Source organism: Haloferax elongans ATCC BAA-1513 (genome assembly GCF_000336755.1).
GTDB lineage: Archaea > Halobacteriota > Halobacteria > Halobacteriales > Haloferacaceae > Haloferax > Haloferax elongans.
Genome location: NZ_AOLK01000020.1, coordinates 1 through 46,587 on the forward strand (window position 1 = coordinate 1; position 46,587 = coordinate 46,587).

Annotated in this window: 73 protein-coding genes; 51 read left to right on the top strand and 22 right to left on the bottom strand. The window is 60.8% G+C overall.

What is annotated here, in order from left to right:
• From C453_RS20205 to C453_RS12460, 3 genes are all read left to right on the top strand, one after another.
• Positions 1-523: phage tail tube protein (locus C453_RS20205; protein WP_008324938.1), on the top strand; the 523-nt coding region annotated here is incomplete at its 5' end.
• Between the two features lie 2 nt (positions 524-525).
• Positions 526-1,074 (top strand): hypothetical protein, encoded by a 549-nt coding sequence (locus tag C453_RS12455; protein ID WP_008324939.1) that lies wholly within the window; start codon positions 526-528, stop codon positions 1,072-1,074.
• Positions 1,075-1,197: 123 nt separating this feature from the next.
• Positions 1,198-2,487, top strand: a complete 1,290-nt coding sequence (locus C453_RS12460) for a hypothetical protein (RefSeq protein ID WP_008324941.1) — start codon at positions 1,198-1,200, stop codon at positions 2,485-2,487.
• Here the strand turns inward: C453_RS12460 and C453_RS12465 are convergent, their stop codons facing one another.
• Positions 2,488-3,123, bottom strand: coding sequence for a rhomboid family intramembrane serine protease (locus tag C453_RS12465; protein WP_008324942.1), 636 nt, complete (start codon positions 3,121-3,123; stop codon positions 2,488-2,490). It lies immediately after the preceding gene.
• 77 nt (positions 3,124-3,200) lie between these two features.
• Here C453_RS12465 and C453_RS12470 point away from each other — a divergent pair, with 77 nt between their 5' ends.
• The 11 genes from C453_RS12470 (at position 3,201) to C453_RS12520 (ending at position 12,904) form a co-directional block, all read left to right on the top strand.
• On the top strand, positions 3,201-3,851 hold the full coding sequence (locus tag C453_RS12470; protein ID WP_008324943.1) for a hypothetical protein: 651 nt from the start codon (positions 3,201-3,203) through the stop codon (positions 3,849-3,851).
• Entirely contained in the window at positions 3,851-5,032 is a 1,182-nt protein-coding gene (locus C453_RS12475; RefSeq protein WP_008324944.1) for a hypothetical protein, read from the top strand. Before C453_RS12470 ends, C453_RS12475 begins: the two co-directional genes overlap by 1 nt.
• Positions 5,029-7,188, top strand: coding sequence for a hypothetical protein (locus C453_RS12480; protein WP_008324946.1), 2,160 nt, complete (start codon positions 5,029-5,031; stop codon positions 7,186-7,188). The genes C453_RS12475 and C453_RS12480 overlap by 4 nt, the downstream gene beginning before the upstream one ends.
• A 354-nt stretch (positions 7,189-7,542) precedes the next feature.
• Entirely contained in the window at positions 7,543-8,115 is a 573-nt protein-coding gene (locus C453_RS12485; RefSeq protein ID WP_008324947.1) for a hypothetical protein, read from the top strand.
• A 3-nt stretch (positions 8,116-8,118) separates the two neighbouring features.
• A complete protein-coding gene (locus C453_RS12490) occupies positions 8,119-8,700 on the top strand; it encodes a hypothetical protein (RefSeq protein WP_008324948.1) in 582 nt (193 codons plus the stop codon).
• A 79-nt stretch (positions 8,701-8,779) separates the two neighbouring features.
• Positions 8,780-9,124 carry a hypothetical protein gene (locus C453_RS12495; RefSeq protein ID WP_008324949.1) on the top strand — a complete coding sequence of 115 codons (345 nt, stop codon included), beginning with the start codon at positions 8,780-8,782 and terminating at the stop codon, positions 9,122-9,124.
• Positions 9,124-10,959, top strand: a complete 1,836-nt coding sequence (locus C453_RS12500) for a hypothetical protein (protein WP_008324950.1) — start codon at positions 9,124-9,126, stop codon at positions 10,957-10,959. The genes C453_RS12495 and C453_RS12500 overlap by 1 nt, the downstream gene beginning before the upstream one ends.
• A complete protein-coding gene (locus tag C453_RS12505; RefSeq protein WP_008324951.1) occupies positions 10,960-11,655 on the top strand; it encodes a hypothetical protein in 696 nt (231 codons plus the stop codon).
• Between the two features lie 29 nt (positions 11,656-11,684).
• Positions 11,685-12,110, top strand: coding sequence for a hypothetical protein (locus tag C453_RS12510; RefSeq protein WP_008324952.1), 426 nt, complete (start codon positions 11,685-11,687; stop codon positions 12,108-12,110).
• 280 nt (positions 12,111-12,390) lie between these two features.
• The gene (locus C453_RS12515; RefSeq protein ID WP_008324953.1) at positions 12,391-12,642 is read left to right on the top strand and encodes a hypothetical protein; all 252 of its coding nucleotides are present in this window, start codon (positions 12,391-12,393) and stop codon (positions 12,640-12,642) included.
• On the top strand, positions 12,635-12,904 hold the full coding sequence (locus C453_RS12520; protein WP_008324954.1) for a hypothetical protein: 270 nt from the start codon (positions 12,635-12,637) through the stop codon (positions 12,902-12,904). The genes C453_RS12515 and C453_RS12520 overlap by 8 nt, the downstream gene beginning before the upstream one ends.
• A 418-nt stretch (positions 12,905-13,322) precedes the next feature.
• Here C453_RS12520 and C453_RS12525 read toward each other — a convergent pair whose 3' ends face one another.
• Positions 13,323-14,006 (bottom strand): hypothetical protein, encoded by a 684-nt coding sequence (locus C453_RS12525; protein ID WP_008324956.1) that lies wholly within the window; start codon positions 14,004-14,006, stop codon positions 13,323-13,325.
• Between the two features lie 190 nt (positions 14,007-14,196).
• Between C453_RS12525 and C453_RS20210 the strand changes: the two genes are divergently transcribed.
• A complete protein-coding gene (locus C453_RS20210; protein WP_160163401.1) occupies positions 14,197-14,367 on the top strand; it encodes a hypothetical protein in 171 nt (56 codons plus the stop codon).
• Positions 14,368-14,540: 173 nt separating this feature from the next.
• On the opposite strand, the gene C453_RS12530 is transcribed toward C453_RS20210, so the two are convergent.
• The 20 genes from C453_RS12530 to C453_RS12615 form a co-directional block, all read right to left on the bottom strand.
• The gene (locus tag C453_RS12530) at positions 14,541-14,927 is read right to left on the bottom strand and encodes a hypothetical protein (protein WP_008324962.1); all 387 of its coding nucleotides are present in this window, start codon (positions 14,925-14,927) and stop codon (positions 14,541-14,543) included.
• The gene (locus C453_RS12535) at positions 14,924-15,691 is read right to left on the bottom strand and encodes a ParA family protein (protein WP_008324964.1); all 768 of its coding nucleotides are present in this window, start codon (positions 15,689-15,691) and stop codon (positions 14,924-14,926) included. The genes C453_RS12530 and C453_RS12535 overlap by 4 nt, the downstream gene beginning before the upstream one ends.
• A gap of 70 nt (positions 15,692-15,761) precedes the next feature.
• Entirely contained in the window at positions 15,762-15,902 is a 141-nt protein-coding gene (locus tag C453_RS20215) for a hypothetical protein (RefSeq protein ID WP_160163402.1), read from the bottom strand.
• The gene (locus C453_RS12540; protein ID WP_152418057.1) at positions 15,899-16,141 is read right to left on the bottom strand and encodes a hypothetical protein; all 243 of its coding nucleotides are present in this window, start codon (positions 16,139-16,141) and stop codon (positions 15,899-15,901) included. The genes C453_RS20215 and C453_RS12540 overlap by 4 nt, the downstream gene beginning before the upstream one ends.
• Positions 16,142-16,259: 118 nt before the next feature.
• Positions 16,260-16,751 carry a hypothetical protein gene (locus C453_RS12545; RefSeq protein ID WP_008324966.1) on the bottom strand — a complete coding sequence of 164 codons (492 nt, stop codon included), beginning with the start codon at positions 16,749-16,751 and terminating at the stop codon, positions 16,260-16,262.
• Positions 16,748-16,987, bottom strand: a complete 240-nt coding sequence (locus C453_RS12550) for a hypothetical protein (protein WP_008324967.1) — start codon at positions 16,985-16,987, stop codon at positions 16,748-16,750. The genes C453_RS12545 and C453_RS12550 overlap by 4 nt, the downstream gene beginning before the upstream one ends.
• A gap of 127 nt (positions 16,988-17,114) precedes the next feature.
• Positions 17,115-17,438 (bottom strand): hypothetical protein, encoded by a 324-nt coding sequence (locus C453_RS12555; protein WP_008324968.1) that lies wholly within the window; start codon positions 17,436-17,438, stop codon positions 17,115-17,117.
• The gene (locus C453_RS20220) at positions 17,431-17,589 is read right to left on the bottom strand and encodes a hypothetical protein (protein ID WP_160163403.1); all 159 of its coding nucleotides are present in this window, start codon (positions 17,587-17,589) and stop codon (positions 17,431-17,433) included. Before C453_RS20220 ends, C453_RS12555 begins: the two co-directional genes overlap by 8 nt.
• The gene (locus C453_RS12560; RefSeq protein WP_008324969.1) at positions 17,582-18,289 is read right to left on the bottom strand and encodes an AAA family ATPase; all 708 of its coding nucleotides are present in this window, start codon (positions 18,287-18,289) and stop codon (positions 17,582-17,584) included. The genes C453_RS20220 and C453_RS12560 overlap by 8 nt, the downstream gene beginning before the upstream one ends.
• Positions 18,286-18,819, bottom strand: coding sequence for a DUF1643 domain-containing protein (locus C453_RS12565; protein ID WP_008324971.1), 534 nt, complete (start codon positions 18,817-18,819; stop codon positions 18,286-18,288). The genes C453_RS12560 and C453_RS12565 overlap by 4 nt, the downstream gene beginning before the upstream one ends.
• The gene (locus C453_RS12570; protein ID WP_008324974.1) at positions 18,809-19,042 is read right to left on the bottom strand and encodes a hypothetical protein; all 234 of its coding nucleotides are present in this window, start codon (positions 19,040-19,042) and stop codon (positions 18,809-18,811) included. The genes C453_RS12565 and C453_RS12570 overlap by 11 nt, the downstream gene beginning before the upstream one ends.
• Positions 19,039-19,398 (bottom strand): ASCH domain-containing protein, encoded by a 360-nt coding sequence (locus tag C453_RS12575; RefSeq protein WP_008324975.1) that lies wholly within the window; start codon positions 19,396-19,398, stop codon positions 19,039-19,041. Before C453_RS12575 ends, C453_RS12570 begins: the two co-directional genes overlap by 4 nt.
• Complete coding sequence (locus tag C453_RS12580) at positions 19,398-19,760, bottom strand: hypothetical protein (protein WP_008324976.1); 363 nt, start codon at positions 19,758-19,760, stop codon at positions 19,398-19,400. Before C453_RS12580 ends, C453_RS12575 begins: the two co-directional genes overlap by 1 nt.
• A complete protein-coding gene (locus C453_RS12585) occupies positions 19,760-20,122 on the bottom strand; it encodes a hypothetical protein (RefSeq protein WP_008324977.1) in 363 nt (120 codons plus the stop codon). Before C453_RS12585 ends, C453_RS12580 begins: the two co-directional genes overlap by 1 nt.
• 1 nt (position 20,123) lies before the next feature.
• Positions 20,124-20,579, bottom strand: coding sequence for a hypothetical protein (locus C453_RS12590; RefSeq protein ID WP_008324978.1), 456 nt, complete (start codon positions 20,577-20,579; stop codon positions 20,124-20,126).
• A 139-nt stretch (positions 20,580-20,718) separates the two neighbouring features.
• The gene (locus tag C453_RS12595) at positions 20,719-21,003 is read right to left on the bottom strand and encodes a hypothetical protein (RefSeq protein ID WP_008324979.1); all 285 of its coding nucleotides are present in this window, start codon (positions 21,001-21,003) and stop codon (positions 20,719-20,721) included.
• A gap of 101 nt (positions 21,004-21,104) precedes the next feature.
• Positions 21,105-21,380, bottom strand: coding sequence for a hypothetical protein (locus C453_RS19990; protein WP_152418058.1), 276 nt, complete (start codon positions 21,378-21,380; stop codon positions 21,105-21,107).
• Complete coding sequence (locus tag C453_RS12605; RefSeq protein ID WP_008324981.1) at positions 21,377-21,643, bottom strand: hypothetical protein; 267 nt, start codon at positions 21,641-21,643, stop codon at positions 21,377-21,379. The genes C453_RS19990 and C453_RS12605 overlap by 4 nt, the downstream gene beginning before the upstream one ends.
• Positions 21,640-22,218 carry a J domain-containing protein gene (locus C453_RS12610; RefSeq protein ID WP_008324982.1) on the bottom strand — a complete coding sequence of 193 codons (579 nt, stop codon included), beginning with the start codon at positions 22,216-22,218 and terminating at the stop codon, positions 21,640-21,642. Before C453_RS12610 ends, C453_RS12605 begins: the two co-directional genes overlap by 4 nt.
• 33 nt (positions 22,219-22,251) lie before the next feature.
• A complete protein-coding gene (locus tag C453_RS12615; protein WP_008324983.1) occupies positions 22,252-22,572 on the bottom strand; it encodes a winged helix-turn-helix domain-containing protein in 321 nt (106 codons plus the stop codon).
• Between the two features lie 147 nt (positions 22,573-22,719).
• Here C453_RS12615 and C453_RS12620 point away from each other — a divergent pair, with 147 nt between their 5' ends.
• The 36 genes from C453_RS12620 to C453_RS12795 form a co-directional block, all read left to right on the top strand.
• Positions 22,720-23,175 (top strand): hypothetical protein, encoded by a 456-nt coding sequence (locus C453_RS12620; RefSeq protein ID WP_083881603.1) that lies wholly within the window; start codon positions 22,720-22,722, stop codon positions 23,173-23,175.
• Entirely contained in the window at positions 23,175-23,615 is a 441-nt protein-coding gene (locus tag C453_RS12625; protein WP_152418059.1) for a hypothetical protein, read from the top strand. Before C453_RS12620 ends, C453_RS12625 begins: the two co-directional genes overlap by 1 nt.
• Positions 23,615-23,953 carry a hypothetical protein gene (locus C453_RS12630; RefSeq protein ID WP_008324987.1) on the top strand — a complete coding sequence of 113 codons (339 nt, stop codon included), beginning with the start codon at positions 23,615-23,617 and terminating at the stop codon, positions 23,951-23,953. The genes C453_RS12625 and C453_RS12630 overlap by 1 nt, the downstream gene beginning before the upstream one ends.
• Positions 23,946-24,137 (top strand): hypothetical protein, encoded by a 192-nt coding sequence (locus C453_RS19995; RefSeq protein WP_152418060.1) that lies wholly within the window; start codon positions 23,946-23,948, stop codon positions 24,135-24,137. Before C453_RS12630 ends, C453_RS19995 begins: the two co-directional genes overlap by 8 nt.
• Positions 24,130-24,312, top strand: coding sequence for a hypothetical protein (locus tag C453_RS12635; RefSeq protein WP_008324988.1), 183 nt, complete (start codon positions 24,130-24,132; stop codon positions 24,310-24,312). The genes C453_RS19995 and C453_RS12635 overlap by 8 nt, the downstream gene beginning before the upstream one ends.
• A gap of 343 nt (positions 24,313-24,655) precedes the next feature.
• Positions 24,656-25,657: a Cdc6/Cdc18 family protein gene (locus C453_RS12645; protein WP_008324990.1), complete on the top strand. Its 1,002-nt coding sequence runs from the start codon at positions 24,656-24,658 to the stop codon at positions 25,655-25,657.
• Positions 25,658-25,798: 141 nt separating this feature from the next.
• The gene (locus C453_RS20225; RefSeq protein WP_160163404.1) at positions 25,799-26,284 is read left to right on the top strand and encodes a hypothetical protein; all 486 of its coding nucleotides are present in this window, start codon (positions 25,799-25,801) and stop codon (positions 26,282-26,284) included.
• Between the two features lie 185 nt (positions 26,285-26,469).
• Positions 26,470-26,874, top strand: a complete 405-nt coding sequence (locus tag C453_RS12655) for a PadR family transcriptional regulator (protein WP_008324992.1) — start codon at positions 26,470-26,472, stop codon at positions 26,872-26,874.
• On the top strand, positions 26,874-27,152 hold the full coding sequence (locus C453_RS12660; RefSeq protein ID WP_008324993.1) for a hypothetical protein: 279 nt from the start codon (positions 26,874-26,876) through the stop codon (positions 27,150-27,152). The genes C453_RS12655 and C453_RS12660 overlap by 1 nt, the downstream gene beginning before the upstream one ends.
• Positions 27,142-27,711, top strand: a complete 570-nt coding sequence (locus tag C453_RS12665) for a hypothetical protein (RefSeq protein WP_008324994.1) — start codon at positions 27,142-27,144, stop codon at positions 27,709-27,711. Before C453_RS12660 ends, C453_RS12665 begins: the two co-directional genes overlap by 11 nt.
• Positions 27,708-28,406, top strand: coding sequence for a hypothetical protein (locus C453_RS12670; protein ID WP_008324995.1), 699 nt, complete (start codon positions 27,708-27,710; stop codon positions 28,404-28,406). Before C453_RS12665 ends, C453_RS12670 begins: the two co-directional genes overlap by 4 nt.
• A gap of 1 nt (position 28,407) precedes the next feature.
• Positions 28,408-29,325, top strand: a complete 918-nt coding sequence (locus tag C453_RS12675; protein WP_008324996.1) for a hypothetical protein — start codon at positions 28,408-28,410, stop codon at positions 29,323-29,325.
• Positions 29,326-29,424: 99 nt separating this feature from the next.
• On the top strand, positions 29,425-30,120 hold the full coding sequence (locus tag C453_RS12680) for a hypothetical protein (protein ID WP_008324997.1): 696 nt from the start codon (positions 29,425-29,427) through the stop codon (positions 30,118-30,120).
• A 794-nt stretch (positions 30,121-30,914) separates the two neighbouring features.
• Positions 30,915-32,069 (top strand): hypothetical protein, encoded by a 1,155-nt coding sequence (locus C453_RS12695; protein WP_008324999.1) that lies wholly within the window; start codon positions 30,915-30,917, stop codon positions 32,067-32,069.
• 269 nt (positions 32,070-32,338) lie between these two features.
• On the top strand, positions 32,339-32,626 hold the full coding sequence (locus C453_RS12700; RefSeq protein ID WP_008325000.1) for a hypothetical protein: 288 nt from the start codon (positions 32,339-32,341) through the stop codon (positions 32,624-32,626).
• 4 nt (positions 32,627-32,630) lie between these two features.
• A complete protein-coding gene (locus tag C453_RS12705; protein ID WP_008325001.1) occupies positions 32,631-33,128 on the top strand; it encodes a MarR family transcriptional regulator in 498 nt (165 codons plus the stop codon).
• Between the two features lie 147 nt (positions 33,129-33,275).
• Positions 33,276-33,848, top strand: coding sequence for a hypothetical protein (locus C453_RS12710; protein WP_008325002.1), 573 nt, complete (start codon positions 33,276-33,278; stop codon positions 33,846-33,848).
• Positions 33,849-33,861: 13 nt separating this feature from the next.
• Complete coding sequence (locus C453_RS12715) at positions 33,862-34,224, top strand: hypothetical protein (protein WP_008325003.1); 363 nt, start codon at positions 33,862-33,864, stop codon at positions 34,222-34,224.
• Positions 34,221-34,355, top strand: coding sequence for a hypothetical protein (locus C453_RS20840; RefSeq protein ID WP_275039774.1), 135 nt, complete (start codon positions 34,221-34,223; stop codon positions 34,353-34,355). The genes C453_RS12715 and C453_RS20840 overlap by 4 nt, the downstream gene beginning before the upstream one ends.
• Positions 34,352-34,591 (top strand): hypothetical protein, encoded by a 240-nt coding sequence (locus tag C453_RS12720; protein WP_008325004.1) that lies wholly within the window; start codon positions 34,352-34,354, stop codon positions 34,589-34,591. Before C453_RS20840 ends, C453_RS12720 begins: the two co-directional genes overlap by 4 nt.
• Positions 34,588-34,728 carry a hypothetical protein gene (locus tag C453_RS20230; protein WP_160163405.1) on the top strand — a complete coding sequence of 47 codons (141 nt, stop codon included), beginning with the start codon at positions 34,588-34,590 and terminating at the stop codon, positions 34,726-34,728. Before C453_RS12720 ends, C453_RS20230 begins: the two co-directional genes overlap by 4 nt.
• Before the next feature lie 106 nt (positions 34,729-34,834).
• A complete protein-coding gene (locus C453_RS12725; RefSeq protein WP_008325005.1) occupies positions 34,835-35,542 on the top strand; it encodes a hypothetical protein in 708 nt (235 codons plus the stop codon).
• A gap of 8 nt (positions 35,543-35,550) precedes the next feature.
• On the top strand, positions 35,551-36,171 hold the full coding sequence (locus C453_RS12730; protein WP_008325006.1) for a hypothetical protein: 621 nt from the start codon (positions 35,551-35,553) through the stop codon (positions 36,169-36,171).
• Entirely contained in the window at positions 36,172-37,833 is a 1,662-nt protein-coding gene (locus tag C453_RS12735) for a hypothetical protein (RefSeq protein WP_008325007.1), read from the top strand.
• A gap of 5 nt (positions 37,834-37,838) precedes the next feature.
• On the top strand, positions 37,839-39,518 hold the full coding sequence (locus C453_RS12740; RefSeq protein WP_008325008.1) for a hypothetical protein: 1,680 nt from the start codon (positions 37,839-37,841) through the stop codon (positions 39,516-39,518).
• A 3-nt stretch (positions 39,519-39,521) separates the two neighbouring features.
• Positions 39,522-39,941: a hypothetical protein gene (locus C453_RS12745; RefSeq protein ID WP_008325009.1), complete on the top strand. Its 420-nt coding sequence runs from the start codon at positions 39,522-39,524 to the stop codon at positions 39,939-39,941.
• 5 nt (positions 39,942-39,946) lie between these two features.
• Entirely contained in the window at positions 39,947-40,261 is a 315-nt protein-coding gene (locus tag C453_RS12750; RefSeq protein WP_008325010.1) for a hypothetical protein, read from the top strand.
• Positions 40,258-41,010, top strand: coding sequence for a hypothetical protein (locus tag C453_RS12755; RefSeq protein ID WP_008325011.1), 753 nt, complete (start codon positions 40,258-40,260; stop codon positions 41,008-41,010). Before C453_RS12750 ends, C453_RS12755 begins: the two co-directional genes overlap by 4 nt.
• A gap of 77 nt (positions 41,011-41,087) precedes the next feature.
• Positions 41,088-42,113: a hypothetical protein gene (locus C453_RS12760; RefSeq protein ID WP_049907685.1), complete on the top strand. Its 1,026-nt coding sequence runs from the start codon at positions 41,088-41,090 to the stop codon at positions 42,111-42,113.
• On the top strand, positions 42,110-43,351 hold the full coding sequence (locus C453_RS12765; protein WP_241430761.1) for a hypothetical protein: 1,242 nt from the start codon (positions 42,110-42,112) through the stop codon (positions 43,349-43,351). Before C453_RS12760 ends, C453_RS12765 begins: the two co-directional genes overlap by 4 nt.
• 36 nt (positions 43,352-43,387) lie before the next feature.
• The gene (locus C453_RS12770) at positions 43,388-43,696 is read left to right on the top strand and encodes a hypothetical protein (RefSeq protein WP_008325014.1); all 309 of its coding nucleotides are present in this window, start codon (positions 43,388-43,390) and stop codon (positions 43,694-43,696) included.
• The gene (locus C453_RS12775; protein ID WP_008325015.1) at positions 43,696-44,469 is read left to right on the top strand and encodes a hypothetical protein; all 774 of its coding nucleotides are present in this window, start codon (positions 43,696-43,698) and stop codon (positions 44,467-44,469) included. Before C453_RS12770 ends, C453_RS12775 begins: the two co-directional genes overlap by 1 nt.
• Positions 44,470-44,475: 6 nt before the next feature.
• Entirely contained in the window at positions 44,476-45,177 is a 702-nt protein-coding gene (locus C453_RS12780; RefSeq protein ID WP_008325016.1) for a hypothetical protein, read from the top strand.
• Positions 45,178-45,179: 2 nt separating this feature from the next.
• The gene (locus C453_RS12785) at positions 45,180-45,599 is read left to right on the top strand and encodes a hypothetical protein (RefSeq protein ID WP_008325017.1); all 420 of its coding nucleotides are present in this window, start codon (positions 45,180-45,182) and stop codon (positions 45,597-45,599) included.
• Entirely contained in the window at positions 45,596-46,066 is a 471-nt protein-coding gene (locus C453_RS12790) for a hypothetical protein (protein WP_008325018.1), read from the top strand. Before C453_RS12785 ends, C453_RS12790 begins: the two co-directional genes overlap by 4 nt.
• A 34-nt stretch (positions 46,067-46,100) precedes the next feature.
• Positions 46,101-46,587 (top strand): phage tail tube protein (locus C453_RS12795; protein WP_008325019.1); only part of this gene is annotated, 487 nt, incomplete at its 3' end.

Genomic DNA, 46,587 nt, shown 5'->3' on the forward strand with positions numbered 1-46,587 from the left:
CACCTACCAGCAGGGCGGAGCCGTCACCCTCGATCTGACGATGATCTACGGCGACGAACCGGACCTCTCGACGAGCATAACGCCGTCGAACGTCCAGAAGCCCACTGACAGCGACGTTGTCGCCTTCCATGGCTTCGATGTCAGCGTCGACGGGGCGACAGTCACGAAGCTCCAGAACGCGACGCTGCAGTTGTCGCCGAACGCTCGCTTCCATCGTGGGAACGGTCGCCATCCCGTCGACGCCGTCATCGGTGACGTCACTCCGACGCTCTCGACGACAGGCATCTACAGTGGCCCCGAAGAAATCGAGCGGGCGTACGGGTCGACTGGAGCGACGACACCCGCCGACCGTCTCGACGCAGTCAACGGGACGGTCACGACCACGAACGGCTCGGGGACGACCGACACGTACAATCTGACCGGTCTGAAGCCGCAGGGGTACAACTGGCAGGACCTCATCGCAGCGGACACGGACCTGACTGACCCGGTGACGTACAACATCAACGACGTGACGGTGGCCTAATCATGCCGCTTCGAACCAAACGCTACAACTTCACCGACGAGATCGACCGCATCGCAGACGAAATTGCCGACCTCCAAGCCCGGCTTGACGACCTCGACGAGGCTGACGGAGACACGGACCAGGCCATCAAGACGGTCCGGGGACAAATCACTTGGCTCGAAGCCCAGCAGCGAGGCGCTCGCTGGGCGCGCGACGAGGCACACCTCTCGGCCGACGAGGGCGGGGTTGTCTCGTGGGACCATCAGGTCGACAGCGTCGAACTTGCCGGGCTGACCGGCGGCGAGCTCGCCCGCGTCTCCAAAGAGGTCACCGACCCGATTCCTGCTGTCCGGCGCATCCACATGGTCGCTTTGGGGACCGAGGACGCACCGTTCCACGACGAAACAGCCCCCTACGGCGACCGCGTCGCCACGGTTGGTGACCTCCCGGCGGCGTACATCAAGTGGGCGTACGGCCGCGTCGACGACCTCTCAACAGTGGGAAACAGCGGCGGGACCGCCTCCAAGCACTCGCCCACGGCGACGCGGTCCCAGACGTCGACGAACAACTGATTGCTGACTATCGTATCGGCCTCGCGATGGTTCACGGCCACTCCCCGGAGCAAGCCCGCGAGTACTCGATGCGCGACCTCGAACTGATGGAGATCGTGAGCAACGCAACCGGAGGGCTGCTAAATGGCTGAAGACCAGGAGTTCGGAGCGGGTGCGACCCTCGCCGTCGAGGTCGACCGGCAGTCACTCCGCCACACTCGTGAGGTCATCCAAGATGGTATCGGCGACGTTGAGGTCGCAGTCCGGCCGGGTGCAATGTCGCCCAGCGTTCGGATGGATGGCGGTACGGCGTCTGCTGGTGGCGGTGACGCGACTCTGTCGATGCTTGCCGACGAGGTCCAACGCCACGGCGAGCGCCGGTCGAAAGAGGCTGCGCTCGGTCGTCAGTTACAGTCCAGCCAGCTCGAAGTCCAGAAGGCCATCTGGGAGACGCTCGACGATATCGCCCATGACGTCGACGGCCTCGAAGGAGGTGGTATCCTCGGTGGCGGTATCGCCGATCTCTTCCTCGAGGGCGGCGCAGGTGCTGCTGGCGAGGTCGTCGGTGAGCTGGCGGGCGAGCTGCCGGACACCCTCGGCGACGTGTTAGGGACGGCTGCCGGGGAGGTCCTCGGGCGAGCTGTCAGCGACTTGCTCCCGACGGGTGATGCGTCTAGCGTGTCGGTCGAAGAGCCCGAGTGGACGCCGCTGCAGGTCGAGACTCCCGGCGACGTCGGCGTCGACCAACCACAGTGGGGAGTCGAGGTTGAAAAGCCAGGGTGGAAAATATCGGTTGAAGAGCCGCCTGGGAATGAACCTGCACCGCATGACCGCGGGATAAACCCTGATCCACTCCTCGACCCGATTTCCAACCTCTTCGACGATAACGAGTTGCAAATTCCCAAGCCGGACTGGATTCCAATCTCGGTGGATGACCCGTCGCCACTTTCCGTCGAGGAGGTCGACCCACTTCAGGTCGAAGAAATCGAGCCGATTAGCGTATCGGTTAGCGTCTCAACGACACCCGGCGATACATCGTCGACGACCGATCCGTCCCAAGATGGAGAGATGGTCGCCGTCGACACCGGGACGCTTAGGGCAGGCCCAGAAGGTGCTGGAATCAACTTCACCGGGCCGTCTGTCAACAGTGACGGCGAACTCGACCTCGGCCGGTACAACATCGGCGGCGATAATGGCATCTCCTACGATGGCGCGCGTGTCCGAAACGTCCCACGGAACAGTTCGTCGCCATCGACAGCATCGTCGGAACCAGAAACGGTCAACAAAGAGACGACCGTTGACGTGACGATTGAGCAAGGGGATATCACCGTCGAAGCATCCTCGATTGACAAACTCCAGCGCAAAATGGAACGGAGAAGCCAGAAGCAAGTCGATGACGCGATTAACGAGCTCCGGCGGAAGCTCTCGCTGTAGTCACTTATGCAGCAACCTCAACCGCCCGGCGATGAGGCCGAGAAGGGCACCCGTGAAGTGAGTGTATAAAGCACTACCGGGGGCACTGTAACTCGAAGTTAGAAGTGCTGAAGCTCCTAATAATGCGAGTATACCCAACCACATCGGCAGCCCAAGGCGGTCCAATACGTACTTCGAGAAGAGGTTAGAGGCTAGCACGTACCCCATTAATCCGAAGGTTGCACCACTTGACCCAAGTGTCCCTGCGATCACGTACCCGCGGAAGGACATCGAAACGATCTGCACGGACCCAGCAACGACGCCTGTCACCAGAAAAAATAGGTGAAATCTGAGGGGTGTAGACGCCAGAGCGACGATACTACCAAATATCAACACCATCACTGCATTGCTTGCTAAGTGCCCTAGGCCTGCATGGGCGTAGATACTCGTCACGAGCGTCCATGGGTTGTCAGCCAACGGCGCACTTAGGACGAAGAACTCTCGTCTGAGTCCGAATGGCGTAGAGGCCCACGTCGCGACCGAGACGACGACCATTACGGCGAGCGTCTGTACGACCGGATTCCTCAGTACTGCACCGACGAGCGTCTCGTCCGCCCCCGGATGAGACTCCTCAAACCCGCTCCACTCTCCTGACATATTCTGAAACTGTCTCCTCCGACGAAATAAGCGTAGCCCCGCAACCGACTACGATTTTTCAGTACCCAACCACAATCATGACCACACGACTCACCGGCTGCGTCCTCGAAATCGACGCAAACCTCGGTGGACAAGAGCGCACAGGAGTATTCGAACTCGCCAAAGACTACGGCTGTGTCAGCGGAATCATCCGCGAATTCATCATCGGCCCAACTGGCGAGATTGGGGCCAGACTCGTCGGCAAGCTCGATGAGGAATTCGACACAGATGCGCTCGATGGGACCGGGAAAAACCGACGAGCGTTCGTCGTCGACGCCGGCGGAGGGACGCGCTCGTACGAGATCACCTGCACACTCTCAGAGACGCCATTCGGCGACCGGGGACACTTGCAGATGGGCACCACGGGGTCGCAGTCAGAGCTGACAAAGTTCGACGCGACCGGTGCGGGACCGAAAGACCAGGGAGATGTATTTTCGAAGTTCGCGACCGAGGCGACCACCGACTCGCTCAACCCCGCACGCCTTCATATCGGTCATCACCACGACGGCACGTACACAGTAGATAGCGAGCCGGGGCTGTACGAAGAGCCGCGACGCGTCTATCTCCCAGAGGGTCCTCGAATCACCGAATCGGAGGACACACCCTCGACCGTTGAAGTGCAGTTCACGTGCGTTCTGGCGGGGTCGTTCGAACGAGCACTCGATAGCGTCATCCAGGAGGAGTTCTGATGCGACGGAAGCTCTACACTTTGGCCACTCGCGATGAGGTGACACTCGCGCTGGGCAGTGAGTCGCGGCGAAACACGGCCGCCCAGTCGGCACTCTCGGGCGGTGTCTCAGTCTCCAAACCGGTATCGCTCGACCCGGGTCAGATACGATTCGAGTTCCTCGTCGCCGGCGACGGTGCAGACCGTGTCGCGTCGCAGTTCGAGGAGTTGCTGAACTCCGATTACCAGTACGTTCCGTTCTTCGGCGTCGGTGAACAGACTGACTTCGACGGTTACTACGTCATGAAATCGGGCTCGACGAAGCCACTTGACGCACAGTCGTCGGGGTCGATCCATCGCGTCGACAGTGTTCTCGAGAACGCCGGAACGCGACGGTCGCACTTCCGTTCGGCTGCACTCAACACTCAAGACGTTGACAACGACTTCGGGACTGGCACAGCGGCCGAGGTAGCCGTCCCGTCGGCCGCTTCACTCGTCCGGTGGTTCGACCCTGCATCCAACGTGGTCACCACGGCGGATTCGACGGCGACTCGACAGACACAGTTCGACCCGGTGGACGTCTTCGACGCCACGGCCGCGCCGACCACGCAGTCGGAACTCATCTACGACCTGCCGTTCGACGAGGTCGGAAAGACGGACGTCCGGGTGTGGGACTCGCGAGGCACGACGAAGGTCTCTGCAGAGGGGACGGGCAATACCATCGGCGTCGATTTCACGATCGGGAGCGCGACCATCGGCCAGCAGCAGCGGGTCGTCCAGTGGCAGCGCGTATTCGTCGAGAACCACGAGTTCGTGGGTGACATCGTCATCGAGAACGGCCTCCTTCGTCTCACGCTCGACGACATCAACCAGACAATCGCCGCCGAGGAGTGGGACGACACCAACGAGGCATGGAACCCGGTCTCGCTGGGCTCATCGTCCTGGACGCTCGTCGACGTCGACCTCACCCACGTCGGCCCAGTCGCCGTCGAGGCGCAGCTCCTCTTTGAGGACTCCGGGAGTTACCAGGCACTCGATATGCGCCTGTCGAGAGGTTCGACGGACGCGCTGTTCGCGACGCCGGCCAACGAGACGGCGCCGTCGACCGGTCTCAAGGACTTGCTATCGCCCATCGCGTTGACGAGCGATAAGACGGCGATGGAGTCACTCGGGCTCCGCAAACGGAGGGATGTGCGCCGATGAGTGCCGCTGCAGGCCGCGTTCCTTCCTCGGGATGGTACGTCGAAATCGTGCATCCCGATGGAAACGTCCTCTCGCCACAGGTCGACGATGGGGCAACACCACGGCCGAAACTCAAGGGGCTTCCAAAGGTCGAGTTACCGGTCGATCGCGACGACAAGTGGCTCGACGACGCCTTCGACCGCGCGACTATCCGGGTGTGGCAGGACGGCACGCGCGTCCCTGTCGAGACACTCATCGACCGGACACACCGCGATGACTCGACGGTCCTCACCGCCCGTGGGGGCGACGAGCTCACCAAACGTATCGAGCGCAACGTCGTCGAGCAGGAGTCCCACACGTTCGTCGGGAACCTCGTGAGCTCGGAGACATCGCTTGCGACGCACGTCGACACGCCGATCAACACGACGATTGTTAATTCACCGCTGCTGTCAGCCGATACGTCGACGGAACTCACGGACGCACTTCAGGAGGCCATTGCACCAACTGACCCCATCGAGGCGTCGGGTAGCGAAATCCGGTTGCTGGACTCGTGCTGGGTGTTTGAGGGAGAGGATTCGATTATCACCGGCGAATTCAGCGATGCCAGCTATTCTGGCGGAAAAGCGACTGGGATAGACTCTGGCATCTCATCAGCGGGTGACAAAGGCACGTGGTCGTTTACGCCCGAATACGATGTCCCAGCGAGCGCGGTCGCAGTCAATATCCGTGCGGACTTCCGCGACGGCGACGGTACAGGAACAGTCGAGCCTCCGGAATTCGAGATTCGACTGAACGGAAGTGTCCTCTTCAATGGTCAGTTCCTGACGTCGACGACGGGGATAGAGTGGAACGATTTTTCGACAGATAACGAGTACAACGGCCCAGACCTCCAAGCTGGGAGCGAGTATACGCTCACGATCGAAGTCACAGACGGCACAGTCGGCGACGCTGACGACCGCATCAATTTCGACGTACCAGTGGTCTACGATAATCGCTTCTCGTACACTTGGGACAACAGCGTCGACGCGAATGGCTATCTGAGCGGACCAGAGCGCAAGCCCGACCAGTGGGACGTCATCTTCGGCGAGATTCCGGCTGTCCAGTCTGTCTCCGGTGGACGTATCGAAGTCACGATGGACGACACAAGTGGAAATCAGCAACTCGCGCTCTCGGTTGACGATGGGTCGACGTGGTCAACAGCTTCGAACACATCGACGTTCGAGACGGACTTCGCGAGTTTGGGTAACGGCCTCACAGCCCGGGTTCGTTTGTCGAGATACGGCTCGCAAAGCGGTTCGACGCCCACATCGGGCGTCAGTGGCCAGTCGCTCGACGTGCTCGATTTGTTTGCGGACCTCGACACGACACCGTTGGTCTCGAACCAGGCGTTCGACGGCGAAATCGTCGACGTCGTCAACACAGTTGCGGATGATGCCAACGCAATCTGGGAGCTCGTCTGGGACGACTCTATCGGCGGGCTCGCGTTTGAGTGGACTCAGCCAGGCCAACGAACCGCTTCTGGAGACCCGTCCATCATCGACTTCGAAGTTGCTATTGACTCCTCGAGCGTCAACGAAAAGGCCGTCGTCTACGGCACATCAAGAGCAGTGCGCGACGAGGAGATTACTGCTGATCTGGGGACTCCGGCCGCTCTCGACAACCAGTACAACCAACCCGGCCAGGTCTCGATCCGTTCGAAGTCCGATGGCACAGAGTACACGCTCGGCGTTGACTACGAGTACAACGCTCTCGCCGGCAAGGTGACCGCACTCTCCGGCGGTGCGATTGCCGACGGCGAGACGCTTCTCGTCGACTATCAGGCGCGGGTTCGCGGTGAGTACTCGCTTCCGTCGTGGTCCGGAGACGAGACGCTCGCGACGACAAGGACGATACCCAACGCAACCACTGACCAGTCAGCGGCACAGGCGGCGTACGTGCTCGTTCAGCAGACTCACGAGCCAATCACGACTGCGACAGTAACTATCGATAAGCGGCCTGCTGGGTGGTCGCTCATCGACGCAGTCTCGCTCGCTGACCTCCCAGCACCGGCGATGGAGATCTGGTCACTCAAAGACAAAGACGGTCAAGTCATGTTGCAGTTGGGGAGTCGCGACCGGGTTGAGGATGTTGTTTCCCGACTGCAAAGCCGACTCGAATCCACCGCCAACAAGGTCTGATGCAGGAGAATTTTCTCATCATATATAAATATGGGTGTAGTCCCCCACCCCTTAATGCCAATATAAGTGAATGTACGTTCTCATCAACTGTAAGGAGGTGATGACATGAACACACGACCTGCTCGTTCGCAAGTCGAGATTGACTGGCTTCCGCCGTTCGGACAGCCAGAGGTCACAGTTGTCGGACGGGTTGCGCTGCCAGTCGCCATATTTGCGGCTGGATTGACTGCGTGGCTGGCTTCACGTAACTGAGCAACCACTCTCAATTTCTCATCACCAGTTTTCGCGCGATGACCCCACTTGGGGCGAGCGCCTGCCGGACGTAACACCGCGGTTTCCAGTACTCACAGACTCATGTTTGACACAGTTCCACCAGCAGTTGCATCGATCATCGCCCTCGCGATGACCGCACTCGGCGCGTTCCTTGCCGGTCGGAAGGGCCGTGCCCATGACCTCGCAGTCGACGTCGAAACCGAACTTCGTGAACTCTTCGACGAACAGGGCGTCTTTCCGTCGCCCGCAACGGCAGAGGTCGACCGTGACGACGTCGACGCGGCGCTCGCCGAAGCCATTCCGCGCTACGAGGAGTCGACGACCATCGAGACAGTGTTCTCGGACGGGACGTACCTCGCACCAGTGGCGGCCGACGTCCCGCTGTTGCGCACGCTCGCCGGCGGCGTGTCGTGGCTCCCCTACCGCCCAGAAAGGTTCGACTGCGAACAATACGCACAGGCCTTCGCGGTCTTCACGGCGTTCCTCGCCGGCACGAACACAGTGGGTATCGTCCTTGACTGGTCGGGGAACCATGCCTACAACGTAATCGTCACCGCAGCAGGTGGCGTCCGGTTCTACGACCCGTACGAAGACACATTCGTCGCCATCGGCGAAGGCAAGTACCGACTCGAGAACGCACTCATCATTTTCTGACCCATGGCTGACGAAATCTTCTACGAGCAGGGCGATGACGCCACCGAGGACAACTTCGGCCGGGTGTGGGGGCGGCCGAACATCATGGATTACGTCGTCCGTGGACTGTCGCTGTCAGATAACGGTGACGGAACGGCGACCCTCACCGCTGGCTATGCGACCATTCTCGACGGGATTCGTGGGTACCACGTCTACCCTGACTCGCGGACGGTAACACTCGTTGACTCCGGTGGGGTGAACCACATCTACCTCGCCATCGACGTCGACCACACGACGACGTCGAAAAACAACCAGGTGAGCGTCCACGTCGACGCCGACGACACACCGCCGTCGCTCCCAAATCTCAAGCTCGGGACAGTTGACGCCAGCGCTGGCACAGCCACCGAGACCAACCGTAACCCAGACGGAACATTCGAGAACCTCGAGGCGACGCGGAAGCTCGACATGCGGGGCAACCCCATCGACAACCAGGGTGTCACCTCGGTCGCCGACGAGACGGCGCTCGCCGACGGCGAACCCGGTCTTTATCGGCTCGAAGACACGGGCGACGTCGTCTACTTCGACGGCGATACGAGCACGAACTGAGCCATCTCCGATGAACCCAGCTGCGCCGCGGCGGGTGGGTGAGGGGACGACCGCGGGACATCCTGCAGGAGACTTTTCCATGCCACGAAAGCAATCGACAGCCAGACGCACCGATGAGCCAATTGAGACCGCCGACGCGGTCCTGTTGGCGACCAACACGCCGGGAGACGCACTTGTCTCGCTCAACATCGAGGCGACCGCCGACGCCAGCTACGCCGTCGACGTCCACCACGATGTTGGCAGCCGCACCACCCCCACAACCGGGTGGTTCGAAGACGAGATAGTCTACGACCAAGCCGACGTCGACGACCCACAAGACATCCGTGACACGTTCTACGTGGGTGACGCGTGGCTTCGAGTGCGCGTGACGGACCCCGCGGGAGCGGGCGAAACAGCAGACGTGACTATCCAGGAGGCACACTAATGGGAATTTTCAGATTCCTTCGAGAGTGGAAAGAGAAGGCAAACGGCGTCCTGACGGGACCGACGCTCGAGGCTGGTGAGGTGACTGCCGAAACGGCGACGCTGACCGACCTCATCGCCTCCGAGTCAATCAAGATCCCACAGTACGACGCGACCGCGAACGCCCCCCGGCAGTCGGGTATCATCGAGGTCCCGCCGAGCGGGTCCGATACGGCGGGATTCTACCGCTACGACTCGTCGAGCGACAGCTACGAGCTGCTCGACCAGTCCGGTGGGGTGTCGGCCGGTGATCTGTCTGGACTCAACATCGATACGGACAAAGACTGGGGCGGTTTTGAAATCACGAACGTTGGACCGAATGGGAGAGACGTGCCCGCAAGCGTGGAGCAATTAACCGTCACGGATTGGTCGGACCCGGTAGAAGACGAGTTCTACCGCCTGTTTGGCGGTGAATCAGATTTCACTACACAGGATAGTGTCGCTCTTAGCGGCAACGCGCTCAAAATGGATGTTGCCAGCGGAGCCCGCCGAATCGTCGGCACGGACCTCAACGCGGTGCCTCAAATGCGTGACGTGGTGGAGGTGCCGTTTTACTTCACCGACACGTCCGACATCCTCGAAATCGACATCGGTCGGCAGGGTAGTGAAGTCAAAGGGAGAATCCAGTTTGACGCGAAGAGCGACGTTATCGACGGCTTCGCGGAGGACGGAAACACGACTTACACGACACAGGCGGATATCAGTTCACACTTAAATGAGTGGTTGGTCGCACGGTTTGAGTGGTTAGACACTGGGCAGGTCAACATTCGGTTATTGGTCAATTCAGACGGCACCGAACTCGCGTACCGCGAAATGGCCGATTTTTCGACCATGGACGGCCTGTTCGCAATCGGCGGGTTCAACAGAGACAACCCCTCCACTATCTACGTCGAATCCCCGGTTATCACCAACCGACACGTGAGCGACCACGTGAACGAGGCTTCGGCGGGAGTGGTGGAACTCGGCGGCGACGTGGTCCGCCCACAGGGTGCGCTCGACGCGGGTCCGCATGAGGCGGTCGTCTCGGACACGACCGTACACGGCCACCTGCGAACGGACAACGCGCTCTTGTCGGGTGCCGACGTTTCGTTAGTCGAGTGGGACGGAGGCTACGGACAACGTCGCCTCGAAGCGCAGGCGGACGGTGAGGGAGGGTTTTACGGCCTTCGGCGACCTCTCGCAGACAGGATTAACAACCGCCTCTTGTGGCAATACGAGAGCCTCTCGGACGTGCCGGAGTTAGTCACGGGTGCGGATGTTACGAGCGCATCGTTCGCACTCACGGGGTACCCTCGCCGGTTGCAAATTGCACACGACGGTTCCGACGCAGGAAATCTTGGCGCGTTCTTCAAGCCGATAATCTCCCCGGCGTCGGTCGGGAGCTTCCGCCTCACGTTCCACAACGTCATATACAGCAGCAACGACCTCAAAAACCAAATTTCGATTGGGTTGTCCGATATTGACCCAACAACGTCAACCGTCCACGACTCGGGAAATGCCCTCATTTATAACCGACGACCGGACGGAAGCGGCGGAAAATACGAAGAACTCCAACTAAACGACGGTACAAAAACAGCCGGAGGGATGATTGTCGATTGGTCTACTCCTCACGACATCTCGTTTGAGTACGACGCAAATCAGTCTGTGGGGCGCGGGTTAGTCGATGGAGAACTCGCAGAAGAACTATCAAAGGAGCTACCAGACAAACCGATGCACCCAGTGATTCAATTAGTCGATAGCTCAGCCTCTACGGGAGAAACGCTTGAGTGCGAGCTTATTACGGTGGAGGTGATGTGAATGTCACAAAGCAATAATCAGGGCGGTTTGGAGGCAATCTACCTGTTTGAAAACGAAGATTACGACGGCGGTCGTGGCGCGTACCGTGACCGGAGCGGACATGGGCGGAACCTCTCACTCAATGGTGGCGTTGGTGTTCGCCAACCGTCGCCACTCGGGAGTAGTGCATTGTTTGACGGGGCCGACGACTATGGTCGAGCGGCCCCTCCAAACGGCGGCGACCACTTACTCGTGTCTGCGTTCCTTCGGTACCAGAAACCGACCGAGGACCCAAACGACTACGGCACGATTGTCTCGAATGGCCGCGAACCGGGGAGTGGTGAGGGGCCGAGCAAAGGCTGGTTCTTGGGAGTCAAGGGTGAGAACGTCCGACATGGCTTCGGAGACGGGTCTTCTGGCGAATACTACTACGTCCTCTCTCCGGGCTATGATAGGTGGTTCTGGACAACTCTAGCCATAGACACCGACACCGGAGTAGTTTCGATTTGGGTAGACGGCGAGGTAGAGCTATCTCAACAAACGACACTCACAGACTTCTGGGACCTAAATGATGAGTTATCTGTGGGGGATGCGCTCGGGCTATCTAAAGCAATCCCGGCGACAATAGCGGCGGTCGTTGTCAGCCACTCTAAACCGACGGCACGCCGGATTAAGCGGATGAAAGACATGGCTGCCCGGGGGGTGAGCTACCTGTGACTCTCTGTGCCCGCCACGTCGTCCGTTGCATGGTCACTGGTCCCCCGGACACGCTGGACGCTATCGCGTCTGACCTCCCGGACGGCGACGCGCCGTATATCGGCCCAGAATACGACGGCCCGCCCCGTCTCACGCCCGATGACGACCCAACACTCTCCGACGGCGAGGAGCGCCTCACGGCCCGTGTGTCGTTCGTGAGCGACACGGTGGAGGCCGACGGCACGACCTACGACGGGAGCGCCGAGGCAACAGCACTCTTCGACGCCCTCACGTCGCACGACCTCCCGAAAGACGCGACCGTTCGCCACTACCGCTCGCCGACTGGCGGGGTGACGTCCGCCGAAGTCCAGGCGTGGTACGAGGCGCATCCTGACGAACAGCCGGTCAACGACGATGGCGAGGCGTTCGTGCCCTCGAGTTGGGACCCGAGTCGGCACGTCGTCAGTGAGTTCTGAGGCCTATTTGTCAGTCCTCCGCTTCCGGAGCTCTTGATACAGCGATACCACAGTCTGAAGAACTCTAGCGGCTATTTCGAGTGCTACCAATTCGTCCATGGTCCGACCAAACCATGACGCGGACATAACCACCCGTTACGCTCCCACTCAACCCCTACTCTCGTGATGACCTCCGCTCGACGAGCGCCGACGCCGTCGACGAGCGAGCACGACCAACAATACCGGGCACCCGTGACGCGAGAGGGGCCGTCGCGGCAACCGAAATCCCTCACACCCATGAATGCGACTCCAAAAAGCACGGGCGTTAGCGGGGCTGATCTTCGCGGCGGCGTTCGCCGTCGCGTTGCTCGCCGACGTCCTCTTCCCGACGACAGCACAGCTCACAGGCAACCACATCACCGTCTTCGCGTCAGTTCTTTCGGCGCTGTTCGGCGTCGAGATTGCCCGCGCACGGTGGGGACAGCTCGCCGCCGCAGCGAGCGGCGCACTCTCGGGATGGCACGCCGCCGACCAGGAGGACAGTGATGACTGACGTCCTCACCCTCGTCAACTACGTCATGCTCTTCGCCGGCGCAGCGGGCTTTCTCGCCTACCCCGTCCTCGAGCACTTCTACGAACCCGACGTGAGTGGGTGGAAGCTCTTGGCCCTCGTCGCCATCTCGTTGGCGCTCGTGTTATTCGGCGCTGGTGCGTGGACTGGCGGTGTCGACCTCGTCCCAGTCCGGGCCCTCGCAGCGCTCTGTCTCGTCGCTGCCGAAGTCGGGGTGATCCGAGAGACTGTCACAGCAGCGTAGCCGTTGGACCACCTCTCAGAGTACTTTCGTAGTTGCACGTGTACTTGTAGTGAGTCCGCTCTTTCAGTTCGTTAAGGCTAGCGCTGCGACGACGTCTTCTACGTTGGCGGGGAAGGCGAGCGTTCGCAAACTCCGACCCACCGGCCGCTACTTTTGAGTGGAGTCTCTAAAACCACTATCAGTTTTCAGGATAAAAGCCGCTATCCTGACGAGTGCCACCAGTGTCAACGCTGGAATGCCGTTTTCGACCGTCTCACCCCCTGATTCGACGCCCGAAGATGTGGTCCTAGCACACCGAATAGGTCGAAAAGTACAACCAGACCGACTACAAACCGTATCTCGCTATACGAATATCAACGTCGCCTGCGTGCCTGCGTCCTCCTGGGCTTCCTCAGCCCACTCACCGAGGTGCTTGATGTCAGCCATCAAGTATCAAATCATCCACCGGTATGTCATCGAGCTTTATTCGGTCAGATGATGTGCTGTGGACCGATTGAATCGGCAGTCGGTCTTCGGGCACTCGGTCAATGACGTTGAGAGCAGCTGCGTATCCTGACCCGGACCAATCATCTTTTGATTCAATATTAATAGCCGAGTCGGTAGAGAGCGTGGCCTTCGCTGTCTCAAGTTTTTGCTTCACTCGTCCAACTTTCCCTCGGTAAGTTCCTACTGAAACCTCGAGTGCATCTGCTGCTTTCCGTTCACTTTGGTATGGGTTGCGGTAGGCAATTAGTGTAGCAAATTCTTTTGGCGAGAATAGTGTGCTCTCTTGTTCCTCTTTGATAATGGAAACAATCTGCTGCATCCACGCATTGAAAAAGTGCGTGCACAACTCTTCACTGTCATCTCGCTCTATGAACTGGGGGTCGAGGTCTGGCGCAAAGTAGTACCCCGTGTCGTATCCATTTTCACCCAATCCGGAGGGATAAGTGTGGTATCCCACAGCGACGCCGACAGGCGACTCATCGACAATAAATTCGTACCATTCCGACCGTGTCTGAGCCCAGTCTCTAAGGACCCGATGGACGCCTTTCTGGTGCCATTCCGCTCTCTTTTTCCCAGGAGCGATATTCATGATGTAGGCTGCTAAGCTAGACTCCATACAACTATCTCTTTCTGAGGAATAGTAAATCTATCTCTCCATTGGGGATTGTTCTGCCTCTGTAACTTAACCACCGCCAGCGTCACGGCGTTCGATAGTGTGAATTGCTGGCTCTGTTGAAGTCCTCAGAAATTCACAGGGGGTGCATTGCGTCAAAACATCTAATATACAAGAAGATATGAAATAAGCAATGGCTGACAAAATTGAGGTCCATGTAAGCTATGGCGCTGGCTTTGAGAACATAGTCGTAGACGAAATTAAAGAATCTGCCTCAGGGATTTTACTCCGCAATGAAGTTGAACAAACTGTTGGCTTTGTGACGTACGAGAACCTTGCCTACGCAAAACCAGTCGAAGAATAAGGCTGCCAGAAACCTCAGTTTTCCAAACACCCAATTGTCCACTTTTCCAGAGAATTTCTAAACACTAACCAACTCTAATTTAGATAAACTACTTCTGATTACCAGAGTAATCATGAGTAGCCGCCCCTATGAGATCAGAAATTGTGTGTTTGTCAAATTCGACATGATGTGAGTTAGGCATCAGTCTGTTCGATCGAGTAGCGTCGCTCGAGGTCGTCGAGTGCCTCCTGGACGTCGTCGGGTTCCATCTCCTCGACGGCGTCGAGACCGTGCTCAACGACGAGAGGTTTCAGGTGCCGGTCTTTCAGGACCTCGAAGTCGCACTCGTAGTTGAGGCGGTCGTACTGCTTGTCGAGGCGGTCCTTCATCGCGTCGGGTAGATAGACAGTCACGCCGTTCCATGCGCTCTTGACGCTCTCTGCGTCCCATGGATTCCTAACCGTCACTGCGTTCTCTGCGTTCATGTCGTTCTCTGGATTCTCTGTCGTGTCGTCCTGGTCGTCGGCGCTGTCGCCGCCGAACCGCCGGGAGAGTCGGTCGTTGATCTCGTCGTCGCTCATGGTTCCACCTCAGCCGCAATCGCGGCGTAGACATCGACCATGTCGGTCTCCTCGGCTTCGGGTCCGAAGATGGAGCAGTGAGCGTTCACGGTTCGCTCGATGGCGGCACGGTGGCGAACAACCCACACCGGAACTCGCCCCTCGAAGCGCTCCTCGTACCACTGCAGCATCCGCTTCTGTTCGTTGTCGAGCGGATAGTGGACGTCGGAGACGATGATGCCCGAGATGGCGATGTTCGTCCCGTAGTTCTCGTCGAGCGTGTCCAGCTGGCGCAGCAAGTGCTGGACGGCGAGCTTCGAGGACTCGTCGGCACGGACGGGGACGAGGAGGTTCTCGGTCGCGAGGACGACGTTGTCGTTGATCGGGCCGAGCGAGGGCGGGGCATCGAACAGGATGACGTCCCAGTTGTCAACGCCGTCGAACAGCATCTGCAGGCGCTGGCGGGGACGCATCCCGCTCGCAATGAGGTCCTGCTCAAGGGCGAACATATCGATGCTTCCCGGGAGAACGTCGAACTCGTCGTGAGCGACGACAAGGTCGTGAACGTCGTGGTCGTTCGGGTTCGCGAACGCATCGTAGAACGTCGGTGGTTCGCTGGTGTAGTAGTCCTCAAACCCGAGGCGATGCGTGAGGTATCCCTGAGGGTCGGCGTCGACGGCGAGGACGTCGAGGCCGCGGTCGGCGAGGGCGCCCGCGACGTTGATCGCGTTCGTCGTCTTCGCGACACCGCCCTTCTGGTTCGTGATTCCTATCCTGACGGTCATGGCATTCCTACCGCGCACGACGTTCCATGCGTTCAAATAACCACGTCAGACGCTTGAGAAAGAGATTGAGTCAGAACTGCAAGAGAACTACGACGCCGACAACCCACGCCCCAAGAGCAACGCCGATGAAGATACCCACGGAGAGGTACCACAGTCGCGATTTGTGTGGCGAGTAGGGCGAGTTGGACATCTGCAGGCCCCAGTCGCTCATCGCGACCAGAGCTCCCGGAGTGTCTCACGAATCTCGCCAGGGCGCCAGCCGCGCATCCACGGGTGCAGCGCGCGGTCGTAGCCCTCGAAGATGGGGATGGCGTCGACGGGCGCGCCCTCAACAAGCGCGTGGTTCTGTCCGGCCTGGAGGCGTTGGTTGAGATCCCACATGACGCCCGAAAGGGCTCCGTCAGGACGCTCGGTCATACAGCCCTCGCTGGCGGGTACATATCGTCCCACCCTGGCCGCGTCCAGCACCCGCACTCGGGACACTCAAGGACGAGTTTCCCCGGGAGTTCGACGACGTCGGCGTCGGAGCCGCACCCCGTGCAGATTTCTCGCCAGTCGGAGCGATCAATCACGTCGCCCACCCCGCCGACAGGCTCGACTGGTAGTCGACGTCGATTTCGTCGTAGCCGTGAATTTCTACGACATCGTCGTTGTGCCAGAACAGCGACCGTATCTCGCCGTCCTGCTGGACCAAGTACTTCACATTCCGTCCCTGGTACCGCTTCGGCATCCCGTCCTCTCGGGCAGGCGTCGACGGGTCACCCAACGCAAATGACCATGCCGGAATCCCGTAGTACTCCCGTTCACGCACCGCGAACACCTTTTGAATATCTCCATACGCAGTTTCGATTAGCGTACCGGGAGTGACTATGTCTGCAACTGTTGGCTGTTCGGGCGGTGTCACCCGGACGAAAATCCCGTCAGGAAGGACCGCCAGACGGTCGGTTATGCGCTCGGCGATGTCGTCAGCGCCTCCACACAGCCAGTCCCAGCCATCTCGCTGATATGGGTTGTTGGGAGGCCACTCTTCCCCAGATGCTGTTGGTGGTTCGTAGCTCACGACTCGACCACCATCCAGTCGGCCGTCGAGCTCACTGAGTACAGCATCCCGGGATGGACTTTTGAACACGATGACTCAGTACAGCGAACGAGCATCCGGCCGCCGTAACTCGTGGCGGCGACGTCCTCGACGACACCGGCGTACGACCCCGACTCGTTCGACCGGTCGATACGAACGACGTCGTCCACGTCTGGGAGCTCCGAGATACGTGCCTCGTGTTGTGCAGAGTCAGTCATGCAGACCACTCGTGCGAACACTCTCTGCAGCGGAGGATTTGGAGCGCTCCGAACTCGCTCATCGATTCTCTCGCCCTGACGAGTAGCTCCGCGTGGCCCGCTCCGCACTCTGGACAGACTGGCCGCGTCATCCCGACACCTCCTCGGTCTCGGCCGCCGACAGCTTCGAGTACCGACACACCTCGCAGTACTCCCGGTCGGTCGTCGGGGAAAGCGTGCCGTACAGAGCGTCTTCGTCGCGCCACAGATACCACACGCCGCCCTCGAAGTCCGGGCATAGTGGTGTCTCGTGGACGTCGCCGTCGTGGGCGACAACTCTCACAGCCCCGCCACCGAGCCAGCGCTCGCGACGGTCGAAGCACTCGACGCAGATGTCGCCGTGCGTGATGTGGGCCATGAGCCCGCAGCCGGGACAGACTGGGACGTCGTCGACGGACGCGACGTTAGGCATCGTCAGCCTCCTGGCTCCCACGCCACTGCGAACAGTGGTGTGCGTGGTCGTGGTCGCTCACGACGTGCCGGTCGCACTCGCCGCAGTACCTGCGGGCGAGGACACTTTCGTCGGCCGGGAGTTCGGGTGCGAGATCTTCGTGGTCAGTCATCACTACCCTCCATGCACGTCGTGCGTTCATTCCGTTCCATGCGCCCACTGCGAGTCGTGCGTTCATGGAACGCATCGCCCGAAGCAAACGACAGCCGCACGGCGAGGTTGGTAACCTGCTCGCGAAGCGCGTCGACGCCCCACTCGTTGCGGAGCTTCGCGTCGGCCCAGAACGCCCACTCGGGCGTCCCCCACATGGACTCGCGGCCGTCGCGACGGACGAGGTCGTCGGCGTCGAAGTCGCTCTCGTCCTGGCGGCCGCGGCCCTGGAGTCGGTCAAGGCGCTCGTCGAACGGGGCGTGGACCCACACCGTCGCCAGCGAGTCGAACCAAAGTTCGAGCGCTGGGATGGCCTCGGTGTCGCGCATCCCGATTACCACGACGGGCTTCGCGGGGACCGCGTCGGCGGCCTCGAGGCGGTCGATGATGTCCTGAGCGACGTAGTCCCCGCCGTCAACGTCGCGACGCATCGTCGAGTAGTCGCCGAGTGCGTCCGAGGAGAGGTCGTCCGTGGAGTCGACGTCGAAGTGGTCACGTGCGCCCTCGCGGACGATGTCACCTGTTTCGAGTTCGATAGCGTCGAGTTCGTCAGCGAGCATCTCGCCTGCGGTCGACTTCCCAGCGCCGGGCAGTCCGATCACGACGACGCCCTTACGGAGGTTCTTGGTGGGTGCCTCGTATCTATCGCGAGACTCACTCACAGTTCATCACCGTCCCATTCCGTCGGAATAGCGTCTTTCGGTTGGTAGAGCGGGTGGTTCGGGTGCCCGTCCATCGTGGTGTCGAGCGCCCACAGTACCGGCTCGTCGAGCATCGAGGCGACTTCTTCGGCACGACCGTGGAGCGAACCCTTCGCTCCCCACGCGACGATAACCTGTTGTGCGTTCTCGCAGACGTTTCGAAGGTGCTCGTCGTTGTCGGGGCCGATTGGGTCCGGGTGGTCTTCGAGTTGTGACGGGTCCGTTGCTCGCAGGCCAAACAGATTGGCGACGACGAGCGAACCGTATCCCCAGTCACGGGCGTAGTTGATGCAACGCCGAATCGTCGGGTCATCTTCCGTCGCGTCCGCCGTACTCGGGTTGAGCATCACGAACGCCAGAGTTGGTTTGCCCGAGTCCCACGTCCGCGAGAGTCGATAGCGGTACTGTCCGTCTTCGCTGATGACGGCACCAGCAGAGTTGGAACCGGCGAGCGTTTGCTGAGTACCGGATGCACATTGCTCACTCGGCATCGTCGAACACCTCTGGGAAGTCGTCGACGTGGAACGTGAGTTCGACAGTCACCGTGTGGTCCGAACCGTGGGCACACTTCGACTCTGCTACCTTCGCGCGAGACGAATCGAGAATCTCGTCTAACTCTTCGTCGAGGGCGTCACTGGTGAGCAACTTTCCGTCCGGGTTGAGAGTGCCGTACTCTTCCCGAAGTTCATCGTGGCGTGAAGTTCCTGTGCTCATTCCCAGAGGTCCTCCCAGTCCCAGTAGATGATTTCGAGCGTCGTCTCGGGCGTGATCTCTTCGTCCGGGTAGTAGCCTTCGAGTTCGTCGATGAGTTCCGCCGTGCTTCGGTACGTCCGGTGGCCGTCGATGTTTTCTCGTGCGGCCTGCTCGACGGTGATGTAACCAGTATCGGCGATGTGAACAGAGGCAAAGCGTTCACCTGACTCGTCGATTAGCTGGACGCGCTCGCCGGTCCTCGGCACATCATCGGTGATGCGGTAGGTGAGCGTCTTCCGGCCACCCAGAATCGCGTCGATGTGCTTGTCAGCGAAATTGAGTTTCCGGATTTGCTGAGTCCCCGTGCTCAAATCCATCAGTCGTCACGCTCCTTCGGCACGCGTCGAACATCCGTGTGAGTCGTCTGGATGAGTTCTCCACGGTACGTTCGCTCTGAGTCTGCCGATTCCTTCGCGTACTCTTCGTTCGGTGCCTCGACGACAACGGTTTCTCGGTGTTCCGTATAGAACGTGAACTCGAAGTGTGCCGGTTCGCTGTTCTGATAAGGACCGTCTACGTGGTAGACTTCGTCGTACTCTGAACTATCGAGAGCCTTCTCACGGGCGTCTTTCTCCGTGTCGGCAGTGACGGCTTTGCACTCGCCGTCGCGGTGGGTGCCTACCCAGACAGCCCACGCCGCACCTTCGACGAGCCTCTCAATCTTCGTGTTCGAATCCATCACTCACTCACCTCAAAATCAGTGTCACACGTGTAGCATCGGTATGCGTCGTCGGTAGATGATACTTTGTCTGAGCCACAGTGCGGGCACTCGTCAACGTCTCTTTCGTCTTCGATCTTGTAGAGCCGCCCCTGAATTTTGATGTGTCCTTCGGGCACATCTCCGTTTCCGCTCTTTCCCGTCGTCGGGAAGACAGTGAGTTCACTGTACTCTTGCACACCGTCGCCAGAGTAGGTGAACTCAATCTTCATGTGCGGCTTCTCGACGACAACCACGCCGGTTTTTCCAACGACGTGCGACGGAGTTTCGAGGCCTTCGTCGGTGAGTGCGAGTGTCTGGATAGCTGATTCCGTGTCTTGCATATCAGTACACCTCAGATTCGCTTTCCGTGACAGTCGTTTCACCATCGGGTGACGTGCTTACGACCGTCTTCACACGCTTGTCTCCCGGCGTGTAATAACTCAGGCAAGCCTCAGGGACACCATCCTGTTCAACTGCTACGTCTGCGGTTTTCTCTATGTCGAGAGTGCAGTAACTGCACGGGCGAACAGGATTCAACCACGAGGTCATTACGCTTTCCAGCTCGTGCGCCTGAATGTATCTGATTTTGTCGCCGTCGTATTCGAGCGGCTCAGTCCGGTGAAGTCGGTGACAGTGTTTGTCGGCGTGGAAGACTTCGCTGTTTCCAGAGGTGAACACCGTCGTCGATGCCGAGTGGTCCGAGTATGCGAAGGGCCTCGGACGGACTTCTACACCGTCTTGCATGAATGGTTGAATACGGTTCCATCGCTCGTCTTGCTGAGTACCAGCGTCGCTCATTGGTTAACAGCCTCGTAGTTGAATGCCGCAACACGGCAGTCTCGGTTCTGGCAGACGAACGAGATTCCGTTCCCGTTCCCCTTGCCGGTCTGTTCACAGCCTGGACACTGTTGAGTACCAGCGTCGGATGTTTCACTCATCAGTAATCGTACCCCGTTCCACACCGCGTACACCGAACGCGGTGCTCAGTTTGTTCCCACTCGATCGATAGTCGATACTCGTCGGCGTCGAAGTCCGTCGCATCCCACATCCCGACGACCATGCGCCCGGTCGCGACCTCTTCGTCGACGAGGTCGCCGCCACAGTCGCAGGTGTCGACGCGCTCAGTCGCGACAATTCTCGAACCCTTCTCCGTCGGGTAAGTGGTCTGGTCCGTCGGCGGGACTGGGGGCGTCGGTTTCTGTTCGCCGGTACTTTCAGCCATCGTAAGTCTCCGTACGCTCCATGTGTTCATGTTTTTCAGTGCATTCAATGCGCCCCATCCGTTCATGGAACGCATCGCTCGAAGAGAACAACATCACGGTTTCAGACATGGAATGTCACCTCGACGCCGTTGACTTCCAAAACACGGTCACCGCACTCGGGGCATTCGGTAGTGACGTGATCTGGGAAATGCAGCTTCCCATACCCGTCCGCCCGAACAGCAGTCTTCTCGGTTTCGAACTCCTCGACCCACCCATCGCAGAACTCAGGCTCGATATCCGGCGTCATGCACCGGACAACGAGTTTCTCCGAGACGAGTGCTGCAGGGACGTGGTCGAAGCCGTCGGGAATCACTTTTGAATCGTTCGACTGGCTCATCGTCGTGAATCCACCTCCAGTATCTCGTCGAGCGTGTCCCGCAGTTCCTCCGTCGCCTCGCGGTCCATCGAGATGATTTGAACGCAGTCACGACCGGCGTAACTGTACCGAGCCGAGAGTTCAGTGCCGAAGCTTCCGCCAGGGACGTGCTGCAGTTTGAACTCGACATCGTCGTCGTCGAACACCCTCATCTCGATTTCGGCCGGCTCAATCTGCATGAAGAACCGGTCGGGAGCCGGAAGGTCGGTGAAACGCTCCGTCACGACAACATCGCCTCCTTCGCGTTCTGCAGCTTCTGAAACTCCGCGTGGCTGCCACCCCTGTCGGGATGCACTTCGTGGAGTTTCTCGCGGTACGCGTCCTCGACCTCATCTTCCGACGCGTCGGGGTCAACGCCGAGAACGTGGTGCGGTGATCGCGACGCCGGCGCTGCAACGACGTCGTCTGCCGAGGGAAGCCTCGCTGCGGCGAACTCGTCCTCACCGGTGACGACACCGCGCTGTGAGCGCATGCGCGTCTCGTGAATCCACTTGTAGACCTCGCGAACGTTGTCACGAAGCCGGGAGTAACGATCACACGCGACCGCGAATTGCTCGCCGTTTTTCGACCACCGCATCACGAATCCAGGGTCGTCGGGCCGGGCGTTGTGCCGCGGCAGGCTGTTCGAGAGCGTGTGTTGGTTCCCGATCGAGGCCCCCCAGTCGTCGACGTCCATCCGGCCCATCTCTGTCTCGAGGTCGGACGTCGTCTGGCCGAGGCTCGCTCGGTAGTTGTTGTTCTTGGTGCGTTCGTGCGCTGGCGTGCGCTCGAAGCCTGGCAGCCAATCGAGGTCGCTCACAGTGCGAGCACCTCCAGACACTGTTCAGTCGGTCTAAGAGTGAGTTGTTGAGTCGTCATCTGTTTCCTCCTCGCGAGGGTCCTCGACGAACTCGTAGAGTCCGCGAGACACCTTGCGAATCCACCCGGCGTCGTTCAAACGCCGAAGATGGTACTCGACGTTGGATTTCGAGATGCCGGTTTCGTCGATGATGAACCGCGGGTTAGCGCGCCCCCACGGATTGCCGTTCTCACGGCCGCGTTTGAAGATGTCCAGCACCTCATCGGTCCCATCGCTGGGAGCGAAACTTCGATTTATGTCGTCGTTCGCCATCGCGCTACTCATCGAGTACCACATGACATAGTTCGTTGCCATATGTAATAAATAGTGTGTTGCATTAAGCTAAGCACTATGCAAAGCATAGCTTTATAGTAGTCGGCCTCGAAGTAGTAACTGTGAGGCGCGGACCGTCGCAGAAAGCGACCGGCGTTGCACCGCCGACCGCGCTTCGGGAAAGAAGCAATGTCAACTACGACTCCAACCGTTGAAAACGGTACTGACTGCACGGCGCTCAACAGGCCCGACGACGTGGACCTGTCTGAGCCCATCCGCTGCATCGTCACCCTCCAAGAGGGTACCCAAATCGCGACGCTCTACGACGCCCCCACGCTCATGGGCCCGAACGACGAGCGTCACATGGTCTCGTCGGACCGCGGTATCTCGGCCGCTACGTGGGCACTCCCCGACCACGTCTTCAACGACAACTACGTCGAGCTCGGCGTCGACGCCGACGGTTCGATCCACGTCTGGAACGTCTGGGACAACGTTGTCCACGTCGTCGACGCCGACGGCCGTCGCGAGCGCGTCGAGCGCCTCAACGACTACGGCGGCAAGGACGTCCTCACGTGGGTCGAGTTCGTCGCTGGCCGCCGTGGTTGGGCCGACCTCGACCCCGTCTTCGAGGAGGTGACCGCCTGATGCCACGCCGCCGTCTACGGAAGGCTGAGAAAATGCAGAACTCGTTCGCCCACGACCTCGGTAACGACATTGAGGCGGAGGTGCTGCACAACCTCGTCCACGACGATCTCAACCAGGACGACCAGCTCACGCACTACTGCGACGCCGCCGCAGAGGCCGACGCGGCAGCCGACATTCGTGAGAGCTACGAGAGCCGTGACGCAGAGTTCGTCGACGAACTCGAGCACGCGTGGGACTCCATCGCGACGGTCGCCCACCAACGGGCGTTCGAGGTTGTCGCCGAGTCCTGCGTGACGGTTATCAGCGACGGCGATGAATGGGCTGACGAAGGTCACTACGACGTCGACGCTGTCGACAACGCCAAACACGAAGCTCGGGAGTGGTTGCAGACGCACACCGATATCGCCGAACGCGTCGGTGCGCTGGAGGTGCTCGCCTGATGTCGGCACCCCAAACCACCACGGTTCCCGAGACGCACATGGACCTCTCTGCGCGTGACGCGAAGGCACTCACTGAACCGATGAAGGTCGTCGAGTGCGACCCAGGCGTGTGGAACGACTCCGAAATCGCGGTCTACAGCGAGGACCGACGCTACATCGTCTCGCTTCCGGCGGGGTACTGCGAGTGCGAGGACGCTCACTACCGCAACTCGAAGTGCAAGCACCAGCGCCGCGTCGAGTTTGCGCTGGGACTTCGTGACATCCCTTCGTGGGCGAACCCAAACGCCATCGACGACCAACTACTCCGCCGCCTCGAGGAGCGTGAGGACGATGAGTGAATCCGTTCCTGATTTCAAGAGCCGCGCGCGGGAGTGTGCACACGCCGCTGCAGCGTATCGATACTGCCTCGGACCGACGCCACAGGAACACGTCGCGGAGCTCGACGCCAAACGGCGAGCCTACCGCCAGGCTGCTCGCGATGCGCAGTCCACAGTGGAAGTGAAGGGGGTCATCCATGCTTGACGACGTGCGGCGTCGTCTTCGGAAGGGAGCGTTCGGCGTCGGAAGCCTCGCGGTCGTCGTCGGCGTCAGCGGTTCATCTGACGTTGCGTTTGGCCTGGGCTTCGTCGCGGTCGCACTCTTGCTTATCGACGAGAAGCTGACGACGTCCACGTGGCTCCCGTGGGGTGGCTGGTGATGGTGCGGTCGTTCTCTAGCTCGGAGACGCACTTTCGCCTCATCAAGAGCGAAACGTCCGTTGGCCAGGATGGCTACCGAAAGGGAGAGCCGAAGGCGATGGAGTGCGCCTCCTGTGGGGCCAAAGTGCCAATTACAAGAGAGCCTTCGGTTAGCATTGAGGAGCTGCCTCACTGCTCCAATTGCGACCAGCGGGATGTCAAAAGTGAGTACTGGATCGAGCGCTTCCTCGACGACTGACGGCTAGCCGATTTTCTGCGTTACTGCTTTTGGAACGGTGTTTCTCTTGGTCGGATTGTCAACTACGTTGCGTTTTATAGTCGTCACTGGACGACATTCTCGTGATGATCCTTAGTCGCCGCGTCCTCGACCCGACCTGGATGCCGTCAGGGGAACTCATCGTGCATCGCCACGACGAGATTGAGATTCTCACATCTGCTCTCTCCCCCGTTCTCGACGGCGAGAGCGGATGTCCGATGTTCATGTTCGGCCCGACCGGCGTTGGGAAAACGCTCGTCGCGACCACTGCACTCGACATGCTCGACGAGCACGCCGACTACCACCGCGCCGTCGTGAACTGCTGGCGGCACTCCTCGCGCCACGACGTCACCGTCGAGATCGCGAAGCAAGTTCTCGGCGGGACAGTGAATCCGGAGGACTCCCAGACGGATCTGATGGACCGCATTCAAGACCGCCCAGACAAACCTCGCGTCGTTCTCCTCGACGAGGTCGACCAGCTGCACGACGACGGCGTCCTGTATGACCTGTACCTCGCTCCCGAGCTCACGGTGATCGGCATCGCTAATCGCGAGCAAGAGTTCTTCGCCAGTCTCGACCAGCGGACGCAGTCGCGCTTTGTCGGGAGTCGACGTATCAACCTCTCGGGATACCTCGTCGACGAACTCGTAGAGATACTTAACCCGCGAGTCAAGCACGCCCTCGAACCCGGGTCGATCTCCGAACACGAGATCGAGACTATCGCGACGCTCGCGAACGGCGACGCCCGCGCCGCGATCACCATTCTCCGGGCCGCCGCCGAAGAGGCAGAGTCTCAGAATGCAGACCACATCGACGACCGGATTCTCGAAGGAGCGGGTCCAGTTGCGCGTGAGGACCTCCGACAGACGCACCTCGGTCAGCTGCACTCGCACCAGCGCACGGTGTTCGACATCGTCGACGACGCCGATGGTCCTCTTGCACCCAGCGAGATTTTCGACCGGTACGCCGAGCGCGTGTCCAACCCACGGACGTCGCGAACGGTGCGCAACTACCTCGCGAAGATGGTCGACTATCGCCTCCTGGAGGCGACCGGCGAGACGTCCGAGCGGCAGTACAAATCTATCTAAATGTTGAAATGTTTTCCGAAGATTTCCGAAGATGGAGGACAGTTCGAGTGTTAGGAGTCTTCTACCTCCGAGATACAAATCTTCGGAAACTTCGGAAACGTGCGCGTTGAGATTAAGTATTGATAGTGACGACAGAATTGTGTGCAGGCCGACATTCAGGGATGGGAGGATGCGCTCGCAACCCCTCAGCGGCAGCATTCGCGTCCTGCACACTCTCCATCAGGAGTCCTCAATGACTTCCAGTTTGGAAGCATCCAATTCCTCATCGAGGTACTGCTCGCCCAGCTCGGTGATACCGTACAAACCCTTGTCGACGCGTTCGAGAAGACCGTATTTAGTCAATTCCCGACACCGGACACCCGCGTACTGACGCCCGATGTCAATACGCGGGACCAAACCATCTCGACTCAGTGCGACCGGGGTCAAGTTCCCATCCTGGCGGATAATCTCAAGGATCCGATCGTCAATTCGTTTCATCCAGTCCGCCCGCTTGCGCATGGGTCAGGAGAAACTCCCCAACCTGATATTACCACCGAACGGGAATATACAGATTGCCAACAAGTGTCTGTAGATGTTCATTGGCTAACTGTGGTTAGTTATTGGTTAACCACAGATTCACAATGGTAGTAAGTTATTAGTGGGACTGGATACACGACTGACATAGAAGCCGAAACCGTGGTTCACGCATCGTACAAGTGTGTGAAACGCCGGGTGTAAGGGCACCCGGCCTACGGGATTGGCTTCCACGACGAATCTCAACAGTGCCTCTAGACGAGGGCTGTTTCGGTAGTGATCAGGCTACCGTGAAAGCCATGAGTACAAAAGACAACTCTCCGGATAAATCAACCGGCACGAACTGTCGCAACGCTCGCAACCAACCCCACGCCTCGGACCTGACACACTTCCAGGTCAACATCCTCATCATCCTTGCCGAGGAGGACAAGTACGGACTCGCCATCAAACGCGACCTCGAGACCTACTACGGCACCGAAGTGAACCACGGGCGCCTGTACCCCAACCTCGACGACCTTGTCGAGATGGGCCTCGTCGAGAAAACGGAACTCGACAAGCGCACGAACAACTACTCGCTCACGAGCGCCGGCGAGCACCTGCTTCGTAACCGTGCGCAGTACCTCGTTGGTTCTCTCGACTTAGAGGTTTCCCCACGCGGGGAGTCAGAGTCGAACGCTGTCGCGACCGACGGAGGTGAGATGTGATGGAGCGTACAGACCTTGCAACAGTAGGAGTCAGTGACTCTCGCGGAGCTAGCATTTTCCTCGGGGAGCGTGACACAGAATGGGAAAATCTCGAAATCGGCGGTGAAGAGGGACTGACAGAGGTATACTGGAACCGCCGGATGCTACTCACACTCCCAGAGCCGATGGACAGTGATGAGTTCCGGCAGTTCGTCGAAGAAGCTGGCCACATCCGCAACATCCTCGACAAGTGCCTGCCCGGAATCGACGTGATCGACGGGGGCGAGGATGCCCAGTGATGCCGTCGAAGGCCTCACGCGCGAGGACGTTCTCGGAACGACGGTGAAGTCCTCGGCAGGGCACTGGTACGAAGTCACGGAGACAGACAACGGGGGTCGCCTTGACCTCGTCGCCGTCGACAGCGACAACGTCGGGCACACGATGGACGCCGACGACCTGCTCGACCGGTTAAACGACGGCGAATGGGAGACCGTCTACGAGGGCACGACCCGGGAAATAGTCACCGACGGTGGGCACAACCAGTGTTCCAACTGCGGGAGCCACCTCCCCGAGGAGATCGACGAAGGGACGGGCGTTTATTGTCCTGACTGCGGCCTCGGCCAACTTGTCACCGACGGCGGGTGGAACGTCGACGGCGAGGCGCCGCCGCGAGGCTGCGACCACCCCGAACCGGCCGTCCTCGAGGACGACCACGCGTGGGACCTAGTCAAAGGCGTCATGCTCGTCCGGGGAACCTGTACGTCCTGCGGTCGCGACGTCGAAGAGACCTACCACATCTCGCGTGAGTCTGTGAGCGACGAGCCGGTGGCCCTCACTGACGGGGGTGACCGCACATGATTCGCGCCATTTTCGGACTCGTCGAGGGCGAGCCGTCGACGACCGAAATCCCCCGCCGACTCGGCAAGGGTCTCCCCGCGTTCGAGACAGAGTCGACGCAGTATCTCGACGGCAAGGAGATCTACCACGGGACGGCCGCCGACCAGGTCGACACAACGGTCCAAGAAGTCCACGTCGACGACGACGGGATCTACACCGAGCGCGTTGAAGGTCAGGAGGAGTCAGTTACCGACTTCGTGGCTGACCTCGAGTCGGGGTTCGTCGGTGTCGACTCTTCGAACGGCGAGTGGTTCTTCGAACGACTCATGCCCATCGCGAAGGCCGGCGTCCACCGCGCGATGATCGACGTCACGGCGTTCGCAGCTCACGTCGACGACCAGGACGGCCGGTGCTGGCAGGTCAGCTACAAGCACGCCCTCGACGACGACGAAGACGACGACGGGCAGGCCAAGTCCGGGACCATCTTCCACCGCGATGCCCACTTCGGCGCCGGGAGCGGTAAGTACAACCAGTACGGCTTCGCCTACCACTGGGACGGCGAGTTCATCCGCGGAACTATCGCCGAGTCGGGCTACGTCGCCGTCTTCTCGACCGACCGACCCGAGGTGTTCGGCCGGTGGGTCCTCGACGAGGTGCTTCCGTACGCATCGCTCCTCGAAGACGACGTCCAGACCACACTCTCGGAGGTGCGGTAAGATGGCGATGTCAACGCCCACGCCCACGCTCGCGGGCTATCGCGAGGACATCGACGACGAGGGCACCGACCTTCGCGTCGAAGTGACGGCGGGCGAGCAGCACATCGCCTTGGAAGCACGCGCCGTCGACGGCGTCGCGACGGTCGAGATGATCAACCCGAAGGGCGACATGGTCCTCCGACGGAAGACGTTCGACATCGTCGCGACGGCGGTCGACGAACTTCGCGACCGTGGGTTCGAGGTTGACCTCGGTGCGCTCGGCGCACTTGGTGTCAATCCGGTTGACGACCTCGACCTCAGTTGGGGCGGCGATTACACAGGATCGCTGACGCTCACGGGGACTTCCGTCGACCCTGAAGACAGCTCCACGAACGAGACGCACTCTGTGAGCTCCGTCGTCGACAGCTGGGGCGACGACCTGGACGGCGAGGACGGCGAAGTCTGGTGTGGCATCTGTGGCAAGGGCCCGTACCAGTCGCTCGGGATTCACCACGGACAGATGCACAAAGGTGAGGACAAAGTCGCTCTCGACCACGAACCAGATCCAGGCGAGCTCGGCGTCCACGTCGGCGACCAGGACGAGGACGGTGGCGACGCCGTCGACGGAGACGAACAGGAAGACGTCGACGACGAGGACGACGACGTCCCGCTGCCGCCGTGGCTCGACGAGCACCCAACGGACGTCATCGAGGACTCGAGCATCAACCGGTCGCTCGAAGATGTCCTTCGCGAGGTCGAACGCCAAGACAGCATCCTCGGTATCCAGCAGCGCCTCGCCGCCGGCACGACCAAGAAGACCAAAGAGTTGCTGACGCGTCTCGGGCTGACTGCGCCGGGCGATAACGAACTCATCGGGGAGGCACAGCGTGCAACGCGGGTCCCCATCCTCCGGGCAATCGCCAGTGATGGCGATGCATGAACCCACGGTCACCGAGGCGAAGTGCGACATCTGCGGGACGGACTTCGACGCCGACGTCGACGCGCTGCTCGACCACGACTGCGACGGGGGTAACGAGCTGTGAGCGTCGGCCCTGAGCAGTATGCCACGACTTCGAACGGGGATGTTCAGTTGAGCACGTGGTGTGGCAAGCACCGCGTTTTGCCCCACCTGCTTCCGTTCAAGTACCGGAAGACGACGCCAATCGAGTTCCTCGACGCCGTCGTCGAAGGGCTGGACGAGCTTCCCCAGACGGCCGCGACGTTCACGCCGGCACAGATGGACGACATCGACGTCCGACCAGCCGCAGGAGCAAACATCATGACCGATATGCTCGGGACGCTCGGCGCCTGGAAGGTCGACCGGTCGAGCTCAGCCCGGTGGGTCAACCCGAACTACGTGCACCTTCGGAAACTCGACAATATGATCGAGTCCGGCGACCGGAGGGAGATCGTCGAGCGGTGCGCGTCGTACGGGACGCTCACGGTCGCTGACGTCGCGCCCCGGTTCGGAATCTCCGAGATGGGGCTTCGACGGTGGCTCACGCGCAAAGGCATCACGTGGAGTGAACTTCGCCAAGAAGGGATCACTCGCCTCGCGCGGACGATCCATACTGCGTCGGCGTGGGGGCACTCGGAACTCCGGTACGCCCGTGTCCTGCCCCGGCCAGAAGGGACGATCCGGTCGTGGGTTCAGAAGTACGCTCGCGATGTCGACTTTGAACCGCCTGCCGACCCGAGCGGGAAGCAGTGGTTCATGGGAGGGCAGGTCAGATGACCTCCCGCCGCTTCGCCGGCTGGTGGGCCGTCGTGTGCGCTGCAGTGCTCGTCACCGCGTACCTGGGGGTAACCTGGTGATGAGCGTGCAGCCACCAACCAATGGATCCGTGAACGCGTGGGTACAGCAGGACGGCCAGGTCGTCGACGGCGACGAAAGTGCCGCCCGGCCGCATTTCCCGTACGGTGGGAGGCCAGCGATGAGTGACGATAACCCTGTGGCGTCAGACATTCAGCCAAAGTATAAGAACCACGTCCGCGAAAGAACGCGATATGCAACGCTGACGCTCATCGGCAGTGAGGTCCGGGGACATCCCCGGCGACCTCGCGGCCACCGGGGACGGTCCACCAGAAGGAAGTTGACACTTGCCTCTTCTCGTGGATTCGTCTTAACGTTTGCCCACTCGAAGAGTCGTGACTCTGTCACGTGCGACTCGACGGCGACGACGGTGACCTCGACGAGCGTCTCGACCAGCATCGGCACCCAACCAGCCACAACAACCACCACGATGCACGAGATCTCCACGATAGTTGACCAAGCCCGCCCTGAACCCCAGAGAGAATTTTTTTCTTCGCGACCTGCCCTCCGAGAGTACACCAGGGGGACAGCCAGAACACCAAACGGACGCTACACCCCATCCAAACCCACGAATAGCCAAGCAACCATGAGGGGACCGGTAGTTCCACAGGAACCGGCCCCCTCCCCTGCCTCACATCAGTGTGATGTGAGTGGTAGGTGTAGAGACGGCCGCCTCACATCAGACTGCTGTGACTGCATCCGTGGGGGTGAAATCAATGCGTGACCGTACTCTCCTCGACTGGCGAGTCCCCAAATCCGAGTGGGAACGGTTTGTCGAACACGTTGAAACCGAATTTGGCAGTACTGAGGGATATCTCGGCCGCGAGGCGGAAGCTGCGATGCGAGAGTATGCAGACACCGACGGCTACGCTGGCGTCGAGGAACGCGTCGACCGTCTCGTTCAGGCAGCTGGTCGTTCCTCTGGGGGGGACAGCGAAGAAAAAAATTCTCAGTTCAACGGGGAGCCAACGACTCGAGTCACAGTCCGTGTCGACCCTGACGTGAAAGACGAATTCCGGAAGGAAGCCAAGAAGAGCGACCAGTCGTACGGCGTCACGTTCGCCCGTGCAATCCAGACCTACCGCAACGGTGGCCGCGCCGCTCGTCTCGAGCGTCGTCTCGACCGCGTCATCGACGACGCCGAGAAGATGCTCGAACATGTGGCGAACGAGGGCGACGACGAGGTCTCGATGGGGAAACACCAACGGTGTGTGATCACGATTGCGGCAGACCTGGGCGACGAGTTCGTCGACGACGAGCTGGAGCGCAAGATTCGGGATGTCGCGAACGTCCACTCCCGGAAGCAGATTCGCGAGTACCGCCGCGACGTCATCGAACACAAAGGCGTCGAACCTCACCCGAAGGTCCCGCATCTGTGGGTCCAACCCGAGGAGGCCGAACGGCTGTGCCCAGGCGTTCCGAAAGAGTGCCGCCGCCCGGTCGAACATCTCGACTCGGACGCTCGCGTGAAACGACTGAAACTCGCGGCTGGCCGTCGAGCTGCGGCTACCGACGCGGGGAAGGTCCGCGTCACTGCCACAGAGATTCGTGAACACGTCTTCGACAACGAAACGTCGACGAAGACGACGCGTGAGCTGATGCGCTCTGCCGCCCAGGTCACAGGCATCGGTTTTGACGGCTCGACGTCGCCCGCGGCGCTGCAGGTCAACCTCCGAGTCTTAGGGGAGACAGAGTTCGACCTGTTTGACGAGATCATCGACTACCGCGACAACACTGACAGCGGACTCCTGACGTCGTCGACGCCGACGACAATGGATGACTTCGTGAGAAAACCGAGCGATGCAACATCCGGCGGCGCGACCGCAGCTTCCGACGGCGGCGAAGACGGCCCGTGGGGTGGGGACAAGTGAGGCACGTCTGTCCGCACTGCGGCGCTGACTCCGAACGCCACGAGGCTATTGAACGTCGTCGCGATGGATTCCATGAACGCACTGAACGCCATCACTGCAGGGAATGCGGCTACTCGTGGGATGGCGACCGAAAACTCTCCGAAGACGCCGACAATCCCCTGTGTCCGAACTGCGAGACGAACCTACTCGTTCATCAGGCCAAAGGCAACGGCAACGACTGGGCCTGTGAAGGCTGCAACACGAAATGGTCTCGAACGGAGGTCGCGTAAATGCCATCGGAGTGGCAACCAGCAGGGAAGGGAGACCGTCCACAGTTCCCCAGAATCGAGGAAGACGAAGGCGAAGACCCGGCCAGGTTCCTCGCCGAGCCTCTCGAAGCGGACTACGGCGACGGCGCCAGTGGGATGCTCGCCCTCGCCCGCATCCGCGGTATCGAGTCGCTCTCACTCCTCAACGCCTACCGGTTGGTCGAGCGAGAACTGCATGGGGGCGAACGAAAGACGATCAAGGAAGCGCTTGACGAGCGCGAGCAAGAGCTCTCGAACGAGGTTCAATGAATTCATGCCTTCCATTACACAACAAGAACGCATTGAACGCATAGAAGAAGACGACGGCGACCCAAACGACATCGTCTACCTGTCGAGTTACTACAACCAGCAGGCGGCCTACCACGAGGATCGCGACTGTTCGTGGTTCAACGTGGATGACGACAACGTCAAGGAGAAGACTCGAGCATGGGCACAGAACCGCCTCCGCTACCCGTGTGGTTTCTGCGTCCTTGACCGTTACCAGGAGGGCGCGTCGAACGTCCATCGCGACGTCGACGCTGTCGGAGTTCCCGACGCCATCGAGAGCTCCGAACCCGTGACAAAACTCGTCTGGCTGGCTCTCCTAATTAACGGCCCGATGTCGACCGTCGAACTCACGGAAGTGACATCGATGTCGCGGTCGGCTGTCAAACGCGGAATCGACACTCTCGCGGACGAGGAGCTGGTCGAGTCGCGGATCGACCCTCGCGATGCCCGTCGCAAACGACACACTCCCCTTCCCATCCCCTAATTATGCGTCATTCTACAGGGTATCTATCCCCGTTAAGTGCGTGGGCGAAGGTTTAAATGGTAAGTAAGGGCACCCGGCCGACCGAGGCGTCTTGCGGGGGACGCCGATGACGGAGTCCGTGCTAGCCCTGCCTGTATCCTGAAACCCATGAGAGGCACCTGTAAGTTCGACCCGAGCAGCGGCGCTGCTCTCGGGGAGACCCAGTACCTACCAGACGGGACGACCGGCCGCGAGGTCGTTTCGGACCCGTGGGGCGTCCACTGGACGGCAGCGCGTGAGGGCGCGCTTACCCACGGCGAGCATCGTTCATCGACGACGGCACTCACCAGCTACTTCCGACGCGTCCAGCGTGAGGTGCGCGGCGGCGACGAAGACGCCAGTCTCACACGAGCTGCGTCGCTCGCCATCCGTCGCGTCAAGGCGGCCGCCACCGACGAACTCGATACGTTCGTCTGGCTCGCCGTCGCCGAGCGCCTCGCCGAGAAGGGCCACTGGACGGCGTGGATGCTCAACCACTACGTCCCGCGCTGTCCGCACTGCCACTCGGAAGCGAAGTTCCGAGCCGGCGTCCAGATGCACGAAGCAGTATGCGCATCATCGCCCGACCGCCACGGCGCCGTCGACGCTGCAATCGAGGCACGCGTCCGGTCACTCCTCGAAACTGCGTTCGACGACGTTGCTTTCGACGAGGACGACCCGTCGGATCTCGCGCTGTTCTAAGCCCATCTCACCCATGGCTGTCCAGAACCCACCTGCCGAGTTCTCGGCGTACTCAGCATCGATCCACGTCATCCAGCACGCTAAGGGGCTGTCCAAAGGCCCCAACCGACACATCTCGGGGGACATCATCCGCGAATGCATCGAGGACGGGACGCCGCGAAAGGTCAACCGCCACACCTGGCGCTTCGAGACGGACATCGACGGCGTCGAGTTCGCCACAGTCGTCGCGACCGACGAGCACGAGATCGTGACCGCACACCCTGTTTCCGTCGACCACGACGTTGCATCGGACACGGGACGGTGGACGCCGGACGACCTCGCCGACATCGAGGCGGCCATCCGCTACCACGAGCGCAAAGAGCCCTACGACCCATGATGCTGTGTGCCTCGCGCGTCTCCCCAGCGTGTGAGCGCCGACTCCCACTCGACGACGTCGCCTGGCGCGAGCCCGACGGCGCGTGCATCTGTGCCGAGTGTGCCGACGTCCTCGACCTCCCGAACCCATGAGCCGGACAACCTTCACTGTCGACGAGGACCTCGGCGACCGAATTCGTGAGTACAAGCGCTCAGGCGAGACGACAGACGAGTTCTTCGAGCGCATCGAGGCACTCCTATCAGACGGCGAATTCAATCCGAATTCAGACGTTCCGGACGACGTCCTCACCGTCGACCACATCCCTGACATCGCGAACGCCGTTTCGAGGCAGACCACTCGCGACATCAAAGAGACCCTCCGCCGATGAGCTTCGTCTGTAGTGCCCAGACCGACGCCGACTGTGTCGGCGAGGGTCTGTTTAACGCCGCTTACGAGGACGACGCCGGCGAGCCGGTGTGCGTGATGTGCGCTGTCTCGCTTGGTCTCACTGACCGCGACATCTAGCTGAACCTGATACATCCACGCCGACAGTATCGACGTTGACGCCTGCCCTGTCTGACCCCGTTTAAATTATAAGTACCATCTGGACGCCACAGGACGAATTCAATCCATGTCTACTCGCGAACGCAGAGTCACCCTCGCTCTCAAGTGGCACCATCTCGACAATCTCTCAGCGAGAGAGATTCGGGACCGCTTCGAGGAGGAGGGTATCGGCGACTACACTCGGTCGACAATCCGGAACTACCTCAACGAGAAGCCAAAAGACGAGGTTCTCAAGCAAATCGAGAAAAAGCACGCCGACGTCCGGCTGCAATCTGCCGAGCGCTACGAGGAGCTCTACCAGGAGGCCCGTCGTGACCTCGAAACACTTGCTGTCGGCGACGACCCTGTCATTGCGATGGTTCCAAAGATGGAGTTGCACCAAGGCGATGAAGACAAACGCGTCTCAAACTGGACGTTTCTTGCCGAAGACGATCCACGCCGACCCGAGTGGGCAACCGAGCACGACCGACCGATTGCGTTCGTTGACGGTGTCAAACACATCCAGTCTGGCGACGAGTATCCAGCGGGTGCTGATCGTGGTGGGCCACCGGAGTACCGGGAAGCGGTCGTCGGCCTCCGCCGCGACCAACCAGACCTACAGAAACGACAGTTTGCCCGGCGCGAGATGGCTGGGTATCAAGACCAGAAGGTCGAGGTTCTCGGCGGCCCGGACGAACTCAACGTCAACGTCGACGGCGAAGTCGACCACAACCACGGCGTCGACGAGGCCACCCAGGAGATCATCGAAGACCTCGCGGACGACCTCAAAGCGTAGATCAACCGATGACCCCTCTCGCCTTCCACATCGCTGCTCGTTTCGTAAGGGACAGCGCAAGCGCCGGCACTACCGCCGACCAGAAGGCGCGGTTCGGTCGGTATGTGAACGAGCAACCGGCGTTCGCTCGCTCGCAGTATATGCCCGACTTGGTCCGGGACAATATCGTCGACGTCGTCCGCCTCGAGTTCGCACTCACTCCACCCGAGACACCTACTGAACACGACCCCATCCGAAAGCACGCTTACCAAGAGTTCTGGCTCGACGCTCTCGGGAGTGAGCCGTGGGACATCTACTCCATCTCCGAGGACATGGCCGACCGGTTCGACCTCAACCCTGGCTGGGCGTTCAAAACCGCACGGCAGCACCTCAACCAACTCGTTCTCCAAGCACGGATGCGGGGCTACCGCCAACAGCGGCTAGCAGGACGTCGCTTCCGATGGGGTGGCCCCGACCCCGACCACCCAGCGTGCGCGTGGATTCGTGACCAGATCCCCGATGAGGGCTTGCCGTATCACGAAGTGGTCGATCTGATGCAGGAGGCAAAGCGTCGCTTCGTCGAGGACCCACCGGCGTCGACGCACGTCGTCCATGACTGGTGCCGGCACGAACTTCGGGAGGTGCAGTAGATGGCGACGACATCGTCGACACCGGCGGTCACGGAGTCACTGGCGAAGCTCGTACGGGACCGGCCGACGGCCCACCCGCTTAGCTTCTCGATCAAGCATCTGGGAACCGATGGCATCCTCGCCCCGCCCCGCCACCTCCAAGACTGGTACCACCACATCTGGGAGGCTGTTTACGACGACCACGCACCGAAGAACCTCGCGTTGTTCGCACCACGGAACTACGCGAAGACTGTCTCGACAATCGAGGTCGTCCCGGCATGGCTCGCGGTCAACTTCCCGAGCATCCGGATGGCCATCGTCTCCCACAAAAAGGACCACGCCAACAAGCGGGCGAAAACGGCGGTTGCGTCCATCGAGGCGGCGTGTGAGCGCTACGGCGTCGACATCTACGACGAGTCGAAGACGACGATCCAGCTCGACGCCGGCCGCACGAACATCGAGCCGACGCTCGAGCCCGTGTCGATTCGGACCTCTGACACCGGGTCGCACTACGACGTCATCATCTACGACGACATCGCAACGCTCGCGAACCAGACGACGGCGCTTCGAGGAACCATCTCGGAGAACTTCGAGGAGTTCGCCGACAACGTCGCCGCCAAAGAGGGCGCGACGGTCCTCCCGCACAAGTCGATCAACATCGTAATCGGGACGCGCAAGACGCCCGAGGACGTCTACCGCGAGCACATTCTCACGACGAACAATCCCGAGTGGGACGACTTCATCGCCCGGAACGTCTCACGGCCGGGGTGGGCCGCTCGCGTCTGGCGAGCCACGCCCGACTGGCAGGTCATCGAGAACGAGGCGTTCGAAGTCCACGGAACTGACGGCAACGTCTACGAGACCATCCGCGACGTCCCCGCCGAAGTCGAGATCATCGACGACGGTATCCAACCCGCCAACGACACGGAGTTCCGAACCCTGTGGCCCGAGTTCGAGCGCCCCGAGACGGTCCTGACAAAGGTTGTCTCGAAGGCCGGGAGCGCAGGGCTGTGGCGCGCGGAGAACCAACAGAACCCCGAAGCCGCAGTCGGCCGCGTTCTCGACCTCGACTGGCTCCGGTTCGTCGATCCCATCCCACGGGACGACTACGACGCCCTGGAGTGGTACGCTGGCCTCGACTTCGCGAACCCGAACAACCTCGCTGCCGAGCAGCGGGGCGAGACCGACTTCTGGGCGCTGGGCGTCGTCGCGTACGACCGTGAAAACGACCAGCAGTACGCCGTCGACGTCTGGCGTGACCGCGGGTTCATGTGGGAGGAAGCGGCGACCGACTTCGTCGCCGCGAACCTCTCCGGACTCCCAATCGGTGAGCTCTTCGTCGAGAGCAACTTCTCCGGCGAGGAGATTGCAGAGGTCATCGCGGACCCCGAAACGTACGACGACGCCGCCGTCGACGTCCCCTCGTACCGTGTGACGCCGACGGCGTCGAGCGGCGAGAAGGAAGACCGCTTGCACCGCCTCGCGAATCGCTTCCAGCAGGGGAAGATCAAGGTCGCGTCTGAGGAGAACGAGCGCTGGGAGTCGTTCATCCGCGAGGAGTGGCTCCCCTTCCCAGACGCTGCACACGACGACCGCTTCGACGCGCTCGAGATCGCGTCACGCGGCCCAGAGGGGACGGTCGACCACGTCTCCGGAGACGACTTCGAACATCTTGACTGGTGATTACTATGCCTCCACGAACAACGAAACTCGGCGAAGATGAGAACGGCGAGCTGGTCGCAATCGACTGGCCCGACGGCGACGTCGAACAAATGCTCCAATCTCACATCGCTGCGACGCCAGAGTCGTCCGGCGGTCGCTCCGGTCGACGCCAAGGCGATATTGGACCCGCCCCCCGCGTATCCGATACCGGAGGCCTCTGGAGTGCAATCGACCTACAGACGTTCACGTTCAACTCGACGGAACTCGCGACGACGGTCAAGCGCTTCCGCGACGAGATGTACCGGAATCAGTTCCCGGTCCTCATCCCTGCGTTCACGCATCGGTGTACAGCGTGCGAAACGACGTACGGCGAAGAGCGCGACGTTTGTGAAGTCTGTGGAGAAACAGAGTTCGAGACGCCATCACGAGCACAGCGTCAACACCTCGAGGAGCGCTTCGCCTCGGTCAACGAGGACGACCAGTCGTTGGCGTCGCTGATGAAGTACGAGGAGGATTTCCAGTCGTTCTACGGTGTCTCGACGATTCTCGCCCGTCTTCGGTATCAGCACGTTAACCGAGAAACACACGTCGCTGGTCGCCCCGTCACCGCATCGGGGCGGTGGGAAGCAGTCGAGATCGAAGAACTCGTTCACGCCGACCCGCTGCGCGTCCGTCCGGTTGTCGACGAGAACAACCGCCACGGTGGCTGGTGGACGTGCCCTGCCCACCGCGAACAGTACTGGGTGAAAACTGCTCTCACGTTCGAGGACGGCGCTGACCGGCCACTCGAAGTCTGTCCGGAGTGCCACGCCGAACTCGCCGAAGTTGGGTACGTCGAAACCGGCGGTCGCGACGACGATGTCGAGCGCCTCTTTCTCAAGCACGAGGTCATCGACTGGGCACGGCACTTCCCCGTGCTGAACGGTCTTGATGGTCGGTCACCGGTGCTGCCACTCGTCAAGCTGCAGGCGATTCTACAGTGGTCGCGCAACTACGAATTGCAGTACCTCAACCCCCAGAACGACCAGCAACTCCCCGACAAATTCCTCGTCGCCTACGGAAAGAACATCCGCGAGTCGCTGCGGGCATCGCTCCAGGAGGAAGAGAAAAAGAACCCCTGGGAAGAGGGCCGGCTGATGTACGAGGGGAACCCAGACGACGTCAAGCTGGAACTGCTCGACCTCTCGAGCGACGCGGGAATCAACGGCCGCGAACCGATGGTCGAGCGCCTCATGTCGCAGATTCGGGCAATGTTCGGCGTTTCAGACGCCTTTGAGAACGAACTCTCTGACACGGGCGGGCTCAACGCCGAGGGGACACAAGTCGAGATTACAAACTCGGCGGTCGCGAGCGCGCATCAGGACACTATCGACAAGGCCCTCAACACACTCTGCCGACTCATCGAGCGCGTCGAAGGTCACTGCGACTGGGAGCTCGGGTACGTCAACCCCGAAAAAGAGGACGCGTCGCTGTCAGCGCTCGACGTGCTGCAGGGCATCGACCTCGCGCAGCAAACTGGGACGAAAGTGTCGGTCGAAGACGGCCAACTCATCATCCCCGACCAGCAGATCGACCCGGCCGAACCAGCGAGCAACACTGCGCCGGCGGACCCCCCGCCTCCTGATGGAACAATCTCCGGAGACGAATCCGGACTCAACGCCGAACACCCCCGACAGAACACCTCCCGACCAAACTCCTCCCAGTAACCAATGACATCTGACGACACCATTCATCCGATAACGAACAGTTCAATCACTCTCTCAGCACTCGTCCGCGCTCTCGCAGACGACGTTGAGCGGGTCTCGGGTAGCACGGAACTGCAGCAACACGCTCCGACCGAAGGGCGCGTCGCAGAGATCTCTGCAGGAACTCCTCCGTACGACGTCTACATCGGGACCGGCGATGCGTGGGTCGCAGTGGCGTCCGATTTGGGTTTGACCACGGCCATTTCTCGAACGACACCGCAAGACCTCACTGCAGGGGATGCACCCGCACCGGCTGAAAATGGTGTCGAAGCAGTTCATGACGGGACTGGGACGCCGGTAGCAGGCTCGTACGTGTCCGACCCGGCAAACAACCAGTGGGTCGGTGCTGACGACCTCACGACCGGAACCACAATCGCCTACTGATACTCATGCCTCACCCTGACCTTTCAAACACTATCGAGCGTGCTCTCGAAAGCAGCGAGGGCGCCGTCGTCGGCGAAGAGTTCGGCGTCGATATCCACCGCATCATCGCACCTGACGAACCCCACGACTTCGTCCACCCAGTTCTCGCCATCGTCGTCGAGTTCGACAACGGCGCTGTCTTCGCTGACTGGAACATCGACGCGTGGCCGGACGACGAACAACTTGATGCGCCTCATGTGAGCATCTACGGCTCGCTTGATGACCTCGGCCGAGTGACCGAGGGAACGCTCGAACACCTCACGCGGGTGACTGGCCGATGAGCATTCAGGTCCTCAACCACCCGTCCGGCGGAGTCGACTCCAAGGCCGCGGTCGGCGAATCCATCTCGGACACGTCGGGGCGCGTTCGCGACCGACGACTCACACGTGAGGACGTCCCCGACGAGTGGGAGTTCGCTATCTTCGAGGCCGAGAACTTCATAATCGAAGGCCCGGCGTCGGTCGAGATCGTTGACCGGTCGGGTCAACAGATCCAGATGGAGGCCGTACGGGAAGCGCTCGACCGCTTCATGCTGTCCGACCGCGAGCCGGGGATCATCTCCGACAAGCACGACGACGTCCCGGTCGGAGTTCCTCTGTGGGACTGGACAACCGACGACGGCCAGCGCTACCAGACGGTCGTCGACGGCGACACGTTCCAGCTGGTCGCAAACCTCGGCAACGAGACGACGATGAGCAAGCTCGCCCGGCTCCGTTGTCTGAACGGCGACTACGGTGGCTACTCCATCACGGTCTACTCAAATCAAGAGGTCGCGAAGCCGGACGGGACGCGCGTCACCACTGATTGCGACCTACACGCGGTCACCATCGGTCACGAGGATCTCGTCATGAACCCAGCGGCGGACTTCGACGTAGTCGACTTCAAACACGGCGACGTTCTCGAAGCGTCGATCCGTCGTCGTCTCCGGCGACGAAACTCGCTGACTGGTCAGGTCGAGCAGAAGCTCCAAGGTGCGACGTCCACGGACGACGGCCTCTCCTGTGCGGTACTCGACCGCCTTCGTGACTGAGACTACGACAGACTGCAGCCCCCTGATGACCGAGCGCCTGGCCAGGCTCTCGAGGGGGAACGTGGCCATGTTCTACGATGCCATTTTTCCGAAGTAATAGCTCGGTCGACGCCAAAGCCCGGGCCGTTTTGGATGACCTACCGGAGGGTGCCTCGCCGTTCGAGATCCTCCGTGCGGTCGACCAAAAGGCAGGCGACGACGTCGACCCCGACGAAGTTGTACAGAAACTGCGCCAGATAGACGCGACGGTCGACCAGAAGCTCGCCGACATCGACGGCGACGGTGTCGACCAGAAAGAGATGCGCGACGCGGCCGGTGCGGTCGCCTCGCAAACGTCACTCTCCACCGAAGACGCGATGTCTCTACTCTCGGCAACCGTCAACGCCAGCGAGCAGCAAGACTCGTCAGCGCTCGTCGACGCGTTCGACGACGTCCACAGCACCACTGCCGGCGCTGGCGTTGACCAGAACGGTGGAGCGCACGAACCAGATTCGGATGCAGACACGAACACGAACCCTACTCAGATGAGTGACAACCAGCCAAACGGAGGTACCGACATCGACCAAAAACAGACCGACAACGACCAGATGGACCCAATCGACCTCGTCGAAGAAATCGGAGGGTCGGACGCCCGAGACGTCGTCGAGAACTACGCGGAGTCCGTCAACAAGGACGTCCAGGACGCGGCCGCCGAATGGGTCGCTGAGAACGTCCCTGGCGTCACTGTCGAAGGCTACGGCTCGGACAACGGCTCGGACAACGGCGCAGCCAACGCAAACAATGGCACGCCTGCTGACCAGAACGGCCAGACAGCAGCGCCCGACCAGACGAACGTCGACCAGATGCTCGAGGATCTCAACCTCAACGAGCGCGTCGCCGACGCCGTCACGAGCGACGCCGTCATCGACGAGATGGCTGACGCCGTCGCCCCGGCCGTCGCGCAGAAGATGACCGACGACGACGAGCTCGCCGATCAGCTCGTCCAGACTGTCGACCAGAAGGGTGACTTCGCAACAACCGGCCAGACGACGACGCCGGCGCCAGGCAACGAGTCCGAGACTGTCGGCGAGTCTGGCGCGATTACTGGGGGTGAGGGCGAATGAGCGCGGGCGCAAGCGGGCATCCGCTGATGACCTACGGTGGCGGGAATTCTCCCGAGCGCTTCATCGAGTCCAACCTCGTCGGCGACGTCCCGCTCGACTGGGACGGCGGCCTGCTCCAGCGGGCACAGTACGACACCACTGTCGAGGGTCACATCAACTCCATCTTCACGGCGACGCTGTATGCGCAGTACAACGCCGAACACGAGTGGTACAACGCCCTCACGCAGGTTGACCGATTCAACGCCTCGCTCGAAGGCCCGGTCACCGCCAAGGCGTTCCGTGCTGCGACCGACCCAGTCGACCTCCAGACGCACTCTGAGGGCGGATCGGTCTCGTCCGGCCAAACCTTCGGTGTCAAACCCATCGAGTACGACCCGAAGCGCTCCGAAAGCGTCATCGAAGTCTCCGATCTTCAAGAGATTCGTGCGGCCATCGAGGACGCTGTCGGCTTCGAGGAGTTCTGGGCACTCCAACAGGAGCAACTCGACCTCGCTATCGACCGCGACGGAATTGCGTCGGCGGTCTTCCAGGGCGACACTCAGTACGCCGACGAAGACCAGATCACGACGCTCGACCGCGTCATCGCGTCGAGTGACGAGGAAGCCAACGCGGTTGACCCCAACGGGAACACCTACAACGACGGCGATCTCGACTACGGGAACATCGACCGAACCTCGGATACGTTCGCCGACTCGTTCGTCGACCACAACGGTGCGAGCGGCGTTCGGCAACTCACCAACAACCTGTTCAGCTCGTTCCTGAATTCGTTCAACGAGTTCGCCGACGTCGACGTCTACAACGACGTCGCAATCCTCACCGGTCACGACACCGCTGGCGTCCTGTCTGACCTCGCTGCTGAGCGCAACGGCGTGCGCAACGTGGCCGCGATGTCGGACTACCGCTCCGAAAACGTCGGCGATGCGTCGACGATTCGCGGCCTCTCGGGAACCGCCCGGTACCGTGACTACGATGGCATCCCGATCATCGGCAACCAGCACGCCATCAAGCACGGCGACATCTCGTCGATCTTCCTCGTGCCAACCGACACGATCCGTGGCCAGCCGCGACTCTCTATCGAGCAGTTCGCGCAGCCGTACGTCGAGACAGCCGGCCGTGGCCAGTCGCAGGGCTACCTCGCGACCGGCAACTACCGCGATGAAGCGCTGATGCTCCTCCACCACGAGGTCATCAACCGCGACTTCGCGTCCTGTGGTCTGCTCCGCGACCTCTCGGAGTAATCATGACTCGACTGAGCACCCTCATCGCGTAAATCGATGACCAACACCACTACCACCACTACCGAGACCGACGGCGCAGAGACCATTACGGTCACCATCCTCATCGACGGCCACGAGTACATCCGGCAAGTTGAGGGGACGCACTGGGCTCGAGACGACTCTCGAACACTCTACGTCTACGACGGCCCCCAAACCGTCCTCGAAGCTGCTGACCAGCACGTTGTCGAAGTGTTCCGTGAGGATCGCGTCGATACTGTCGGAATGATCGACCGCAGCACCGAGCTCGAACACGGGCAGTCAGACGACGAGGCGCCCGCCTCTACTACCACTACTAGGAGCGACTAATGCCAATCAGCACACTCCCGAGCGCAAAGAAATTCGAAGAGAAAGGCCACGCTGAAGTCGAGTTCGTCGGCTTTCAATATGTGGGCGACCAGTCGACCAAGACCGACCACGACATCCGTCGACGCGTCGGGTACTCCGGTCCTCCAAAGTTCCAACAGGGCCAGGTCTACTTCGCTCTCCTACCGACGTTCCTCGATTCGGACCACGTTGCGAACTCGAACATGGGCGTGCACGCTCTCGAAGCTCGCAACGACTTCGAGGTCATCTACGACGCCGAACGCCTCGCTGAGGCCTTACTCGAACGGAACTACCTCCCACCAGAGGTCTTCTACGAAGGATTCGACCGCTACAAGCGCCGAAAGGTTCTCGAAAAGCTCGACCTGGACGACGCCGGTCGCGTCTTCGCCAAGGACGACGAAGAACCCTATCGCGACCAACTGCGTGCTATCGCAGGCATCGAACGCGATGAGGCCGCAGACGTCTCCCAACAGCGTGCGGACGAGTACGTCTCTCGCTTCTCGCGGTCGGGGGCCTCGGAGATCGTCAAGCTCCTCCGGCAAGACGCCGACGAGATTGACCTCCGAACTGCCGGTCTCACAGACATGGCGAAGTACCTCACGCGATTCGACCCGGCTGTCGTCGAGACAGCTGTGGACGTCGTCGACGGCGAGGCCGATGCGGACGACCTCGACCGAGTGCGTGCTGAGGCAGCAGACAAAAATGAGGACGAGGACGAAGCCGACTCTGACGCCGACAGCGACGGCGAGGAGTAAGCTCCCATGTCGACCGCGCCAGATGACGTCCGGTACGCGAGCGTCGACGCGGTTCTCACCGCTGCGACCGACTCCGACCCGTCGAGTGCCCAACAGTGGGAGCGCGACCGGGCGAAACGCCGGGCGGCCGCCGCGACTGAGACATGGATTAACCAGACAGGGAAAGCGTTCCACGAAGTTCGTGTGGGTAACCCCAGCGACCCACGGACATGGCCAGTCTTCGACGTGCATGACGCCATCTCGTGGTCGCCAGCGACGGTCATCCTCGACGAACAGCCGCTCCCAATCGACGCGGCTCAAAGTGACGCGGTCGAAGTCCGCGACGGCCGCGACTCGTGGGATGACATCACCAGCGAGGAGGGAGATGAGTGGACGCTGGACTACCGTCGCAAGCGCCTCCGTATTCACCGCCGGCGGTTCAGCCGCAAGCCGTGGGACAACCCAAACACTCGATTCTGTCGGCTGACCTACCGGTACGGGCCGATCGACGAAGACGTCACGATCACTGATGGCCTCGTCGAGAACGTTCCGAACGATGTCGCCGAAGCAGTCGCGGCGAGAGCGGCGATGCGCCTGACACTCGATGATAACGCTCAGCGTGGCGTCCCCGACAACGGGCAGCAGACGAGTCGCGGGTCAAAGCGAGCTGCGCTCAAAGAAGAGTGGGAAGAGACAGTCGCCGATTACACCGGCTTCTCGACCCTGTGACGATGGAGCTTGAATCTGACTTCGAGGCTCTTGCAGAGCAGGCACTCCTGGCCAACGTCGCCACCACCCTCCGCGACGAGCATGGCCCACTCCTGAAAGATGCCATCGAAGACAACTTCAAAGCGTACGCCGCCGCGAACGACTACGACATTTCGTTCATCTGGGAAGCCGCTGAAGACCCTGTCGTCAAGCGCTCTCAGCAGTCGGTCCAGCTCCGCATCGAGTGGCCTGGCTTGACAGCGCTCTTCGAATTGGGTGTCGAGCCCCACACGATCACCGGTGATCTGCACTTCTACTGGGAGGCGAAGGACATGTGGATTCAAACCGATTCCGTCAACTGGGGAAGTGAGACCGGCGGCATCCCCGAATCCCGGGCAATCCGAAACGGGATCGAGGACCTCCGTCAGGAGATCCAGCGATGACGCTCGTCGATGACGTCCTCGGATGGATTCAGGCCGACTTTGCGGGCGGTTTTCCCGACAATCTGGAGCGTATCAATCGCGACGACTCGAACAAGCTCGACGGCGGGATTCGGTCCCGGAAGCAGGACCTCGCACGCTCGAACCTCGTCGGCGTCGGCTCGGTTCGAACGAACCCCACCGCTGTCGGGACCGAATACGAACACAAGCAAGACGCGATACTCTCTTGCCGCATCGAAGCACTCCACGAAGACCAGCGCGGCCATATCGCGGACGGCGACGCGTTCGAGGCCCTCGTCCGAAACGTCAGGCTCGCCATTCTCGCCCACCGCAAGTATCCCACAACGTCGACGCCGGCGACGTACCACACAGTTCTCATCGAGAACGAGCGTAACGACTCGAAGAACTACCGCGATTTCTACCAGTACTCGTTTGACATCCGCTTCCGCGGATACGACGACCTCAGCTAACGACCATGATACCAATACACATCGGAGGTGAGCGATGAGCGCCGGCGCCGGTAGCTCGACCGTCGCGTTCACGCCCGAGCCGTCGTTCGGGACCGATCCGGACACGGATACGGCGACGTTCTACCTCCCGTTTAAGAACCCGACCATCGGAGAAGCATCGCTCTCGAACGAACTGCGCCGTCTTCGCGACCCCGACTCGGCCGTGAGCGTTGGCTCGCTCGCTCAGAACTTCGAGGGAGCGCTCAACATCTCGGGTGAACTCTCGACGAACGACTGGCATCAGCTCGTGTTCAACAACGACTCGAACACTGGCTGGGAGCCCGGTCGCATGCCCTCGTCTCGCTGGTACCTCGGCGTCGACTACCTCAACGGCGCGGGAACCGGGACGACCGAACGTGAGCTGGCGATGTGCATCGTCACGAACGCCCAGATCACCTACCAGCAGGGCGGAGCCGTCACCCTCGATCTGACGATGATCTACGGCGACGAACCGGACCTCTCGACGAGCATAACGCCGTCGA

Bases quoted from the DNA above. Each gene is read 5' to 3' on its own strand.
- C453_RS12455 (WP_008324939.1), top strand. From the start codon at position 526: ATGCCGCTTCGAACCAAACGCTACAACTTCACCGACGAGATCGACCGC.
- C453_RS12460 (WP_008324941.1), top strand. From the start codon at position 1,198: ATGGCTGAAGACCAGGAGTTCGGAGCGGGTGCGACCCTCGCCGTCGAG.
- C453_RS12465 (WP_008324942.1), bottom strand. From the start codon at position 3,123: ATGTCAGGAGAGTGGAGCGGGTTTGAGGAGTCTCATCCGGGGGCGGAC.
- C453_RS12470 (WP_008324943.1), top strand. From the start codon at position 3,201: ATGACCACACGACTCACCGGCTGCGTCCTCGAAATCGACGCAAACCTC.
- C453_RS12475 (WP_008324944.1), top strand. From the start codon at position 3,851: ATGCGACGGAAGCTCTACACTTTGGCCACTCGCGATGAGGTGACACTC.
- C453_RS12480 (WP_008324946.1), top strand. From the start codon at position 5,029: ATGAGTGCCGCTGCAGGCCGCGTTCCTTCCTCGGGATGGTACGTCGAA.
- C453_RS12485 (WP_008324947.1), top strand. From the start codon at position 7,543: ATGTTTGACACAGTTCCACCAGCAGTTGCATCGATCATCGCCCTCGCG.
- C453_RS12490 (WP_008324948.1), top strand. From the start codon at position 8,119: ATGGCTGACGAAATCTTCTACGAGCAGGGCGATGACGCCACCGAGGAC.
- C453_RS12495 (WP_008324949.1), top strand. From the start codon at position 8,780: ATGCCACGAAAGCAATCGACAGCCAGACGCACCGATGAGCCAATTGAG.
- C453_RS12500 (WP_008324950.1), top strand. From the start codon at position 9,124: ATGGGAATTTTCAGATTCCTTCGAGAGTGGAAAGAGAAGGCAAACGGC.
- C453_RS12505 (WP_008324951.1), top strand. From the start codon at position 10,960: ATGTCACAAAGCAATAATCAGGGCGGTTTGGAGGCAATCTACCTGTTT.
- C453_RS12510 (WP_008324952.1), top strand. From the start codon at position 11,685: ATGGTCACTGGTCCCCCGGACACGCTGGACGCTATCGCGTCTGACCTC.
- C453_RS12515 (WP_008324953.1), top strand. From the start codon at position 12,391: ATGCGACTCCAAAAAGCACGGGCGTTAGCGGGGCTGATCTTCGCGGCG.
- C453_RS12520 (WP_008324954.1), top strand. From the start codon at position 12,635: ATGACTGACGTCCTCACCCTCGTCAACTACGTCATGCTCTTCGCCGGC.
- C453_RS12525 (WP_008324956.1), bottom strand. From the start codon at position 14,006: ATGGAGTCTAGCTTAGCAGCCTACATCATGAATATCGCTCCTGGGAAA.
- C453_RS20210 (WP_160163401.1), top strand. From the start codon at position 14,197: ATGGCTGACAAAATTGAGGTCCATGTAAGCTATGGCGCTGGCTTTGAG.
- C453_RS12530 (WP_008324962.1), bottom strand. From the start codon at position 14,927: ATGAGCGACGACGAGATCAACGACCGACTCTCCCGGCGGTTCGGCGGC.
- C453_RS12535 (WP_008324964.1), bottom strand. From the start codon at position 15,691: ATGACCGTCAGGATAGGAATCACGAACCAGAAGGGCGGTGTCGCGAAG.
- C453_RS20215 (WP_160163402.1), bottom strand. From the start codon at position 15,902: ATGAGCGACTGGGGCCTGCAGATGTCCAACTCGCCCTACTCGCCACAC.
- C453_RS12550 (WP_008324967.1), bottom strand. From the start codon at position 16,987: ATGACTGACTCTGCACAACACGAGGCACGTATCTCGGAGCTCCCAGAC.
- C453_RS12555 (WP_008324968.1), bottom strand. From the start codon at position 17,438: ATGCCTAACGTCGCGTCCGTCGACGACGTCCCAGTCTGTCCCGGCTGC.
- C453_RS20220 (WP_160163403.1), bottom strand. From the start codon at position 17,589: ATGACTGACCACGAAGATCTCGCACCCGAACTCCCGGCCGACGAAAGT.
- C453_RS12565 (WP_008324971.1), bottom strand. From the start codon at position 18,819: ATGCCGAGTGAGCAATGTGCATCCGGTACTCAGCAAACGCTCGCCGGT.
- C453_RS12570 (WP_008324974.1), bottom strand. From the start codon at position 19,042: ATGAGCACAGGAACTTCACGCCACGATGAACTTCGGGAAGAGTACGGC.
- C453_RS12575 (WP_008324975.1), bottom strand. From the start codon at position 19,398: ATGGATTTGAGCACGGGGACTCAGCAAATCCGGAAACTCAATTTCGCT.
- C453_RS12580 (WP_008324976.1), bottom strand. From the start codon at position 19,760: ATGGATTCGAACACGAAGATTGAGAGGCTCGTCGAAGGTGCGGCGTGG.
- C453_RS12585 (WP_008324977.1), bottom strand. From the start codon at position 20,122: ATGCAAGACACGGAATCAGCTATCCAGACACTCGCACTCACCGACGAA.
- C453_RS12590 (WP_008324978.1), bottom strand. From the start codon at position 20,579: ATGAGCGACGCTGGTACTCAGCAAGACGAGCGATGGAACCGTATTCAA.
- C453_RS12595 (WP_008324979.1), bottom strand. From the start codon at position 21,003: ATGGCTGAAAGTACCGGCGAACAGAAACCGACGCCCCCAGTCCCGCCG.
- C453_RS19990 (WP_152418058.1), bottom strand. From the start codon at position 21,380: ATGAGCCAGTCGAACGATTCAAAAGTGATTCCCGACGGCTTCGACCAC.
- C453_RS12615 (WP_008324983.1), bottom strand. From the start codon at position 22,572: ATGGCAACGAACTATGTCATGTGGTACTCGATGAGTAGCGCGATGGCG.
- C453_RS12620 (WP_083881603.1), top strand. From the start codon at position 22,720: ATGTCAACTACGACTCCAACCGTTGAAAACGGTACTGACTGCACGGCG.
- C453_RS12625 (WP_152418059.1), top strand. From the start codon at position 23,175: ATGCCACGCCGCCGTCTACGGAAGGCTGAGAAAATGCAGAACTCGTTC.
- C453_RS12630 (WP_008324987.1), top strand. From the start codon at position 23,615: ATGTCGGCACCCCAAACCACCACGGTTCCCGAGACGCACATGGACCTC.
- C453_RS19995 (WP_152418060.1), top strand. From the start codon at position 23,946: ATGAGTGAATCCGTTCCTGATTTCAAGAGCCGCGCGCGGGAGTGTGCA.
- C453_RS12635 (WP_008324988.1), top strand. From the start codon at position 24,130: ATGCTTGACGACGTGCGGCGTCGTCTTCGGAAGGGAGCGTTCGGCGTC.
- C453_RS12645 (WP_008324990.1), top strand. From the start codon at position 24,656: ATGATCCTTAGTCGCCGCGTCCTCGACCCGACCTGGATGCCGTCAGGG.
- C453_RS12655 (WP_008324992.1), top strand. From the start codon at position 26,470: ATGAGTACAAAAGACAACTCTCCGGATAAATCAACCGGCACGAACTGT.
- C453_RS12660 (WP_008324993.1), top strand. From the start codon at position 26,874: ATGGAGCGTACAGACCTTGCAACAGTAGGAGTCAGTGACTCTCGCGGA.
- C453_RS12665 (WP_008324994.1), top strand. From the start codon at position 27,142: ATGCCCAGTGATGCCGTCGAAGGCCTCACGCGCGAGGACGTTCTCGGA.
- C453_RS12670 (WP_008324995.1), top strand. From the start codon at position 27,708: ATGATTCGCGCCATTTTCGGACTCGTCGAGGGCGAGCCGTCGACGACC.
- C453_RS12675 (WP_008324996.1), top strand. From the start codon at position 28,408: ATGGCGATGTCAACGCCCACGCCCACGCTCGCGGGCTATCGCGAGGAC.
- C453_RS12695 (WP_008324999.1), top strand. From the start codon at position 30,915: ATGCGTGACCGTACTCTCCTCGACTGGCGAGTCCCCAAATCCGAGTGG.
- C453_RS12700 (WP_008325000.1), top strand. From the start codon at position 32,339: ATGCCATCGGAGTGGCAACCAGCAGGGAAGGGAGACCGTCCACAGTTC.
- C453_RS12705 (WP_008325001.1), top strand. From the start codon at position 32,631: ATGCCTTCCATTACACAACAAGAACGCATTGAACGCATAGAAGAAGAC.
- C453_RS12710 (WP_008325002.1), top strand. From the start codon at position 33,276: ATGAGAGGCACCTGTAAGTTCGACCCGAGCAGCGGCGCTGCTCTCGGG.
- C453_RS12715 (WP_008325003.1), top strand. From the start codon at position 33,862: ATGGCTGTCCAGAACCCACCTGCCGAGTTCTCGGCGTACTCAGCATCG.
- C453_RS20840 (WP_275039774.1), top strand. From the start codon at position 34,221: ATGATGCTGTGTGCCTCGCGCGTCTCCCCAGCGTGTGAGCGCCGACTC.
- C453_RS12720 (WP_008325004.1), top strand. From the start codon at position 34,352: ATGAGCCGGACAACCTTCACTGTCGACGAGGACCTCGGCGACCGAATT.
- C453_RS20230 (WP_160163405.1), top strand. From the start codon at position 34,588: ATGAGCTTCGTCTGTAGTGCCCAGACCGACGCCGACTGTGTCGGCGAG.
- C453_RS12725 (WP_008325005.1), top strand. From the start codon at position 34,835: ATGTCTACTCGCGAACGCAGAGTCACCCTCGCTCTCAAGTGGCACCAT.
- C453_RS12730 (WP_008325006.1), top strand. From the start codon at position 35,551: ATGACCCCTCTCGCCTTCCACATCGCTGCTCGTTTCGTAAGGGACAGC.
- C453_RS12735 (WP_008325007.1), top strand. From the start codon at position 36,172: ATGGCGACGACATCGTCGACACCGGCGGTCACGGAGTCACTGGCGAAG.
- C453_RS12740 (WP_008325008.1), top strand. From the start codon at position 37,839: ATGCCTCCACGAACAACGAAACTCGGCGAAGATGAGAACGGCGAGCTG.
- C453_RS12745 (WP_008325009.1), top strand. From the start codon at position 39,522: ATGACATCTGACGACACCATTCATCCGATAACGAACAGTTCAATCACT.
- C453_RS12750 (WP_008325010.1), top strand. From the start codon at position 39,947: ATGCCTCACCCTGACCTTTCAAACACTATCGAGCGTGCTCTCGAAAGC.
- C453_RS12755 (WP_008325011.1), top strand. From the start codon at position 40,258: ATGAGCATTCAGGTCCTCAACCACCCGTCCGGCGGAGTCGACTCCAAG.
- C453_RS12760 (WP_049907685.1), top strand. From the start codon at position 41,088: ATGCCATTTTTCCGAAGTAATAGCTCGGTCGACGCCAAAGCCCGGGCC.
- C453_RS12765 (WP_241430761.1), top strand. From the start codon at position 42,110: ATGAGCGCGGGCGCAAGCGGGCATCCGCTGATGACCTACGGTGGCGGG.
- C453_RS12770 (WP_008325014.1), top strand. From the start codon at position 43,388: ATGACCAACACCACTACCACCACTACCGAGACCGACGGCGCAGAGACC.
- C453_RS12775 (WP_008325015.1), top strand. From the start codon at position 43,696: ATGCCAATCAGCACACTCCCGAGCGCAAAGAAATTCGAAGAGAAAGGC.
- C453_RS12780 (WP_008325016.1), top strand. From the start codon at position 44,476: ATGTCGACCGCGCCAGATGACGTCCGGTACGCGAGCGTCGACGCGGTT.
- C453_RS12785 (WP_008325017.1), top strand. From the start codon at position 45,180: ATGGAGCTTGAATCTGACTTCGAGGCTCTTGCAGAGCAGGCACTCCTG.
- C453_RS12790 (WP_008325018.1), top strand. From the start codon at position 45,596: ATGACGCTCGTCGATGACGTCCTCGGATGGATTCAGGCCGACTTTGCG.